The following is a 57,671-nucleotide window of genomic DNA, read 5'->3' on the forward strand; positions in this document are numbered from 1 at the left end:
AAGCTTAGCCGATGAAGAAAAAAGGCATAAATTAATTATTGAGAATATTTTAGATTTTGTAAGGCAGCCGGAAAGGGAAAGAGCAGTTAAAACTGTGGACTCCGATCCAGAATTTGCAAGGTTTGAAAACTTATAAAAATAATACATCTCAATATTTCCATATTATGCCTAAAATGACTTTTAACAGCTCTCCTTTTATGTTACAATTTTGAACTGAAGGGATAATATAGAGGTTCAGGTAGAACTCTATATAGATATGTGATTCTGAAAATTAATAAAAAGAACGTTCAATCCAACAAGAATTAATCAAAATCTTCTTCATAGTTTTTAAATGTAGATTTTGATGAAACACATAAGGAAAATTATATTTATTTGAAGAATTAGTAAGTTTATAATTTCCTAACCGTTATAAAAATCGCAGGGAAGGAAAACTCAGAGGCCACTTCCTTTCTTAAGTTTTATTGGCGTATATCTATATAAATAAAATTATATCAGGAGAGAATTTATGAAAAATGTATTAGATTTATTCAGTGAAATAATAGAAGATCAAAAGCTTATATATGCTGTGCTTAGTAATGTGAGGAAAAAAAGTGAAAAGACCTTTAATAGAGCTTCTGTAAAGCCGGTAATTATTAAAAATGAATTACTATTTCAGATTACATATCATTATGATAAAAAAGTAATTCATAATAATTTCAAAGCCCATGAAGCTATAACTGAGTTAGACAACTTAATTCAGTTATATTTTAAACAAATAGTTATATATACAACAGATGCAGACTATCAGATTTTAATAAGTAAGAAAGGAAAGGTAAAGATATTAAAAAAATCACCAACAAGAAAAAAAGAGGGTTTGAGTCATAATAGAAAGAAAAATTATATATTGGAGGAAAATAATCCCTATGATTTTCTAATTAATTTAGGTGTAATGAATAAAGAGGGAAGGGTTTTGCCTAAAAAATATGATAAATTTAAACAATTAAATAGGTTTTTAGAAATGGTTTCAGACTGTATTCCCTATTTGAACAAAGAAAAAACTATAAATATAATAGATTTTGGATGTGGAAAATCCTATCTTACATTTGCTTTATATTATTATCTTGTAGAAAAACTAGGGTTAGATATTAATATAATTGGACTTGATTTAAAAAAGGATGTTATAAGTTTTTGTAATAAAGTTGCTGATGATCTTGGTTATCACAGATTAAAGTTTGTACATGGAGATATAAAGGGATTTAAAAATATTGAAAAAGTGGATATGGTAGTATCTCTACATGCCTGTGATACAGCAACTGATGATGCTCTTGTTAAAGCAGTGAATTGGAATGCAGATGTAATTTTAGCTGTTCCCTGCTGCCAGCATGAATTATTTAATAAAATTCATAATCCTGTGATGCATCCTTTAGAAAAGCATGGAATAATAAAGGAGAAACTTTCAAGTCTTATAACAGATAGCATAAGAGGAAATATTCTTGAGATAATGGGATATTCAGTTCAAATTCTTGAGTTTATAGATATGGAGCATACACCTAAAAATATCCTCATAAGGGCTTTTAAAACTGGAAAGGTAAATGAAGAATCTGTAAATCAGTATAAGAAGTTTAAAGAATTTTGTAATATTAATCCTTATTTAGAAAAGGCAATGGGAGAAAACTTTAGGAGAGCTATAAGTTTTAAGTTCAAAGATTTTAGTAATAGCTGTGAAGTAATAAAAAGCAAATAATATGAAATCTTAGTTTATATATCTTAAAACTGTTCATGTTTTTGAGATTTTTTATGTGAATCAGCCTAAGAATTCTGTTCTAATATAGTTTTTTAAAATATAAATAGCTTATAGAAATTGACTCTAAAACTTAGAACTTAGAACTTATAACTTACAACTACCAATGCATCTACAAGATGTATTACTATTTGTATAATTGTATATAAATTGTGAAAAACATGCCATTGACTAAGTGTATATTGTATACTATACTTAAAAGTGTAATGTGGATTATTTTAAATATTTACATAATAAGGGGGTCAAAATAATGGCAAAGAAAAATATGAAAACAATGGATGGAAACACAGCTGCTGCCTATGTTTCATATGCATTTACTGATGTAGCAGCAATTTATCCTATCACACCTTCATCTCCGATGGCTGAATTTGTAGATTTATGGGCAGCAAATGGAAAGAAAAATCTTTTTGGACAGACAGTTAAGGTGGCAGAATTACAATCTGAAGCTGGCGCTTCTGGTGCTGTTCACGGTTCCCTACAAGGTGGAGCATTGACTACTACATATACTGCTTCACAAGGATTACTTTTAATGGTACCAAATATGTATAAAATTGCAGGAGAACTATTACCAGGCGTATTCCATGTTAGTGCTAGAGCCTTGGCTACCCATGCACTTTCAATTTTTGGAGATCATTCAGATGTAATGGCTACAAGACAAACTGGTTTTGCAATTCTTTCATCTGGATCAGTTCAAGAAGTTATGGACTTAGGTGGAATTGCACATCTTTCTGCGATTAAAACTAGAGTTCCATTTTTACATTTCTTCGATGGATTTAGAACTTCCCATGAGATTCAAAAAATTGAGCTCATTGAATATGATGAATTTGCTAAATTAATTGATTGGGATTCTGTTAAAGCATTTAGACAAAGAGCTTTAAATCCTGAGCATCCTGTTACTAGAGGTACTGCTCAAAACCCAGATATTTTCTTCCAAGCTAAAGAAGCTTCTAATACATTCTATCAAGAAGTTCCAGATGTAGTAGCTGATTACATGAAGGAAATAAGCAAGGTTACCGGTAGAGAATATAAGCCATTTAACTATTATGGTGCAGAAGATGCAGAGCGTATAATTGTTGCTATGGGTTCTGTTGTGGAAGCTGCTGAAGAGACAATTGATTATTTAATGGCTAGGGGAGAAAAGGTAGGTTTAATCAAAGTTCGTCTTTACAGACCTTTCTCAGAAAAATATTTCTTTGATGTATTACCAAGCACAGTTCAAAAGATTGCTGTACTTGATAGAACTAAGGAACCTGGTTCATTAGGAGAGCCATTATATCAAGATGTACGTACGCTGTTCTATGGTAAAGAAAAGGCTCCCGTGGTTGTTGGTGGTAGATATGGTCTTGGTTCAAAGGATACTACCCCATCTGAAATTAATAGGTTATTCGATGAGCTTAAAAAAGAAGAGCCTAAGAATGGATTTACACTAGGAATTAAAGATGATGTTACCCATACTTCATTAGAGGTTAGTGAACGAGTAGTTACTAAAAGAAAGGGTACAAAGAGCTGCAAGTTCTGGGGATTGGGTTCCGATGGAACTGTTGGTGCTAATAAGAGTGCTATAAAGATTATTGGTGATAAAACTGATCTTTATGCTCAAGGATATTTTTCATATGACTCTAAAAAATCTGGTGGAGTAACAGTATCTCACTTAAGATTTGGTGAAGAGCCAATAAGATCTACTTATCTTATAAATGAGGCTGATTATATTGCATGCCATAACCAATCTTATGTGGATAAATATGATTTAATAAAAGGCCTTAAAAAAGGCGGAATTTTTGTGCTTAATACTCAATGGAGTCCGGAAGAATTAGATGAACACCTTCCAGCAAATCTTAAAAAATATATTGCAGATAATGATATTAGATTCTATATCATTAATGCTTATGATATAGCAGGAAAAATAGGTTTAGGAAATAGAATAAACATGATAATGCAATCAGCCTTCTTCTCTTTAGCTAGTGTTATTCCAGAAGAAAAAGCTATGGAATATCTAAAAGAAGCTATTGCTAAGACATATGGTAAGAAGGGTGAGAAAATCGTTAATATGAATTATGAAGCAGTTGATAAGGGTAAAGAAGCTTTAGTAAAAGTAGAAGTGCCTGCTTCATGGTCTGGAGAATCTGTAGAGGAAGTTGCTGCAGCTGTTGAAGGATCAAGATTTGTTAAAGAGATTTTAACACCTATGAATGCTCAAAAAGGTGATGATCTTCCAGTTTCAACATTCAAAGGTATTGAAGATGGAACATTTGAAGCTGGTTTAGCTGCCCATGAAAAAAGAGGTATTGCAGTAAATGTGCCAGAATGGCAAATAGATAATTGTATACAATGTAATAAATGTTCGTATGTTTGTCCTCATGCTGCCATAAGACCTTTCTTAGTAAATGAAGAAGAAAGAGCAAATGCTCCTGAATCATTCAAAACTAAGAAGGCTATAGGTAAGGGCATGGATGGACTTGAGTATAGAATACAGGTTTCTACATTGGATTGTGTAGGTTGTGGGAACTGTGCTGATGTTTGTCCAGCTCCAAAGGGTAAGGCATTGGTAATGAAGCTTCTTTCTACACAAGAAGAGCAAATTGCTAATTGGGATTATGCATCTAATAATGTAACATATAAAGACAATATTATGGCTAAGACTACTGTAAAGGGAAGTCAATTTGCACAGCCTCTATTTGAATTCTCAGGTGCTTGTGCTGGCTGCGGTGAGACTCCATACATGAAGGCAGTTACTCAATTATATGGTGACAGAATGATGATAGCAAATGCTACAGGCTGTTCTTCTATCTGGGGTGGAAGTGCTCCTACAACACCTTACTGTAAAAATGCAGAAGGTAAAGGACCTTCATGGGCGAATTCTCTTTTCGAAGATAATGCTGAATATGGCTATGGTATGGCAATAGCTTCTAAGAAAATGAGGGAAAAACTTCAGTTATTAATGGAAGAAGCATTAAAATTAGAAATTTCAGCTGATGTAAAAGAAGCATTTAATGCTTGGATTGAAGCAATGGATGATGGTGAAGCATCAAAAGAAGCTTCAGCTAAGGTAATTGCAGCTATTGAAGGAAATAAATTTGATGGAAAAGCTAAAGAAATAATTGATGAAATAATTGAGAAGAAAGACCATCTAGTTAAGAAATCTGTTTGGATTGTTGGTGGAGACGGATGGGCTTATGACATCGGTTACGGTGGATTAGATCATGTTCTTGCTTCTGGAGAAGACGTAAATGTTTTAGTATTTGATACTGAGGTTTACTCAAATACAGGAGGCCAGGCTTCTAAAGCTACTCCAACAGCTGCTACAGCTAAATTTGCTGCTGCTGGTATGAGAGTTAAGAAGAAGGATCTTGGTATGATAGCTGCTCAATACGGTTATGTATATGTAGCTCAAGCAGGTATGGGAGCAGACAACAACCAATTCATGAAGACTTTAGTAGAAGCTGAAAGCTATAAGGGACCATCTCTAATCATCTGCTATGCTCCATGTATAAACCATGGTATAAAGGCAGGCATGGGCAAATCTCAAGAGAGAGTAAAACTTGCAGTTGATGCTGGATACTGGCATCTATGGAGATTTGATCCAAGAAGAAAAGATGAGGGACAAAATCCATTTACATTAGATTCTAAAGAACCAAAATCAGATTTTGCTGAGTTCTTAAGAGGAGAAGTAAGATACACTGCTCTTGAATCTGGATTCCCAGAAGTTGCAGCTACTCTTTTTGAAGAAGCTGAAAAAGATGCTAAAGAAAGATATCAAACTTACAAGCGTATGGCTGAAATGAAATACTAAAATATTAAAACTGAGGAGCATATTAATTTGCTTCTCAGTTTTTTTATTTGAGAAACTTGCATAATTATATTCTTTTATGTAATTTTGTCAAATTAAAATTATAAAATTTCAGCACGTATTATTTATAAGGTTTTATTGATAAAGTAATATATATATATTATAATTGATTATAGACACTTGAGAATCTTACGAATATAATAGTAAATTGTCAAAGCAATATGAGTATGAAATATGAAAAATTTAATAGGGATTATGATGTATATAGGTGCCTTTGTTTCTAAAGGTTAAAAGGGAAGATCGGTGAAAGCCCGACACAGCCCCCGCTACTGTAAGTATTGACGAAACCGTAAAATATCCACTGGGAAACTGGGAAGGGAAGGGAGTAGGTTAAAATACGAGTCAGGAAACCTGCCTGTATATTTTTGAAATATCATTATTTCGGAGGGAAGTAAGTATCTATATTAGCTAAGATTTTAATGAAGGTTTTAGCATTATAAGATATAATTAAGCTCTGATAGAGCTTTTTTTATTATAATGAAACAATGTCAAACTTTAATTTATATATCTTTAAAATATAGAGTGTTTCTACGATTTTTTCATGTATAAATTAATTTTTCAATTTGTTTCACTATAGATATTCCAGCAAAACAGTTAATTTATGCATATCAAAAATCTTCAGAAATACCAGATACTTTGATATACATAAATTAGGTTTTGTTATGGGAAATCTATATATAAACTAAGTTATAATTAAAACTTACTTCTTTAAAAGACTCCGAAAGGAGTCTTTTATTATGCAAAATAAAGGTAAAGTCAATTGATGAAAGAAACAAAAAAATTGTAGTGGTGGATACAGAAACAGGTTTATAGACATCATTCAAAGAAAATATTAACACTCTTTAAATTACATTTAAAAATAAACACTTGATTTACTGGCATAACAGTTTAAATTAGATTTACTTACTGGAAAGGGGATAATAAAAATGAAAAGGATACTTATGGTATTGATTTTGGCTATGACATTATCAGTATTTACAGGCTGTGGGGGAAAAAAAGAAGTAGATACTGAGAAAAATGACCAAACTGCTTTAACAGAGGAAACAAATGAGGAAAATCAAGATGGAAAAGAAGTATCAAAGACCTATTTCGATGAAAAGATAAAAGTTACTGAGGAAACTGTTACTTTTGTTGACAGCAGAGGTGAAAAAATTACTATAAAGAAAAATCCCAATAGGGTAATAGGACTTTATGCATCCTATTTAGATTTATGGTATGAAGCTGGCGGAGAAATAGTTGGAAGGCTAAAAAGCAGCAGTAATATACCAAAAGCATTTGAAAACGCTGAGGAAGTTGGAACAATGACTCAACCTAATGTGGAAAAAATACTTGAAATGGAGCCGGACTTAGTAATCCTTAGACAGGATATGAAGGGCCAAGGAGAATTAATTCCTCTATTTGAAAATAATAATATACCATTTATAGCTATAAGTTATGATAATTTTCGGGAGTACTCCTATGCTATGAGATTATTTACTGCTATAACTGATAGGGAAGACCTGTATCAAGAAAAGGTTATAAAAATAAAGGATAAAATAGATAGTATTTTAAAAGAAATTCCAGAGGAAAAAGAGCCCAGTGTCTTATTGATGTTTGCAACTGCAAAGGGAGTTAGTGTAAAGCTTGAAAATTCATTTGTTGGAGATATGCTAAAAGACCTTGGAGCAAAGAATATTGCCTATGATGCTAAATTAACCGATGAAGAAATGCAGATTTTCAGCATGGAAAAGGTATTAGAAAGGGATCCAGATTTTATATTGGTCCAGACAATGGGAGATATAGAGAAAATAAAGGATAGACTTATAAAGGATGTTGAGGAAAATCCTGCCTGGGGATCTTTAAGAGCTGTAAAGGAAGGCAGATATATAATTTTACCAAAAAATTTATATCTATATAAACCAAATGCAAAATATGCACAGGCCTATGAAGGGTTAGCCAAAATATTATATCCTGAAGTGTTTAAGTAAATAACTCACTATCAAATCAAATACTAACTCCCTAGGGTATCTTAGAAAACAGAATACTTATTTACTAGCCTTAGGGAAAAAGCAATTTTATCCTATAAAAATAATCCTACTTAAAATTAGGAGATTATTTTAAAAACAACATTATAAAATAAGGATGATTTCTATGGTATCTGCTAAAAGTGCCAAATTAAAAGAAATTAAAAAAATAGATGTGGGCAAAAGTCATTGGAAAAAAGTAATGATACTTATTTTTTTATTGTTAGTATGTATAATTAGTTTTTTGATAAGTGTTGGTAATGGTTCTTTAGATATTTCAAACAAAGAGATTATAAAAGCTATTTTTATTGAAAAGGATACGGTTAAACATCAAATAATATGGAATATTAGACTTCCCAGAACATTAGTAGCCGGTTTGGTTGGCATATGCTTGTCTCTTTCAGGTTCTATATTACAGGGGGTTATGAGAAATCCCCTGGCAGCTCCAAATATTATTGGAGTTTCTTCTGGTGCAGGCTTAATGGCTTTTATGATATATATAGTATTTCCCCAGTACTATTATCTGGTACCCCTAGGAGCCTTTGTAGGGGCTCTATTATCAACATTATTAATATATGCTTTAGCTTGGAGAAACGGGGTTCAACCTATGCGACTGGTTTTAGCCGGGGTTGCGGTTTCTTCTCTATTGGGTGCTGGAATAAATACTCTAATGACATTTTTCCCCGATCGTGTTCCTGGAGTTATAGGATTTATGGTTGGAGGTCTGTCTGCAAGAACATGGCCTCATTTTAATATGTTGTGGCCCTATGCTTTACTAGGTATAGCACTTACTTTTCTTTTTCCAAAGAGATTGAATATATTAATGCTTGGAGATGAAATTGCTACCGGGCTGGGACTTAATGTTGAAAGAACAAGGCTGCTATTTATTGTATTTGCTTCTCTGCTTGCGGCAAGTGCTGTTAGTGTTGTGGGGCTTCTTGGATTTGTTGGTTTAATAGTTCCACATACAGCAAGATTAATTATAGGCTCTGACTATAGGTATTTATTTCCAGCTGCTGCTATACTTGGAGCGGCAACTGTAATGGCTTGTGATACCTTGGCAAGAGTCATATTTGATCCTGTAGAGATTCCTGTAGGTATAGTTATGGCCATGATTGGAGCACCTTTTTTCCTATATCTTTTAAGGGAAAGGAGATTAAGTTAAGAGATGATATTAAATACGAAAAATGTATGTTTAAGCTATGGTAAAAACGAAATCGTTAAGGACTTAAATATTAATATAAAAAAGGGAGAAGTTGTTACAATAATAGGTCCAAATGGCTGTGGTAAGTCAACAATTTTAAAATCATTATCAAGATATTTAAAGCCTACTAAGGGAAGAATATATCTTGATGGTGAGGATATTCACAAGCTAGATACTAAAAAAATTGCTAAAAAGATGGCCATTCTTCCTCAAGTAAGAAATATACCCGAGGATTTTACTGTAGAAACTTTAGTGAGCTATGGAAGATTTCCCCATTTGAATTTTGGTCAAAGATTTAAGAATAAGGATTATGAAATAATAGAGTGGGCTTTAGAAAAAACACGTATGGAAAAATTTAGAAACCGAAATCTTAATGCTTTATCCGGTGGAGAAAGACAAAGAGCATGGATAGCCATGGCATTGGCCCAAAAGCCAGAAATATTACTTTTAGATGAACCTACAACTTTTTTAGATATATCATATCAACTAGAAGTTTTAGAATTAGTCAAGGAGCTTAATGAAACCCTTGGACTTACTATAATTATGGTTCTTCATGATTTAAATCAGGCTGCCCGTTATTCCCATAAGATATTTGCAATAAAGGCAGGGCGTGTATTTAGCTGTGGTAAGCCCCATGATCTTATATCCCAGAAATTCTTAAGGGAGGTTTTTCGGATAGATGCGGATATTTTTGAAGATTCATCCAATAAATGCCCTTATTTTATACCTAGAAAAGTTACAGCTCTTAAAGGAGAGGATTAGATGATAGAAATAAAGGGTGTAACTAAAAAGTATGGTAATTTTACTGCCGTTGATAATGTGGATATTAGAATACCAAGGGGATCCTTTTTTGCCTTGCTGGGGCCAAATGGTGCGGGTAAGACAACTTTAATAAGAATGCTTATAGGACTTGCCAAGCCAAGTACAGGAGAAATATTAATAAATAATATGAAGGTCCACAGGAATAATAATAAACTTAAAAAGATGATAGGAATTGTTCCCCAATATACTAATTTAGATAAGGAATTAACAGTAAGGGAAAATTTGATATTTAGTGCAAAAATATTTAAGATTCCCAGAAGAAAGGCATCAGAAAAGATAGATCAGCTACTGGAATTTGTTGAATTAAAAGAGATAGAGGATAGGGAGACTAATAAGCTTTCAGGTGGCATGAAAAGAAAACTTATGATTGCAAAGGCCCTTATAAATGATCCTCAAGTAATTTTTCTTGATGAACCAACCGTTGGTATAGATTTAAATTCAAGAAGAAAAATATGGGATATATTAAAGAGTATGAAAAAACAGGGAAAGACAATCCTTTTAACTACCCATTATATTGAGGAAGCAGACTATCTATGCAATAGTGTGTCCCTAATGAATAATGGAAGGATTTTTTATTATGATACACCTGAAAATTTAAAAAGATTATTGGGAGAATATACATTAGAATATTTTAACCAAGAAGATAAAACGGAGTACAAATATTTTGAATCAATGGAAGAGGCAAGAATTTATTCAAATAATATAAAAACTGAATTTACAATAAGGAAAACGACCCTTGAAGATGTATTTTACAATTTTACAAATAGGAAGGTTATTTAAAATGGAAGTAATAACAGTTTTATGGAGAGAATTTATTTTTTTTAAAAGAAGATTTATAAAAATAACTTCATCAGCTATTATGAGTCCCTTATTATATTTAATAGCCTTTGGCTGGGGATTAGGACAGAATGTAACGGTAGAAGGTCACAATTACATGTATTTTATTATACCGGGAATTATAGCATTATCAACTATGAATACTAGTTTCAATGCCGTATCCATAAGAATAAATATTTCAAAGATACATGAAAAAAGCTTCCAATACTATTTAACCTCACCGGTAAACATATACCTTTTAACATTGGGTCAGATTTTAGCCGGTGGACTTAGAGGGATGTATGCTGCTGCAATTATATTAATGATTTCATATTTGTTTGGGGTGTATATAAAAATAAATTTAGCTTTTATTATAGTATGCCTGCTAAACAGTCTTTTGTTTTCAGCCTTTGGCTATTTTGCAGCTATGGTAATAAATAGTCACTATGATATGAACAGATTTACCACCTTTGTTATTGTTCCTATGACTTTTCTATGTGGGACTTTTTTTTCATTAGATAGAATGCCCCATGGAGTGAAGTTTTTAATAAATCTTCTTCCCCTTACCCATGCTAGTCAAAGTCTTAGAGGAATTGCGCTAAGTGGGGAACTAAATTTAATATCTATATTTGTATTGGCATTATATTTAATAGCATTTTATTTTCTTGGAGTAATGGCAAGCTTTAGAGAAATAGAATAGATAAGAAGAGATAATAAAACCTTCTAAAATAAGGTGTTTTTCTTCTGCAAATAGAATACATTAAAAATGAAGGATTATTACAAGAAAAGCTGTGAAAAATAAACTTGATTTCATAAAAAGAAAAGGTCTAGAAATACTTATTTCTGACCTTTTCTTTTTATAAAATAAGGGAGAATTAAATCTATTGAAATTAAAAAGGAGGATATTTTAAATAATGAAAGCATCATTTTATAAATAGATATAAGTGCATAGTATATTAGTTTTTATAGGAGGTAATTATGTAATTTTCTAAATAATGTAAAGATTATATAAAATGATGCTTTTATTATAGTATTTTTTTGTAAAAAAAATAAGGAACCTCAGAACTAATTGTATATAGGACTTATGACTTGTTATATGGAATTTAAAGTGTTGTTTTACAAAATATTGTACATATAAATTTTATTGAAACAATGAATTTCCTTATACTTTTTCTATGAAATTTACAATATTTTAAGATTGGTTATTTTATAAAATAGCAAAATGGAACATATTCTGATTATATTTTAGAAATTGTGGTATAATAGGGAATAAATATTATTTGAGGAAATTGCATAATTATGACCTGGCAAAATTCCATAATATATATGATATATGGGATGTTTTTGAAGACTCCAAAATTATACGTATCAGATAGTTTTTGCAGAAGGTAATTATGTAATTTCCTCTTTTATTAGACAAAATCTACAAGGGGGATATAGTAGTGTCCAAGAAAAATGTAAAAGGAGTTTCTCTGCGAATAAAGATTACGGCATTGTCTTTAATATCTATGTTACTTGCTCTTTCTATAATGACAATTATATCGGGATATACAATTAATAAACATATGAAAGGTCAATTAGAGGATAGCATATTTACTGTTGTGGATCAGGTGGCTAAAAAAATTGAAACTAACGAGAAAGCTATTGAAGTTTTAGAAAAACAATTTGAGGATAAGATTAGATTAGTGGCTCAAATAATATCTGAAAGTGAAAATGTATCAAATGAATATCTAAAGAAGGTACAAGAAAAAACCGGTGTTGCAGAAATTAATATCGCAAATGAAAATAGAGAAATTATATATTCAAACCTAAAAGATAACTTAGGATGGGTTTATCCTGAAAGTCACAATGCAAATTCCCTATTTACAGGGCAAAATACAGAAATAATAGAGGACGTCAGAAAAAGTGAAACGGATCAATATTTTTATAAATATGGAGGGATTGCCCTTGAAAATGGAGGAATACTTCAGGTAGGAATAAGGGCAGAAGAAATAAATGAAATAGAGAAGGCCTTTGATAAACAAAATCTTATAGAAGAATTGTCACAAAACGGAAATATAGTATATTCAATTATATTAGATAAGAGTTTAAAGGCCATAGCCCATAGCAATCCAGACAAAATCGGTTCAATTTTAGAAGATGAGGGAAGCAAAGCTGCAGCAATTAATGGAGAAAATTACTCCAGTAAAAGATTTAACAAAGAAACAAATGAAGAGGTTTTAGATGTTTTAGTGCCATTGTATAATAATGGAAGCCATATAGGGGCATTAAAAGTAGGAATGTCTCTAAAACATATTCAGATGGGAATTAAAGAAATTATTGTAAATTCTGTATACATATTGATTACACTGTTTTTAGTGGCAGGTTTACTTATAATATTGTTCTTAGGTAAAATAACTAAACCATTAAATAGGTTATCAGAATATGCGGGTTATATTTCTGAAGGAGATTTAACTAGGGAAGTTACTATCAAAGGTAATGATGAAATAGGTATTCTTGCTGGGGCATTTAATAGAATAAGTACAAATTTTAAAGGTCTCATTAAAGAAGCGGTCAAAAGCACCAATCAATTAGATGAAGGAAGTCATCAGCTTTCTGCCACTACTGAGGAGGTTTTAGCTCAGACTGAAAATATGAGCGCAACCGCTGAAGAAATAGCAGCGGGAATGGAAGAAAACAATGCTTCAATTGAGGAGGTAAATGCATCCTTCCATGAAATAAATAGAGCAACTAGAGAGCTTAGCGAGAGGGCTGAAGAAGGAAATATATTGGCAGATGAAATAGGGAAAAGAGCAGAAAACATGGAAAAAAACGCCATAGAATCCAGAAGAATTATGGATAATATGTATAAGGAAAAACAAAGTCAAATAAAAAAAGCTGTAGAGAAAAGTAGAGTTGTAGTGGAAATAGAGAGTATGTCAAATGCAATATCAGAGATAACAGAGCAGATAAATCTATTGGCCTTAAATGCTGCCATAGAAGCTGCTAGAGCCGGAGAACAGGGAAGAGGCTTTGCAGTTGTTGCAGAAGAAATAAGAAAGCTTTCCGAAGAATCCTCTAACACAGTACTTAATATTAAGCCGATTATAGATGAAGTTCAAGGAGTGGTAAAAAGACTATCTGAAAATGCTGAAGGGATACTGGATTTTATTGATGAAAAAATCAGCTCAGATTATGTACTGCTAGAAAATACAGGTAAACAATATATGAAGGATTCACAGGCCTTTAGTAATTTAGTAACAGATTTTGCAGCAACTTCAGAAGAAATATCGGCTTCGATGGATGAAATTAGCACAAACCTTGAAGCAGTAACCGCCACTGTTGAACAATCTGCTGAAGGTTCAAATGAAATTGCACAGAGTATTATAGAGATAACTAAGGCAATACAAGAAGTAGCTAAGATTGCCCAAGATCAACTTAAATCAGCCGGTGATATAAATAAAATAGTAAATAAATTTAAGATATAAAAAGAAGTGATAAGTTATGATAGAATTAAATATTCCTTGTTATAAAAAGATAAATATTGATAATATAATTTTTGATTACAATGGAACTTTAGCTGTAGATGGAAGATTAATAGATGGAATAAAAGAGAGACTTATAGAAATATCTAAATATGTTAAGCCATATATTATTACTGCTGATACCTTTGGAACAGTTAGAGAGAATTTTAAGGATATAGATGTTGAAATTAAAATAATATCCAAAGAAAATGGTTCTATGGATAAGTTTAATCTTGTAAAAGAATTGGGCTTTGAAAGAACAATAGCTGTAGGAAATGGTAATAATGATGAACTTATGCTCAGGGAAAGCGTAATAGGAGTTGGGATATTGGGTGAGGAAGGACTTTCGTCTAAAGCCCTTTTGGCAAGTGATATAATAATAAAGGATGTTAAAGATATTTTTGATATGATAACAAATAAGAAGCGAATGATTGCCACACTTAGAAAGTAATATTAAAAACATTTGCTTAAATTTGACTGCAAATAAACCTAGGATTTGTTTGCAGTTTCTTTATTTTTGAGATAAGAAACAAGAAAAAGAATGAATTATTCTGACTTTAAGACTATTTTAAACGGGGAAAGACCTTAGGACTTAAGTCACGAATTTTCAAGTCTCAACTAAGCTGTATTTTTAAAAGGCAGCTTTTTCAAGCGTTTTGGTAAATTCAATGGAAAGCAATATTGAATAATTTGTTAAAATAGGAAGGTTTTTTTGTTAAATTGTCGAATATTACCATATAGTATTATAGAATAAATATACTAGTAAATAAATTTTTATTTGAGATAGGTGTTGTGTATGCTTAGCTTTGAATATAGTAGGAGAAAAAAGATTGATGAAATAGTTCTAATTGTTAAGTTAATAGCATTATTTTTCTGCGCTATAGTGTTTTTTATTGAGTATTATTCAAGTAAAATAATTGAAACAGAAGGTATTATAAAATTTGGAGCTTTTATATTGATTAGTGTATGTGCTATTTTATTTCTAATCTATAAAATTTGGAATAAAAGCAATAAAAATTGTTATAATTCAACATTTAAATATGTTTTAGAAAACATTTTTTATATGACACTTTTTTCATTATTGGTAATTATTTCAAATAATAATTTTAGTCAGTACAAGTTTTTGTATTTATTTTTAATCATAACAACTACCATTCAATTAGGAAAAACTTATGGGTTAATTATTGCCTCAATATCTTCAGCAATTATATTGATTATAGATATGGTAAAAATTCAGACAAGTAGTAGTATTTGTAATTATTTTCAAACCGATCTCTTTTTAGCAGGGATATTTCTGTTAACTGCTTGGATTTTAGGATATTATGTGGAAGCAGAAAAAAAATATAGAAAGCAGCTTATTGATTTAGGAAATAAGGATGAATTGACTGGATTATATAACCATAGATATTTTCAAGGAGCTATTGAGAGGGAAATTGAAAATGCTAAAAAAAATAGTCAGTTTGTTTCTCTATTATTTATGGATATAGATTATTTTAAGAGATACAATGATATTTATGGACATACAGCCGGAGATAGAGTCATAAAAAAAATAGGTCAGATAATAAAGTCTAAATTAAGCAATAAAGATATAGGAGCAAGATACGGTGGGGAAGAGTTTGCAGTAATTATTCATAATTTAGATGAAGATAATGCTATTGTTTTTGGTGAAGCAATAAGAAAGGATATAGAGAATACTTATTTTAAGGGACAAGAAGATTTACCTAATAGTAATCTTACCGTTTCTGTAGGAGTATCATGTTATCCTGATAAAGCTAAAAATAAAGAAGAGTTGATAAATAGAGCTGAGGATGCATTATATAGAGCAAAATTTTTTAATAAGAACAGAGTTGAAGGCTATCATTCAATATTAAAGGAGCTGAAGGAGGATATTCAAGAAGAACATATAGATTTAATAAGCTCAATAAAAACTTTAATAAGTGTAATAAATGCAAAGGATAAATATACTTATGGGCACACTGAAAGGGTTGTTATCTATACACAATTGATAGCAGAAAAATTAAATCTTTCTGAAGATGATAAAAAAATATTAAAATACGGAGCTTATTTACATGATATTGGGAAAATACAAATTCCAATGGAAATATTAAATAAAAGAATGAAATTGACTCCTGGAGAATGGGATCTAATAAAGAAGCATCCTCAAAATGGTGTGGAAATTATTAAATCAGTTTCATCTTTACAAAGGGTAATACCATTGATTTTGTATCATCATGAACGTTATGATGGAAAAGGATATCCACAAAATCTAAAGGAGAATGATATACCTTATCTTACTAGAATATTAAGCGTGGCAGACAGCTTTGATGCTATGACTTCCAATAGACCTTATAAAGAAAGTATGAGTTTTAATGAAGCCTTAACTGAATTAAAAAAATGTAGTGGAACTCAATTTGATCCAGAGATAGTTGAAGTTTTCATAGATGCCATAGAGAATAAAGGGAATTATTTATAAAGGGCTTAAAGCTATGAACTTAAGACTTCTAAAGCATGACCAGATAACTTTCTTTTATTGTCTGGTTTTATCCTTAGTATGCAAAAACTCTGGTCTTTTTTTAGCTAAAGTTATATCACTAAAGAAGAAATTTATTATATCTTTGAGGTTAAAGGGTGTAAGGGGGGCAAGATAGGATACACCAAAGCTTTCCATAGAACATAGATTTATAGTTATTAAGATTAATCCCATGGTAAAGCCAAATATTCCAAAACCTCCAGATAATAATATCATAATGTACTTTAATACTCTGATGGGATTAACCATAGAATAATCTCCCATGGCAAAGGAAGTCATAATAGATAATGAGACTATTATAACAACAAGGGAACTTACAAGACCTGCTGCAACCGCTGCTTGACCAATAACAATAGCACCTACAATACTTATTGCAGGTCCAATTTGTTGAGGAAGCCGTATACTAGCCTCCCTTAGGACTTCGGCAACAAACTCCATTATTAGGGCTTCAAGCACAGCATTAAAGGGAACAGTTGCCCGTGAAGTTGCTATTATCAAAATGTACTGAGGAGGTAAAATATCAGGATCAAAGGCAACTACTAAAACATATAAAGAAGATAAGGTTAATGATATTAAAATAGAGAGTATTCTTAAGGTTTTAGAAAAAACGGATATATATATATTGTCATAATGATCATCGCTTGCATCTAAGAATTCTATAAAGGTCTTAGGAATAATTAAAGAAAAACTAATACCTTCCACTAGAACACAAATTTTCCCATTTACTATATTAGTACAAGCTGAATCAGACCTTTCCACTATACCGGCCTGTGGGAACAAATCAAAAGCATTATTTAAAATAAATTTATGGATATATCCTGATTCAAATACAGCATCGATGTTTATATTTTCAAGTTTTCTTTTTACCGTACTAATAATTTTAGGGTTAACGATATCTTTTATATAAACAACTACGACATTAGTCTTTGATCTTTTACCTACATAGAATTTATCGATTCTAAGATTGATGTCCTTTATTCTATAGCGTATTAAAGATAAATTGCTGTCTATGTTTTCATTAAAAGAATCGTCAGCTCCTCTTAAAGTGCTTTCAACTTTTGGAGATTTTATTTTTCTTTGTTCTATTTTCATAGTGTTAGCTATTATATACTTGTTATCATTAGATGATATAATAATAGAATTAGCCTTCAAAATATAATCGATAATTTTATTTTCATCATCATCAAGCTTAATATCGTCTATGTAAATAACAGAGCTTGATAATTTATCAATAGATATGTTAGTACAGGATTTATTCAACAATATAGGTTTAATTATATTGTAAGAAAGTATTTCCCGATTTGTAAGCTGCTGAATATATAATATATAAATTTCAACTTTATCAAGGGATAATTTTCTTATAGATATATCCAAATTTTTTTGTTTTAATTCCTCTATTTTATCTAAAAATTTGTTAGTATTATTCATAGTATACATCCTTTAATATTTTTTTCTTGCATTTGTATCGGATAAAGTTGTATTTCTAATTTTAGTTTCAACATTTATATTGATCTCAGCATTAGGAAATTCATCTTCCCAATTTATTTTTTTGTAAATTTTAGGATGATTACCTCTAAACTCTTTTGCAAATCTAAAAATATCACATTGAAATTCTTTTTGAGCCTTTTCAATAATAGAATTAATGTTGTCTGACACTTTTTTTGATATTACTTTTTCATATTTTTTAATATCTTCATTACTTACGGGCTGCATACTATATTGATACTTTAGCTCAGCAAATAAACTTAAATCAATGTTAATTAGAATTTGCTCATTTTTATAGTCGGTTTTTATTTTTCTTTTTTTTATCTTTGTTCTAAAAGAAAGAGTATTATTTTTATCATTTATACTGGGAAAGGGTTCAACTAAGGTTAGATTTTCTGATAATAAATAAAGTATTCCAAATGTATTTTCAATTTTAATTACATCGATCATTTTAGAATTTTTCATTACAGCCAATCCAAGATATTTAATAGAGTTATTTTCTATTCCTATATACGGAATAAGGTATCCTATTTTCCCAAAGGATATATCTGAAAGTAGTTCGCTTATATAGGGGTACAAGGCTTCCCCATCTTCTTCTAGCTGAGTTAATATATCTTCTATTAAGAAACCTACAGAAATATCTTTTACTATTTTTTTTTCAAATAAATCCTTAGGTCTATCACGGCTTATAACTGGTAATAGGGTTTTTCTATAATCGTATAGAGAATCTATTCTATGTAAATATGATTCTATTCCTTCCTTTGCAAAGTTTTCACCAAAGATGACAACCCTTGCTGCTCCTAAAAATGTTTGCAAAGGATTTTTAGCATCATAATCTAATCGAGCTTCTTCAAAGGTTTTACCATATGATAAAACATTGTATACATTGGAAAGATGAGTTTTCTCTTGTTGAATATCAGATAGAGATAATATTTTTGCAACTTCTCCGGAAAACTCTATATTTTTATCTGCTAAATCTACACCAATAGATAAGGCAATAGCCCTCATGTTAATATCCTTATAATCCCAGCAGCCTGTTAAAAATGAAGTTAATACTAATAGTATTAATAGTTTATTTGCTTTTTTCATCATATTTTTTCACCTTCGTTGCTATAAATAGTAAAATTGGTATTGGTGCCACAACTATTACCCCTAAATATGAAGTATAATCTAAAAGTTTTTCTATATCATTTATGGTTCTTGGAATTTGAGCTACAATAAAAGAAGCAGTAAAAATAATAAAAAAAATTTTTTTATGTTGAAATTTTTTAAATAATTTACCAGTTAGAAAAATCGATCCGTATGCAGCTAAAATAAGAGTACAAAATAAGGATATAATCCATATTGGAAGAAAAATTCCATCCAATCTTCTAAAAAATTGAAGATAAGGTATATCGATTCTCCTTATTGTAGCTAACAAAGAATCTTTGTATAGAATGATTCCATCTACTCCCATAACAGAAATACAAGATTGAACTACAAGTATGTATAGAAATCCTATAAGTGCTATAATTAAAATATTATATAGAAATAATCTTTTGCTATTTTCTTTTTTATCAAAGGGTATTACAGTAAGTATTTCTATACCTATAAATGGAAATATTATTGTGGAAATTGCACTAATATATAATTTGATATCATCTATTACAAAAAAGGGCTTTAAATTAACAATTTCTCCTTGGGTAAATATTGATATTTGTATAATCAAAAGAAATATAATAATCATTAAACCGTATATTTCACAAATTCTTGCAATTGTTCTAATTCCCCTTGAAACAGCATAATATACAACTATTAGAAATAGTAGACACAGTACCCATACGGGTGTTTTTAATAAAATAGTCAGTCTAATTACTTCACTAGACATCCTTACTATTATAGTGAAGAATAAAAAAAAGTATACAATATATATAATCATAAATATCTTTGTTAAGAACTTTCCAACCAATATTTCACTATACTCATATATGGTTTTGTTTCTATGGACATATCCTAAATATGTAACCATATATGTAAATATTATTGATATGATTGTGGCAATTAATAAAGTGAACCAGCCACCAGTACCAGCACCTTCTGCTACGTTTTTTGCCATTGGCATAATACCATACCCTACTACTATTCCAAATAAAATGAAAGCGATTTGTCTATCCGTAAGAGTATTATTCATCTATTACTAGTCACCACCTATAAATCTAGTATTTTCATTTCATGTTAAATAATACATAGAAAAAATTCTTTTCAATTTGATAAAAGAGTATTATTACTCAAATATTACAATATAATTACAAAATGTTTACAAAAGTAATAAATGACAAAATATATAAATATTTTTTGGAAAGAGGTACCGAAATATAATTAGATAGTCGTATGCTATTACAGAAACTAAACAAGGAGGATTTTAATAATGAAAAAAATAGTAACATTAGCATTAGTAACAACTTTAGTTATGACAACAGGTTTTTCAACAGCCTTTGCTGATTCATGGAAGCATCAAGGAGGTTATAAGTTGCCACCTGGATTAGCTAAAAAAGGATTTGTTCCACCAGGTATTGCAAAGAAATTTAGTGATATTAATGATTATAAATGGGCAAAAGATGCTATAGAAAAAATGGTGGAAGAAGGAGTAATAAAAGGTGTTGGAGATGGAATGTTTGCACCAAAACAAGCAGTGACTAAATTGGAAGCTATAGTTATGGCACTAAGAGTAATGGGTGAGGAAGAAGAGGCAGTAGAATATGGATTGAGAATTAGAAGTGGAGAAAGAAGCCTAAGAATAAAAGATCATTTACAGGAATGGGCATATGGTTATGTTGCCTTAGCAGAGGAAAAAGGGATATTGGATGAAGCTGATATATTATACTTTAAATTAAATGAGCCAGCTAAACGTCACGAAGTGGCGAAATATATTGTAAGGGCATTGGGATATGAAGATGAAGCCCAGGATCGTATGGATGAAGAGCTTGATTTTGAAGATGCCTCATTTATACCTCAAGGTTCAGTAGGATATATTTATATTGCCGATAAAGAAGGGATTATAACAGGATATGAGGATGGAACATTTAGACCGCAGAACACAGTAACTAGGGCAGAAATGGCAGTAATGATAGATAGACTAGATGATAAATTTGATGATGATGATATTGATGAAGATGATCTTAAAGAGTATGAAGGTACAGTAGAGAATATAGACAATGGTTACGACTGGATTGAAATAGAAGTAGGAAGAAGAGATAAAAAATTTGATATAACCAAGTATACAAAAATAGTATTTGAAGATGATGTAAAGGGAGATATAGAGGACATAGAAATAGGAGATGAAGTAGAAATAAAAGTAAATGAAGACAACGAAGCAGTATATATTGAAGTAGATAGAGAATTGTATAAAGAGTATGAAGGTAGAGTAGAAGATATAGATAATGACTATGATTGGATTGAAATAGAAGTAGGAAGTAGAGATAAAAGATTTGATATAACTAAAGATACAGAAGTAGTGTTTGAAGACGATATAAAGGGAGATATAGAGGATATAGAAATAGGAGATGAAATAGAGATAAAGGTAAATGACGATAATGAAGCATTATACATTGAAGTAGATAGAGAAATATATAAAGAGTATGAAGGTACAGTAGAGAATATAGACAATGGTTATGATTGGATTGAAATAGAAGTAGGAAGAACAGATAAAAGATTCGATATAACAAATGATACAGAAGTAATATTTGAAGATGATATAAAGGGAGATATAGAGGATATAGAAATAGGAGATGAAGTTGAAATAAGAGTGAATGAGGATGATGAAATAGAGTATATAGAGGTTGATAGAGAACTGGAAAGTGATATATATGAAGGTTTTTTAATTGAAGTAGAAGATGATGAAATATCCGTTCTTGTATCAAGAAAGATTCGTTCCTTTGATTTAGATTCAGATGTAGAGGTGGAATTTAAAGATAAAGATGGCGATTTAGATGATTTAATGGTAGGGGATGAAATTAAAATAATAATGGATGAAGAAAATGATGAAGTTGAAAAAATCGAAGTAGATAGAAAGTATAGTTCTGTGGGGGTAAATGGTAAACTAATAAATGTTTATAAAAATAAAAGACGAATAGCTATTGAGGAAGATGATGAAATAGAGATATATGATTTAGAAAGTAAAGTAAAGGTATATATAAATGATCGTAAAGCAGATTTATCTGATTTAGAAAAATATGACAATTTATATCTTGCTTTAGATGATGATGAAGTGGAAGAAATAAGAGCTTACAGAATAGTTATATTAGACTAATGATTATATTAGACTAAGATATACAAAAAAGCACTGGAAAAAATCAGTGCTTTTTTTTGTGTGTCAAATAAACTATAATATATATTGTAAGTACCAAAAAAATATTTATTCTACGTATATCTATAATGTAAAAGGTGGTGAAAATTTGGGCCCATTTTTAAAAAGATTCAAAAAAAAAGGAAATAATATGGAAGAAGAACTTAGAAAGATCAAGGCTGGAAATGATGAAGAAAGAGAAGTTTTTATAAAAAAATACACTCCTTTTATAATTAAAAGTATAACCAAAGTAACAAAAAGTTATATTGAAATAGAAAATAATGATGAATTTAGTATTGGTATGGAAGCCTTTAATGAGGCTATAGATAAATATGAATTTAAAAGAGGTAGCTTTCTGGGATATGCTGAAACTGTTATTAGAAACAGAATAATAGATTATAAAAGAAAAAACCAATCATTAAATAATATTTTATCTATAGATAGAGAAAATTTAATGGAAATTAAAGTACAGGACAAATTTAAAAGCGGTGATTTTACAGAAAAGTATGCAATGAAGGAGCAGATATTAAAGCTCAAAGCTTTACTAAAGGACTTTAATATTGGATTTACAGAGCTCGTTGAAGAATCCCCGAAACATATTGATACTAGATTAAATTCTATTTACATAGCCAGGAGTATTGTAGAAAACAAAGATATTAAAGAAGATTTTTATAGAAAAAAGATGTTGCCGGCTAAAAAAATTATGGAGAAAACAGGGGTGAGCAAAAAAGTATTAAAGGGAAACAGGAAATTTATTATTGCAACAGCCTTGGTACTAGACAGTGAACTGGAACTGCTAATAAATTATATTTCAGGAGTAGAAGGGAGGGCCCAAAATGATATATAAAGGCTTAATAATGGAAGTGCAAAAAGACTGTATAATAGTTCTTACGGATAGCAATAATTATTTAAAGCTGAAAAAGAAGTCAAATATTGATATTGGAAAAAAGATAATGTTCATAGAAGAGGATATCATAAAAAAGCAGAAAAAATCTATTAGGCCATTAATAGGAATTGCTGCTGCAATTATATTATTAATAACTACGGTTATAGGCCAATATGGTATGGAACTGATTGATGGTTTTAATGCTTATGCCATAGTAAGTGTAGATATAAATCCTAGTTTGGAATTTCAAATAGATAAAAAGGAAATTGTCAAAAAAATTAAAGCATTGAATAATGATGGCGAAGAACTTCTGGATGAGAAAATGATTGGGATGAAGATTGAAGAAGCAATTCTGTATAGTATAAAAACAGCCTTTAATAAAAAATATATTAACAATGCAAACAATGTTGTATTGATTTCAGAAATGATGATGGATAATAAGGAAGTTAAGTCATTAAAGGTGATGGAGGATAAAATTAATGAAAAGATAGACGAAGATGAAGAAATAAAAGATATAAATTTAATATACATACAGTCTGATAAAGAAGATTTAAAAAAAGCAAGGGAAAATAAGGTTTCTATTGGAAAATATGAGGTTTATAAAGTACTTTCAAATAATAATTCAAATTTAAAAATTGAGGATATAAAGGATAAAAAAGTTAGTGATATAGTAAAAGAAAATAAGGATATTACAAAAGACAAAAGAGTTAAAGTTAAAAAAGAAAAAAAGGAAGAAGAAAAACATCAAGATGAGATAGAAAATAGAGAGAATAAATTAAATGAGAAACAAAATGAAGTCCATAATAAAAATGGGAAGAAACCTGATATCAAGACTAAGCAAAAGGATATAAATAGTGAAAAAAATCAAAATGAAAAAAACAAGGAAACTAATATTAAAAATCAAAAAATCAAAAATGGGAATTATAGATCCAATAAGGAAAAACACAATAATAAAAATTTAAATAAAACGAAAAATGATAATAAAGACTTTAAAGAAAATAACCAAAAAAATGAAATGAAAAATTACAAGGGAAAAAATAAAGATAAAAAAGAAGATAATAGAAATTTTGAAAAAGAAGAAAAAGATAGTATAAGAGGTAAAGTTAAGAATGATAAAAATGATAAATTTAATAAAAACAATGAAATTAATAAAGGTAAATCCAAGGGGAATAGTAAAAATAAATGATTGAGACAATTGCATAATATATACGCTAGTATTCTAGAGATTTTAAGTCTAAATACAGTAGATAGTTATTACAAGAGGTAATTATGTAATTCCTTCGATTAATAAGCAGAGCAATCAATAAATTTTATTGATTGCTCTGGCTTTTATATGAGTAGAATCGGAAGTAGCTATTACAACAATAATGAGAGATTTAATAATAGAGAGTTTTTTGTTTTGCTGCAGGGAGCTACCGGATTCTATTCAGGCAATTTGGGTGGTATCAAATCCTTGTTACTAAGAGTATATGAAATACAAAACAATGTGTTCCATATAAATAAAGTTGTTTTATATAGATGAGGAAAATAAATTATTGTATTATATAATTCTTTCACTTAATCTTAGTAAAGAGAATATTATAAATTAGTATAGTAAAACAAATTGAAAGGTGGATTTATACATCAAAACAATCCTAAAACCATCGATATTTTAGTATGTATAAATTAAGTTTTATGCTGGCTGCCTATAGTCATGCTACATTAAAACTTAAAATAAATTTTGCTGAAATAATGAAGGCTTCTACATTCTTTCAGTTAAATTTATTAATCTCTAGAGTAGCATTACTATATAGTAAATAGGGGGAAGAAGTCTTTATGAAAGATATAAATAAAAAAATTGATACAACATTAGATTTGATATTGAAACTCCCCGAGGAAAGAAAACAAAGAAGTGGTTATTTAAAAACGGGATTTAATACTCTTACAAATAGATGGGAAGTAATAGTAAGGTATTCAGGAAAGAACATAACAACAATAGCTGATGAATTAGGGGCTAGGGTTGAAGTTCTCAGTGAGAAATTTGCAATTTTTACTATAGATGAAGAAAAAATATATCTTCTGGCACAATATAATGAAATAGAATATATTGAAAAGCCACGCAGACTTATTAGTTCTATAGGTAGTATAAAAAAATATAATTTAGATACCCTACAGAATTATTCAGTAAAGGGTTTATATGGAGAAGGGGTTATAATTGGAATAATTGATTCTGGGATAGATTATAATCATCTTGACTTTATAAATGAAGACGGTAAAACACGAATAACAAATATATGGGATCAGTCGGTTTTTGAAGGAAAGCCTCCTAAAGGATTTAAAAATGGTACGGAATGGACTAGTAAAGATATAAATAAAGCTTTAAAAGATATAAAGGAAGATAAAAATTTATCAGTAGTACATCATGTAGATGTATTGGGACATGGCACTTGTGTGGCAGGAATAGCTGCTGGAAACGGAAGATCTAATCAAGAGAAATATTCAGGAATAGCACCTAAATCTGAACTAATAATAGTTAAACTGGGAGCAAGGGGAGGAGAAGGGTTTTCAAGAACTACAGAATTTATGAGGGCAATTAGATATCTAGTGGATAAAGCTAAGGCTTTAAATAGGCCAATTGTTATAAATGCAAGCTATGGTACAAATGAAGGAAGTCATAGTGACAATTCATTATTTGAAAGTTTCATTAACGAAATTTTAGAAGAATGGAAGATAACAATGGTTGTGGCAGCAGGAAATGAAGGAGATAGAGGACATCATTTTGGAAAAAATATAAAAGAGAGTAAAGATACTGAGATAGAAATACAGGTTGAAGAAGAAGAAAGAGTAATTACATTGGAATTGTGGAAGAATTTTTATGATATATTTGAGTTTGAATTTGTATCTCCAGATGGATATGCTACAGGAAAGATAAGCTTAGATAAAGACTTTTATAAGATTGATTTGGATAATATGGAGTGTTATATATGCTGTAATGTTCCAAATGAATATGATAAAAGTCAACAGATATTCGTTTTGCTTTTACCTAAGAATGATACTATTAGAGAAGGAATATGGAAACTAAGAATTTATGGGGAAAATATAGTTGATGGAAGCTTAGATGTTTGGCTTCCAATGACTGATGTAGATCAAGGGAAAACTAGATTTCTCAAGTCCGATTGGAATCATACGATAAAAATTCCCGGAACTGCATCCAAAGTGATTACAGTAGGAAGCTATGACCCTTTAACAGACAGTGTATGTGATTTTTCCAGTAAAGGAAATATAAACCTTAAATATTCCATTAAACCGGAATTAGTTGCTCCATATAAAAATATAATTAATCCTATTGATAAAAAGAATTGTGATAATTTGATCGGTACAGGAATATCGGCTGCCTATGTAACAGGAGCTGCAGCGCTTTTAATGGAATGGGGAATAGTAGGGAAAAATGATGTTGATTTACATGGAGATAAGGTTAAAGCATATCTAATTAAGGGAGCCATGAGAAAAAATAAAAAAATACAATTTCCAAATAATATATGGGGATTTGGAAGCTTATGGATAGAAAATAGTATAAAGATGGCGGAATCCGTAAGGTTGAGACAAAATAATATAAATAGAGAAAACAATTACTTATATCCAGGAAAAGTAAAGGTTTTAGGAGTTCATCCTATGTTTATGAATCCGGTTTTTTTATCCTATTTTCCTATAATTTATAATAGATATAAATATAGTGATTAACAATTAATAGTTAATAATGGTTAAAGCCAATCTGCTACTGGAGGGAATTGAATAATTAGTCCTTATGAAAGTTAACTTTATACCTATTATTCTATAGTGATATAATAAACTTAAGAAATTATATAGAGGATGATGAATGTGAAAAAAATAGATGAAAGGGATACTATGTTTGCCAGGATGAGTTATAAAAAGGGTTCAAAGGAATATGAGGATTATTATAAAAGAAATCCTGATAAAAAGCACATAGACGACGAAATCAGAGAGCTTCCTAATATATGTGGAGAAGGAACCGCCACCTACCATCCACTCAATTCTCCCTTTGCAGATGCTGGATTTAAGTTTTTAAGTGATATAAAAAAATATGTGGAGGGAGAAGTTAATAAAAATAGGGTAGAAGTTACTGCCCAAGAGATGACTAATAAAATAAAGAAGCTTTTAAAATATATAGGAGCGAAGTTAACTGGAGTGGCAAAAATGCAGGACTACCATTACTATAGTCATAGAGGTAGAAATCCGGAAACCTATGGAGATAAAATAGAAAAATTTCATAAATATGGTATAGTTTTTGCAGTAGAAATGGATAAGGATATGATAAATAGAGCACCACAGTGTGAAGAAGTAATTGCAGTTACCAAAGGATATATTGATGGGGCTATAATAGGCATGTGGATTAGTTACTATATTAGAGAGCTTGGGTATGATGCAAGGAATCATATGGATGGAAATTACTTGGTTGTGGCACCACTTGTGGCCAGAGATGCAGGGCTTGGGGAAATAGGAAGAAATGGATTATTAATCACCAAAGAATATGGACAAAGAGTTAGACTTGGTGTAGTTACTACGGACATGCCCTTAATTTCAGATAAAGAGCAGGATTTTGGAATTAAGGAATTTTGTAAAATATGCAATAAATGTTCTAAAACATGCCCCGGTAAAGCAATACCAGATGGTGATATGAAGCTAATTAATGGAGAGCTTAGATGGCAAATAGAGCAGGAGAAATGTTATGGAATGTGGAGAAGAATAGGAACTGACTGTGGAGTGTGTTTATCAACATGTCCATTTAGCCAAGGAGTATCTCTAGAAATGATTGATAAAATGAAGGACTCTAAAGAGTGTATGGAAAAAATTCTAAAAGAGTATGAAGAAAAGTATGGCATAAGACCATATATTAGAGAAACCTTGGATTTATTAAAATGATTGATAGAATATATCGATATATTTTCCCAGATTCCATTCTAATTTGTTTAATTTTCAAATGTATAGTCTTAAAATAAATCCATTAATGGAGGTTTTTATGAAGAAATTATATACTATATTTATACTATTATCCTTAATTTTAACATTTAGCAGTTTCAATGCTGAGGCATTTTATGATGATGAAAAAGAATATACTATTATCACAATTGCTGGAGATAACTCCTTCCCTCCATTTGAATATATTGACGAAAAAGGGATTTATAAGGGATTTAATATTGATATAGTGAGGGCTGTTTCCATAGAAAAAGGTATTGATATAGAAATAATACCTATGCCTTGGTATAAGGCAATAGAGGCATTAAATAATGGAGAGATAGATGCTATACAAGGCATGAAATTTTCAGAAAGCAGGGACATGCATTATGATTTTTCTATTCCTTATATAGATACTCCCAATTCAATATTTGTTAGAAATGACAATAAATATATACATGATATAGAGGATTTAAAAGATAAAAAAGTTGCTATTCAAAAAAATGATATAAGCAAATATTTGTTATCTGATAGAGATATTAAAAATCTTACTGAAGTCAATAACCAAGAAGAGGCGCTTATTAAGTTAATAAATAAAGAAATAGATGCTTATGTTGGTAATAAGCTAACAGGAGCGTATTATATACAAAAAAAAGGATTTGAAGAATATGTAAAAACAGTAGGAGAAGATTTACTTGTAGAAAATTATTGTGTTGCTACTTTAGAGGGCAATGAAGAAATAATTGGTATATTTAATGATGGTATAAAAAAAATAATCAATAACGGTACCTACGATAAGATATATAAAAAATGGTTTGGAGAATATTTTTATGATGATATTAAAATATTGAAAAATATATTAATTGCATTAATCATTGTATTTTTATTAGTTGTTTTTATTACTTTGTTTACTGTAAGCTGGAATAGAAAATTAAAGAAGAAGGTAGCAGAAAGAACCATGGAACTAAAAAAGGAAAATATATTAAAAGAAAAGATATTAAATTCTATATTTAGCTATATTTTAGTAGTTGATAAAGATAAAAAGATATTACTTATGAATGATAAGGCTAAGAAGCTAATAGGTAGTAAAAAGCATCCTATTGATTTTAATGATACAATTTTAGCCAAAATAATAGATAATGATGATATGAATAAAGTAATAAATAAGGGAATTGAAATAAAAAATAAAGAAGTGGTGAGTAGCATTGATAATTTTAGCACATATCAATATAATTTCAGTCCAATTTCTATAGATAATAATAATTTTGGAGCTGTAATTAGCATAAAGGATATAACAGAAGAAAAAACCCTTAGAGAAAGGCTTATAGCAACAGATAAGCTTAAAACCTTAGGGAGATTAGCAGCAACTGTAGCCCATGAAATAAAAAATCCATTAACTGCTATAAAAACATATGTAGATCTTTTACGTATAAAGATAAATAATGAGGAATTTAGAGAAAAATTATTAGAAGATGTACCGAAGGAGATTGAAAGATTAGATAAGTTTGTAAACAGTCTTTTAAATTATTCTAGACATAAGAAAGAAGAAAAGAGGAAACTAAATATTAACGAAGTGGTTGCAAGCACATTAAGCTTTTTGAATAGAGAAATTAGAAAGTATAAAATAAAAATGATCTGTGACATTGATAAAGATGCACTGATTTTAGCAGATGAAGATCAAATAAAGCATATATTAATGAACCTATTTTTAAATGCTATAGATGCAGTAAAGGATAATGAAGCTCCGAGGATAAAAGTATATTCAGTTATTAATAATCAGTATATAAAGCTTATAATTGAAGATAACGGAAAGGGTATTGATGAAAAAATGCTGGGGAAAGTTTTTGAACCCTATTATACTACTAAAAAAGAAGGTGTAGGTTTGGGACTTTCAATAACTCAACAGATGGTTAGAAAAAATAATGGGGAAATTTCAGTACAATCAGAATTAGGAATAGGTACAAAGTTTATTATAACCTTAGGCTTGTTAAAAAAAGGAGAAATGCAATGAATAAACTTTTAATAATTGATGATGAAAAAGCCATTTGCAATTCCTTAAAGTTTGCATTTGAGGATAAATATAAAACATATATTGCAAAGGATTTTCCTACTGTAAAAAAATATATATCCATGTATTACTTTGACATTGTTTTATTGGATTTAAAATTTGGTGATATTGATGGTTTAGAAGTACTTAAATATATAAAAAAGGACCTTGGGGAATGTCAGGTTATAATAATGACTGCATACAGCAGTATAGATTCGTCTATTAAAGCCATGAAATTAGGAGCTTGGGATTACGTTTTAAAACCCCTGAGTTTAGATAATTTAGAGATGATAATTGAAAAAGCTATAGAGTACAAGAATCTTAGCTCTAGATTACAAGATATGCATAACGAGCTTTCAGCTATTAAATCTGATAAAATTATTGGAAAATCTAAAGGTATAAAGGATGTTTTTAATTTAATTAATAAAGTGAAAAATGTAGATGTGAATGTATTGATTACAGGAGAAAGTGGAACAGGAAAAGAGCTGGTAGCTAGAGAAATTCATTATAATGGCAAAAGAAAAAAAGAAAGATTTGAAGTTGTAAACTGTGGAGCAATACCTAAAAACCTAATTGAAAGTGAATTGTTTGGCTACGAGAAAGGAGCTTTTACGGGGGCAGTTAAAGCTAGAAAAGGAAAGTTCATGCTTGCTAACCGGGGAACACTATTTTTAGATGAAATAGGAGAAATGGATTCAAAAACCCAGGTAAAGCTTTTAAGAATAATTCAAGATAAGGTAGTGTATCCTGTTGGTGGAGAAGATGGGATAAAAATAGATGTTAGAATAATTGCTGCCACCAACAGGAAATTATTAGAGGAAATAGAAAAAGGTAATTTTAGGGAAGATCTTTATTATAGATTAAATGTTATAAATATAAATATGCCCAGCCTTAGAGAACGAATTGAAGATATACCTTTATTAGTAGAGCATTTTATAAAAAAATACAATCAAGCCCTAAATAAGAATATTAAATCCATTTCCCCTGAAGCACTGAAGCTTCTTAAAGCTTATAATTATAAGGGAAATATAAGAGAACTAGAAAACATATTAGAAAGAGCAATTATTTTGACAGAAAATGAAATAATAGATGTACATGATTTACCTTATCAAGTAATAAGGGATGAAAATATAAAGATCCCAGATGACAAGCTTATTATAAGCATATATGACACCTTTGAAGTTATAGAGGAAAAAGTAATACGGAAAGCTATAGATAAAATTGGAAGCAAAAGAAAAATAGCAAAAATATTAGGGATAAGTGAGAGAACATTATGGAATAAAATAAAGAAATATGGGATATAAACCGTTAAGTTGACAAAATTAACGGTTTTTCTATGCAAAAAATTCATAGTCTGCAATTTTTGCATGATTTTAAAGAGGTGTATTTTATTTGAAAGAATTAAATTAATATATAGAAAATTGTTTAAAATAAGGGTTTTCAGAGTTTTCAATATAAAGCTAATAATTTGGCATAAATCTTGCTATTATATAATAACAAATAAAGAAGGAGGGAAATTCCAATGAAGAAAACGATTGCTATTATTTTAATTATTAGTATGACTTTAGCGTTACTTGTTGGATGTCAGGGAGCTGGCAGCAAAAAACAATTTGTAACAGTTGTAACAGGAGGAACAGGGGGAACATATTATCCTGTAGGAACAATATTTACTACATTATGGAATGAAAAATTAGGAGAAAAAGTACAAGCTTCTGTACAATCATCTGGTGGTTCGGTTGAAAATCTAAATATGCTTAAAGAAGGAGAGGCTCAATTAGGTATTGCAATGGCTAATCTTACTCTATTCGCCTATAATGGAGAACAAAGATTTAAAGACAATAAATTTGAAGATGTAAGATTTGTTACTGCCCTATGGCCAGATGTTACACAATTTGTAGTTACAGAGAAATCAGGTATTAATTCAGTAAAGGATATAAAAGGTAAGAGATTTAGTGTAGGATCAGCAGGGTCAGGAACAGAATATAGTACTAAGCTTATACTGGAAACTATTGGAGGCCTTACTGATGAAGACTTTGGCTCTGAGCATTTAGGATATAGCGAAGCATCAAGTGCAATTCAAAATAGTCAAATTGACGGGATGAATGCAGAGGGAGGTTTACCTACTTCCGCCGTATCAGAAATAGCTGCTAGCAAGACAAAAATAAAGCTTCTTGAATTTAGTGATAGTGATTATGAAAAGCTTCATTCAATAGCACCTTATTATGGTCAATTTACAGTGCCAAAGGGACTTTATAGAGGAATAGATAAAGATATTAAGACTTTAGGTGTAAAATCAACACTTATTTGTCATGCTGATCTTGATGAAGATACAGTATATGAGTTGGTTAAGACATTATATGAAAACTATGAATCCATAGTAGGGTCCCACAAAGCATTAGAATTTATGGGGCTTGACCAAGCCATTGAAGGATTACCTCCAGTACCATTACATCCAGGTGCAGTTAAATATTATAAAGAAAAAGGCATTGAAATTCCTGAATATTTATTACCGTCAGATAAATAATATACTTTCTTAATGTATTATGGATGTATGCCCTAAAAAGTTTGATTTACGGTCGTAGCCACTGAGAATCCTTTTGGCTCATGCAATAAACCTGTTTTTAATTTAAAAGTTTAAAGGATAAACAGGTTCATAAAAATCGCGGGGAAGGAAACCTCAGAGTCTACTCCCTTTATTACAGTTTTATTGGTGCATATCTATAAATAAACACCCCTTTAAAGATTAATTAAAGCATATTATATAAGTGCGAAGTGTTAAGCTTATAAAAATTAACTTTTAACTTTTAAAACACTTCGCATTTTATATGCTAATAGAAAATGTAGATTAAAAAGGAGGTAAATATATGGAAAAGAAAAAGACAGAGAAAAATTCTTGTGAAGAAGAAATTAGTACTCGGAAATTATTTGGAAAAGCAGCATTTTTCGTAATGGTATTTTCTATAGTTACATCGGCAATTCATATTTGGATCAATAGCTTTAGCTTGATGATGGTAATTAAGAAAAATGCTATACACCTTGGACTAATGCTAGCGCTTACATTTTTAATGTATCCTGCAACAAAGAAATCCTCCAAGGAAAAACCCAGCATTTTTGATTGGGGATTTGGGATATTAGGAATCTTAACAGGACTATATATTTATTTTACTTATGACAGCTTAATTGATAGATCACTAACTCCAAATACTATAGATTATTGCTTTGCTGTAATAACTGTATTATTAATACTAGAGGCTGCTAGAAGAGCAGTAGGATGGATATTACCAGTTCTATCAATCAGTTTCATATTTTATGCAAAGTTTGGATATGTTTTTCCAGGAGTGTTGGCACATCAAGGTTTTACTTGGAAAAGAATATTAACTAGAATGTATCTTACCGATAATGGGATTTATGGTGTAACATTAATGGTTTCAGCCTCATATGTATTTATGTTTATACTTTTTGGTTCGTTCTTAAACAAATCGGGAACTGCCAAATTTTTCAATGATTTTTCTCTTGCCTTTGCAGGTAAGTTTAGAGGAGGGCCAGCAAAGGTTGCGGTAATGGCAAGTGGATTAATGGGAACAATAAGTGGAAGCTCACAGGCCAATGTTGCAACTACTGGAGCCTTTACCATACCTCTAATGAAGGAGGTTGGATACACCCCTAGATTCTCAGCAGCTGTAGAAGCAGCAGCATCAACAGGTGGAATATTAATGCCACCTATAATGGGGGCCGCATCATTTATGATGGCATCATTTTTAGGAGTGCCTTATCTTAAAGTAATGATGGCAGGCATTATACCAGCTTTATTTTATTACTTTGCTATTTTTGTAATGGTTGATCTAGAAGCTCAAAAGCTGGATTTACGGGGGCTTAGTAAAGACAAATTGCCAAATTTAAAGTTGGTTATAAAGAAACAGGGGCATTTAATGATACCGATTTTAATCATACTAGTATTACTTGTAAAGGGATTGACTCCTTTATACTCTGCTTTTTATGGTTTGATCTCAGTAATAGTTGTTAGTTTCCTTAAAAAGTCAACTAGAATGTCTTTAAAGGATATACTTGAAGCTTTAGAAGATGGAGCTAAAAATGCAGTTCCAGTTGCAATAGCATGTGCAGTTGTTGGATTTATAGTTGGTGTAGTGTCTATGACAGGCTTAGGTCAGGTTTTAGCACATAATATTTTAAAGCTATCTATGGGACAAACTTGGTTAGCCCTAATATTAGTTATGATAGCATCTATATTTTTGGGCATGGGGCTTCCAGCTACAGCATGTTATATAATTACAGCTAGTATAGCTGCTCCAGCACTTATAAATATGGGAATAAATCCTTTGGCAGCTCATTTTTTTGCATTCTACTATGGTACATTATCTGCTGTAGTACCACCTGTTGCATTAACATCATATACTGCTGCGGGACTTTCAGGTGCAAATCCTACAGATGTTGCTTTTACTGGATTTAAGCTTGCCTCGGCTGGAATAATTATACCATTTATGTTTGTATATTCTCCAAGTCTTTTAATGCAAGGAGAAATAACACCTTTAGGTATAATAACTGTAATAATAACAGGTTTAATAGGTATATGCCTACTTGGAGCATCAAACGAAAAGTATCTAAAAGGTAGACTCAGTAAGCTTGAGAGCTTTATACTTTTTATCGGTGCCATTACTTTAGTTTATCCGGGCCTATTAACTGATGCTATAGGATTAGCAATTGGAGCAGGAATATTCTTAAAAAATAAGAAAAAGGCTGGTAGAATTTTAGAAGCATAAAAGGGTTAATAATTTCAATACGTATGTAGGGAGATGAAAAAATGAAAACCGATGTACAAATTGCAAATGAAGCTAAGATGATTCCCATAATGGAAGTTGCAAAAAAGATAGGAATAGAGGAAGATGATTTAGAGTTATATGGTAATTATAAAGCAAAGGTATCATTGGATTTGTTGGAAAAACAAAAAGAAAAGCCTGATGGAAAGCTTGTTCTTGTTACTGCAATTAATCCAACACCAGCTGGAGAAGGAAAGACTACAACAAATATTGGATTAAGCATGGGACTTAATAAGATTGGGAAAAAAGCAATTACAACACTGCGAGAGCCTTCTCTTGGACCTTGCTTTGGAGTAAAGGGTGGTGCAGCAGGAGGTGGTTATTCTCAGGTAGTACCAATGGAAGATATAAACCTCCATTTTACAGGGGATATACATGCAATCACAACTGCTAATAATCTTGTTGCAGCACTTCTTGATAATCATATTCATCAAGGGAATAAATTAAAAATAGATACTAGAAAGATAGTATGGAAAAGAGTTCTTGATATGAATGATAGAGCTCTTAGAAATATCGTTGTGGGACTTAGAGGAAGAGCAAATGGTGTTCCAAGAGAAGATGGATTTGATATATCAGTTGCATCAGAGGTAATGGCTATACTTTGCTTAGCAACAGATTTAGATGATTTAAGACAGAGAATTTCAAAAATGATAGTTGCATATGATTTAGATGGAAATCCAGTTACTGCCGATGACATAGAAGCGACTGGAGCTGTAACATTACTTCTTAAAGATGCTATAAAGCCAAATTTAGTGCAAACTATTGAAAATACACCTGCTTTTATACATGGAGGACCTTTTGCCAATATAGCTCATGGATGTAATAGTGTTATTGCAACGAAATTAGCACTAAAGCTAGGAGATTATGTTGTAACTGAAGCAGGCTTTGGCGCTGACTTAGGTGCAGAAAAATTCTGCAATATTAAATGTAGATTTGCAGGGCTTAGTCCTGAGGCTGTAGTTATAGTTGCTACAGTAAGAGCTCTAAAAATGCATGGTGGGCTTCCAAAGAAAGAGCTAGAAGGTGAAAATCTTGAGGCCTTAGGACAAGGTATAGAAAATTTAGAAAAGCATATAGAAAATATAGCTAAGTTTGGTATTTCATCAGTGGTAGCTATAAATAAATTCCCAACGGATACAGAAAATGAAATTAATCTTTTAAGGGAAAAAAGTGAGAAGCTAGGAGTTAATGTAGTTCTTTCTGAAGTTTGGGCCAATGGTGGAGACGGAGGAGTTGAGCTTGCAAAGAAGGTTGTGGAAATAGTAGAAGAAAAAAAATCCTGCTTTGCTCCACTATATGATTCAAATGAAAGTATTAAGACTAAGGTTGAAAAAATAGCTAAGGAAATATATGGTGCAAGTGGAGTGAAATATTCAAGAAAGGCTGAGAAAAAAATCAAAGAGCTAGAAAAATTAAAGCTTGATAAGATGCCAATATGCATGGCAAAAACACAATATTCCCTGTCTGATGATCCAACCCTATTGGGAAGACCTAGTGAATTTGATATTTCTATAGCTGATGTAATAGTTTCAGCGGGAGCAGGTTTTATTGTTGTACTCACAGGCAATATTATGAGAATGCCTGGACTTCCAAAGATACCAGCGGCAAACAATATGGCTATAACAAAAGATGGGAAGATAACTGGATTGTTTTAAATTGAGGAGGATGAATATGAATAAGCTTGTACAATGTGTACCTAATTTTTCAGAAGGAAGAGATAAAGATAAAATTGAGAAAATAATTGATTGCTTTAGAGGAAAAGATGGTGTCAAGCTTTTAGATTATTCTAGTGATAAGGATCATAATAGGTCAGTTGTTACTTTGGTTGGAGAGCCTAATGAAGTTGAAAAAGCTATGATAGAGGCCTTTGGAGTTGCTATAGAGCTTATTGACATGACTAAGCATGAAGGACAGCATCCCAGAATGGGAGCAGTAGATGTATGTCCTTTTATTCCAATAAAGAATATGGACATAAATGAAGCAAAAGAATTAGCAGAGAAGCTGGCAAAGGAAGTATCAGAAAAATATAATTTGCCAATATTTTTATATGAGAAATCTGCTACAGCTGCTCATAGACAAAATCTAGCTAAAATAAGAAAAGGTCAGTTTGAAGGTATGGCTGATAAGATAAAAGAGGAAGATTGGAAGCCAGATTATGGACAAGGGGAAATACATCCAACAGCAGGAGTTACTGCAATAGGTGCCAGGATGCCTTTAGTAGCATTTAATGTACTTCTTGACACATCTAATTTAGAAATTGCAAATAAAATAGCAAGATGTGTAAGACATATAAGTGGAGGTCTTAGATATTGCAAGGCCATAGGAATAGATATGCCAGAAAGAGGTATAACTCAAGTATCAATGAATATGACGGATTATACAAAAACACCCTTATATAGAGTGTTTGAGCTAATAAGAATAGAAGCAAAAAGATATGGAGTTAATGTAGTAGGAAGTGAAGTAATAGGGTTAGTGCCTATGGATGTCTTTATAAATATAGGAGAATACTATTTAGGTATAGAAGGTTTTAATCCAAGTCAGGTACTTGAGAAAAACCTTATGGAATAGAGAAATATACTATATCAAATTATTTAAATAGAGTGAGGTTATTGTTATGTTAGCAGAAAAAACACTAAAGAAATTTTTAGAAGAGACGGCTTCAAAGGCTCCTGTACCAGGAGGAGGAAGTATAGCAGCTATGAGTGGTGCAACCGCATATGCTCTTACAGAGATGGTAGCCAATCTTACAATTGGGAAAAAAGGATATGAAGAAGTCTCAGAAGAAATGTGTAAAATATCAGATAGTGTAAGCAAGTTAAGAGAAGAGCTATTATATGATATTGATAGAGATGCTGCATCTTTTGATGATGTAATGAAGGCTTTTAAAATGCCTAAAGAAACTGATAAAGAAAAGCAAATTAGAAAAGAAGCTATTCAAAAAGGTTATAAAAAAGCGGCATTAGTGCCTTTAGAGGTATCAGAAAAAATATTAGGGTCAATGGAGCTCATTATTAAAGCAGTAGAGTGTGGAAATAAAAATGCTGTAACTGATGCAATAGTTGCAGTAATGATGGCTAGAACTGCAATACTTTCAGCATTATTTAATGTAAAAATAAATATAGGCTCAATAAAGGATGAGAAATTTGTAGAGGAAATCAAGAAAAAGATAGCAAGTATTGAAAACAGTGCAATAGAATTTGAGAAAAAAGTTTTTAATGGTGTAGAATTATAAATAATTAAAAAAGGATTGAGTTATGGGAAAAAGAATGTTAACGCCTTTGGAAATAGCTAATGCTACTGTTGTTATAGGTGTAAAAAAAGCAAAACTAGCATCGTTACAAATGCTTTTGTTGGGTATTTTTGCTGGTATGTTTATAGGATTTGGAGCACACGCTGATATAACTGTTATGCAGACCATAGGTAAATTTGATATTGGATTTGCAAAATTCTTTGGGGCAGCTGTATTTCCAGTAGGATTAATGTTGGTGCTTATGGTAGGTGCTGAATTATTCACAGGTAATAATCTAATGACATTAGGATTGTTAGATAGAAAAATAACAGTAAAGCAAATGCTAAAAAATTGGGGATTAGTTTATATTGGGAACTTTGTTGGTTCTATTGTATTAGCTTGGTTATTGAGGAAGTCAGGACTGTATATTTCACAAGATATGACAGCTAAGGCAATTGAAATTGCTGAAGCTAAAATGTCATTAACTTTTGTAGAAGCTTTTATTAGAGCTATTTTATGTAATATGCTGGTAGTACTTTCAGTATTGTTGGCTACTGCTTCAAAGGATGTAATAGGTAAGATATTTGCAATATGGTTTCCAATCATGTTGTTTGTTTTATCAGGTTTTGAACATAGTATAGCTAATATGTTTTTTATTCCGTTGGGAAAACTTGTAGGGTTTAATACTTTATGGACTACCATATGGATTAAGAATCTAATTCCAGTTACTTTAGGCAATATTGTTGGAGGAGCGATAATAGTACCTGTTGTATATTATTTATGCTATATATTGCCGTATAGTAAAGAAAATATAGAAAATCAAGAGATTAAAAGTGTTTCCCTTCAATAGATTGTTTTTTATGTATTTAGTAATACACATGAAAATTCAACAGTCATATTTATATATCTGTTGAATTTTTTTATTTTTCTTGAAAGGACTAGTCTGGAAGAAGAATTTGTCAACTTACATTGTTAACAAAGTAAACAAAATAGTTGACAATAGAATTCTATTGAGTTACTATTATATATGTAATACATAAAAGAGGGGAGACTAATTATGAAATTAAGTACACGAGATATGATTTTAGTAGCATTATTTGCAGCACTTACCGCTATAGGAGCCTATTTAGTTATTCCTACACAGCCAGTTCCATTTACTTTGCAGATTTTATTTTCTATGTATGCTGGAGTATTCTTAGGAGCAAAATTAGGTTTTTTCTCACAGATTGTATATGTTCTAATGGGATTAGTTGGACTGCCTGTATTTGCAGGAGGTGTAGGAGGGTTTTTTCATATACTGAAACCTACTTTTGGTTACCTGATTGGATTTATCTTATGTGCAGCTGTAATTGGAAAGATAACTGAAAATATTAGCAATCCTAAAGGATTTTTTGGATTTAGTAAAGTTTTTGGTGCAGGAGCATTAGGTCTTTTTACTGTTTATGCAGTTGGTGTTTCATATTTATATGGAATAGTTAATTTTTATTTAGGAAGTACAATGTCTTTTAGCGCTGCATTGAAAACAGGTTTTTATCCATTTATAATACAAGATTTGATTAAGGTTGGCATTGTTTCCTTTACCTCAATTTTTGTTATACCGGCTATTAGAAGGGCAGGCTTTGTAAAGGAGTCTAAAAGCAATATCCAATGATAAAAATTAGGTAAAGGAGTTGTAACTAATATGAAAAATCTAATATTGGAAGTTGCAGAGAGAATATTAAGTGGTGGAAACATTAAGATGGAAGAAGCTTTAGAATTAATAAATATTGATGAAAATAATACAGAAGTATTAAAGGCTCTTTTTGAAGGTGCAAATAGTATAAGAAAAAAATTTGCTGGAAACAAGGCTGATTTATGTACAATACTGAATACAAAGTCCGGGAAATGTTCTGAGGATTGTAAATTCTGTGCACAATCAATCCATTATAAAACGGGAGTAGATGAATATGAGCTTTTAGATTACAATAAGATTTTAGAAAGAGCTAAGGAAATGGAACAGGAAGGAGCCCATAGATTTTCCCTTGTAACTAGTGGCAAAAGAATTAGTGGCAAGGATTTTAATAAAATAGTGGATATCTATAAAAGACTAAATAGAGATACCAATTTAAAGCTTTGTGCTTCCCATGGTATAATAAGCTATGAACAGGCAGTAAAATTAAAAGAAGTTGGAGTGAGTATGTATCACCACAATATAGAAGCTTGTAAAGACTATTACAGTAAAATTTGTACAACCCATACCTATGAAGACAGAATAAAGACAATAGAGAATCTTTTAAATGCCGAGCTAGAGATTTGTTGTGGCGGTATAATAGGAATGGGAGAGGGTAATACTGAAAGAATAAAGATGGCCTTTGAAATAAAAAGCTTAGGTGTTAAATCCATACCTTTAAATGTACTTAATCCTGTTGAAGGAACTCCCCTTGAAAATAGAATCCCCTTATCTCCTAACGAAATTTTAAAGACCATGGCCTTATTTAGATATATAATACCAGATTGTTATTTAAGATATGCCGGTGGTAGAATGGCATTAAAGGAAAAGCAAAATATAGGATTTAAAGCAGGAGTAAATGCAGCTTTAGTGGGAAATTATTTGACAACTATAGGAAATAAAATAGTTGACGATAAAAGGATGATTATTTGTGAAGGCTTTGAGATATAAATAAAAAATATAGCGTTTTTATGGAATGTATATGTTTCTTAGTCGCAGAAATGATATGATGTCATTTCTGCGAATTTTTTATATAATTATTTACCCCCAAAATTTCATTTGAAATTAAATATTTAATTTACTAGCACAACTGGTTAAATTATTATTTTGTGCAGGTTCTATAGATAAAAATTTCTAATGTAATTTATTTTTTTATTAAAACATATTAAAAAATTCAATAAATACTGTTTATGTAAGAGAAGTTTGACATTTGTTATTACATAAGATACTATTAAGTAAAACATAATGTGCTCAAATGGATTATTTAAAATTTAACAGACTTATGTTTCTGGCGATTGCTTGTTATAGATAGTAGTATTAGACTAATAAAAGTCAGAGAATACTATATATCTATAGGTGATAGAAGAAATTCTATAAGGAGGAAAGCAATGATTACCGATGAGAATGAAGTATTAAAGCTAGTAGAAGTTGCCCGGATGTATTATGAAGAAAATATGACACAATCTGATATAGCTAAAAAACTTAAAGTATCTAGACCACTTGTAAGTAAAATGCTTAGAAAGGCCAGAGAAATGGGTATAGTTCATATTCAGATAAAATCACCATATATTAATAATAGTCTATTAATGGGACAGCTTATAAATTTATTTAATCTAAGGGGCGGAATAATTGTACCTAAAGCAAATACAGAATATTTAACACAGCAGTTGATATTAAATCACGCCTTTAATTATGTTAGGGATATTTTGCCAGATGTTAAAGCGTTAGGGTTAGGTTGGGGGTATACATTAGGTGAACTTATGGAAAAAATAGAGAGAAGTGAGATGTCTTCTAATTACCAAGGGGCGGTATGTCCATTGATTGGTAATGCTTCAATACCTAATAGAGGTTATCATCCGAATGAGTTAACCAGAGTTTTTGCTGAAAAGTCAGGGTTTAAACCTTATTATTTATATGCGCCTGCTTTTCCTGCAACTTTACAGGAAAGGGATCTTTTTATTAATACAGATAATTATAGAGAAATATATCAGTTATGGTCAAAGCTAGATAATATTATTATTAGTATAGGATCTTATCCATCTGTTCCAGATCAAGCAACTGCTTTACGATTTGGTAAGGCTTTAACTGAAAGAAAAGCTGTTGGGATGATTCTCTCCTATTACTTTGACAAAGAAGGAAACATTATAGAAGGAGAAAATGATTATGCTATACATATACCGTTAGATAAAATAAGAGAAGTAAAAAAGGTTGTTGGAATATGCTCTAGCAGTAGTAGTATACAAAGTGTTTACGGAGCATTAAGAACTGGATATATAACTCATTTGATTACAGATGAAAAAACTGCTATAGATTTAATAAAATTTAAAATATAAAGTAAAGAGGTCTATATGCCACGGTTATGAAACCGTGGTTTTTTTGATGGAGAAAACTAAATCTCGAAACATATTTACAATTGTTATTACAAATGTTATAATTATGTTACTAATGTATAGGAGGGCGTGTGACATATGTTATACTCTTCAGATTGGAAACGGATTTTAATGGCTTCTGCCCACTTAATAAAAGAAAATTCTAAGATGTTATCTGAACTTGATTCAATAGTTGGCGATGGAGACCATGGAGTTACAGTTAATAAAATAGCAAATATTATGGAAAGCACTATTGAAAATTGGAATGATAGCAAACTTAGTATTAAGGAAATATTAGAGGAGATTGGGTGGAAAATCATGGGGGCCAATGGCGGTTCTGCGGGACCTTTATTGGGAACATTATTTATAGGTCTAGCTAATGGACTAAAGAATGAAAGAGAAGTTGATAAGACAGTATTAAAGAAGATGTTTATTTCTGCTTTAGAGGCTATGGAAGAAATATCAGATGCTAGAGTAGGAGATAAGACAATGATGGATGTTTTGATTCCTGTAGTAGAGAATATTAAAAATTCAGATGCAGATATTCCTATGATGTTAAAGGAAGTAGCTAAAGTGGCAAAAGAAGCATCAGATAATACAGTTAAATATATTGCAAAATTTGGGAGAGCTAAAAACTTAAAGGAAAAAAGTATTGGACATAAAGACCCTGGAGCAGTATCTTTATCATTACTATTTATAGGTTTTGCCCAAGGTCTGTAATGTGAACTGTTTTGTGATATGAGGTGTCATTTAAATCAAGGACTGTAGTCCTAGTGATTTTTTATAATAAAAGGGGGAGTTTCATATGAAAATGAAAAAATTCATTAACAATCCTGAGAATTTGACACAAGAGCTTTTAGAAGGACTTGTTTTATCTAATCCTGATATTATTGAATTGACAGATAGCAAGCTAGTTGTAAATAAAGAGCTAAAAAATTCAGATAGAGTTACAATTGTAACTCTAGGAGGAACGGGACATGAGCCTGCTTTAAGTGGTTTTGTTGGAGAAGGTATGGTTGATATTTCAGTTCCAGGAGATATTTTTGCTGCTCCAGGACCACAAGCTTGTATTGAAGCTATTAAAATGGCAGATAAGGGTAAAGGTGTACTATTTGTTGTACTTAATCATGCAGGGGATATGCTTACAGGCAAATTGACTATGAAGTTAGTGGAAAAAGAAGGAATTAATGTCAAGAAGGTTGTTACACAGGAGGACATATCAAATGCACCTAGAGAGAGAGCAGAGGATAGAAGGGGATTAGTGGGATGTGTGCCACTTTATAAGATTGCTGGTGCAGCTGCATCACAAGGAAAGTCCTTAGAAGAGGTTGCTGCTATAGCTCAAAGATTTGCAGATAATAGTGCAACATTGGCTGTTGCAGCACGTGGAGCTACTCATCCTGCAACGGGAAGTGTGATTTCTACATTAGGAGAAGATGAAATAGAAATTGGTATGGGACAGCATGGTGAAGGCGGTGGGGGACGCATGAAGATGAAAACTGCCGACGAAGTAGCAGTAATTATGATGGATAAATTGTTAAAGGATTTGGATATTAAATCAGGAGAAAAAATAATGGTTATTATCAATGGAACTGGAGCCACAACCCTCATGGAACAATTAATCGTTTATAGAAAATGTCATAAGTACTTAGAAGAAAAGGGTATAGAGATTGTTGCTAGAGCCGTAGGCGAAATTCTTACTGTTCAGGAAATGGCAGGATTTCAAATGTTTATAGCGAGAATGGATGAAGAATTAGTGGATTATTGGAATGCTCCTTGTAGGACTCCATACCTCACAAGATAGGAGGAAAACTGATGGCAGATAAGGATGGAAATATTTTGGCAAAGAATTATGGTATAGGGATACCTACCCCAAAGCAGTATTTTCATGTTAAGGGCATGGATCACGTTGACTGGGGAATGAAAAATCGTTTATCTAAGATATTTAATCCCAAAACGGGGAAGGCAGTTATGCTGGCCTTTGATCATGGATATATGATGGGTTCAACAGCAGGTTTGGAGAGATTAGATTTATCTATTCCTCCTTTAATAGAATATGCAGATGTTTTAATGGCAACAAGGGGAGGCCTTAGATCTTCAATATTACCTAATCATAATAAAGCAATAGCATTACGTTGTACCGCAGGTAGTTCAGTAATAAAAGAGGATATGAGTCATGAAGTCATAGGGGTTGATATTGAAGATGCTATTCGAATGAATGCAAGTTGTATGGCAGTTCAAGTATTCATAGGAGCTTCAGGAGAATGTGAGACTATAAGTAATCTTGTTAATACAATAGATATGGGTAACAGGTATGGAATTCCAGTTTTAGGGGTTGTGGCAGTTGGTAAGGAAATGGAACGTACAACTAGATATTTTCTTTTAGCCACTAGAATAATAGCAGAGCTTGGAGCACATATTATTAAGACCTATTATTGCCAGGAATTTGAGAAGATTACTGCTGCGTGTCCTGTTCCGATTGTAATAGCAGGAGGTAAAAAGGTTCCAGAGGACAAAGCACTGGAAATTGTTTATAGGGCTATACAAGAGGGTGCAGCGGGAGTAGATATGGGAAGAAATGTTTTCCAGGCAGAAAATCCAAAGGCAATGCTCAGGGCAATAAGGAGTATTGTACATGAGGGATATAATCAAGAAAAAGCTTTCAAATTATATAATTCATTAAAAAGAGATGAATAATTTGGGCTGTAAAAAATTTATTATGATATGAGAATTTGTGAAACTAGCTAAGCATATATTGTAATAATTATGTATGAATAAGGGGGAGATTCTTGGTGGCTAAATTTATGCATGTAGGAGTACCTATAAAAAATAAGCAACCTAATGAGATATATTTAAAAAATTTAAAGGTTTATGTAACAGATCCAGAAGATCATGAGCTTAAATTTGAGTATCTTCGATATGAGAAAGATACTCCATTACCTGAAATTATGCAAAATAATCCCCATGTTGCTTATAAAGTAGATAGTATAGAGGAAATGGCAAAAGGAGCAAAGATAATTGTTGAACCCTTTGATGCCGATAAAAATATAAAAATTGCTTTTATTGTTAAAGACGGGGTAGTATTTGAACTGATGGAAGAAAAGGAATAGATACAAAGATAGATTAAAGGGAGTGTCTCGTTATACTGAGATACTCCCTTTAAAAGGTGTGTAATATTATTTTAAAGTTTTGTTTTTGAATATTAGTTTAACTCAATAGTTTCATTTAAATTGGGAACTATTGTGTCAATCCCAAACTTTTCAATTATTAGATTGGAAAAATTAGTTGTGGATTCTTTTTCTCCGTGGACAACAAAAATCTTTTCAGGCATTTTTTCAAAATGTCTCAGCCAGTCTATAAGATCATTCATATCTGCATGGCCTGAAAATCCTTCTATAGAATGAATTTGTGCATTAATTTTAATATTTTCATTAAAAATTTTAACCATTTTAGCACCTGATTGAATTTTTTTCCCTAAGGTACCTTCTGCCTGATATCCTACGAAAATAACACTGGTCTTTTCCTTCCAGAGATGATGCTTTAAATGATGCTTTATTCTACCGGCATCACACATTCCGCTGGCAGAAATTATTATTTTAGGATCAAGGGATGTATTGATTTTTTTAGATTCTAAGGATGAACGAGTAAACTGTAGATTAAAGAAATCAAGGGGGTCATCATTTGTGAGTAAATAATTCTTAGCTTCTTCATCAAAGCAATCAGTATGTTTTTTAAATATTTCTGTTGCGGATATAGCTAATGGACTATCAATATAAACAGGTATATTAATGAATTCCTTGTACTTTTCTTTATCGTCATAATATTTATTTAATTCATATATGATTTCTTGAGTTCTTCCAACGGCAAAGCTAGGTATTATAACATTGCCGCCATTTTTTGTAGTTTCAAGTATGATATTTACTAGTTTTGTTATTCTTTCCTTTGCATTTTCATGAAGGCTATTACCATAGGTTGACTCAATTATTAAATAATCTGCATCATCCACATACTCAGGATCTTTCAATATAGGTTTATTCTTTACCCCTAAGTCTCCAGAAAAGACTAGTTTTTTTTCATCATTACCTTCTTTAATCCATAATTCAATTATTGTAGAGCCAAGAAGGTGACCCGCATCTTTAAACCGTAATTTAATGGATTCATTAATATGGATAATCTCATTGTAGGGTATGGTGTTAAAATACTGCATACTGATTAAGGCATCTTCTGAGGTATAAAGAGGTTCTATTGTAGGAAGACCGGCTCTCAGCCTTTTACGATTTTCCCATTCAGTTTCCATTTCATGTATATGGCCGCTGTCCTGTAGGAGAATTTCGCATAAATCCTTAGTTGCACTGGTGCTATAAATTTTTTTATTAAAACCTTCCTTAACAAGTTTTGGAATTCTACCGCTATGATCAATATGTGAATGACTTAATATCATAAAATCTATTTCAGAGGGATTGAAATTGAAGTCTTTACTATTAAGCTGTTCCAGTTCTTTATTACCTTGAAATTGTCCGCAGTCGATTATGAATTTATACTTATCTGTTGTTATTAGGTAATTTGATCCCGTTACTACATTAGCTGCACCTAAAAAGCTTATTTTCATAATTAGTCACTCCAATCATGTTTTAATCATAGTTTAAAATATTCCTAATCGTATAATATTTACCCATTTGAGTGATACTTAAATCTATATAAATTATGTTTTAAGATTGATTATCTTTAGAAGGATTTAAAAGGATTATATAGAAATATTAATTTAACCTGTTGTGTCAGTTTTTATAAGGGGGTTTTTTATATTTATCCCCTAAATTCAATTATAATAATTTAAAAAAAGGAGAGTGGATTATGTATTTTACAACATATGAATACAATAAGGCTGAAGATATAGGTGTTTTTTTAAAGGAAACCAAGGAGATTATTTCTATTAAGGGAATATTTCAGCATATGGATAGAGAATGTCCTGAAAGTATGAATGAGTTTATTGAAATGTCAGATGCTGATCTAATAAAAGATATGGAAAGAGTAATAAAAGATAATAATTTTGAAGGGATACCAGAAAGTGATGTAAAGCTTTGTGCTCCAATACCTTACCCAAAGAGAAATATCATTTGCCTTGGTAAAAATTATATTGATCATGCAAAAGAGACTCAGGGCCTTCCAGGAGGAACAGAAGATATACCTAAATTCCCTATATATTTTTCCAAAATAGCCTCTCCAGCTATAGGAGATGGGGATATTATTTTAAATCACTCAGAAATAACAGATATGGTTGACTATGAAGTGGAGCTTGCAGTTGTAATTGGGAAAGATGGAATTAATATCAAGAAAGAAGAAGCAGAGGATTATATATTTGGATATACAATTATAAATGATGTATCGGCTAGAAATATTCAAAGAAAACATGGACAATGGTTTAAAGGAAAGAGTCTTGAAAGCCATTGTCCAATGGGACCATATATTGTTCATAAGAGTAAAATTCCTTTTCCAGTAGAGCTGGAGATTATGAGTAAAGTAAATGGGGAGGTTAGGCAAAACTCTAACACAAAAAATCTAATATTTGATATACCCTATATAATTAGTGATTTATCTAAGGGAATGAAGTTGAAGGTTGGAGATATAATCATCACCGGTACTCCAGCTGGTGTTGGTTTAGGATTTAAACCTTTTAAATTTTTAAAACCTGGGGATATTGTTGAATGTTATATAGAAGGTATAGGATCCTTAACTAATAAATTTGAAGAATAATTATAGGAAATTTAAACAATTATCCTTTGTAAAGCATATAGAAATTTTCTTTTGCCCCTCTTTTAACTTAAAGATTAAAAATAAGTAAAAAGTACTAATAAATCAAAAAATCTACAAAAATCCATGAAATATTACAAAATTTGGTTTATAATTAATAATATATTACTGTAATAGGGGGGGCATAAATTGAGATTGTTTAGATGGAGAAATATGAAAATAGGCTATAAGTATGGAACAGTATTACTAATTATCATTATATTATTTGTAATAGCTTCAGGTTATATTGCTAGTATTTTGTTAAATATTCAAGAATCTGTAAAAGATATAGAGAAAACGGGAGAAAGAGCTGTAGCCATAACTCAGATGGCGTATTTATTAAAGGCTAAAAACGTTGTGGTTTCTGATTATATTTCTATGGGTACTAAGTCTTTACTTGAAGAATATGATAGTTACGATAAGGAGTTTATTGAACTTAAGAATGAGATAGAACCTATAATAGATACAGAAGAATTAAAATTTTTATTTAATATAGTTACAACTAATAATGAAAATATGAACAAAATATTTAAAGAAGATGTTATTAATTATTTAGAAAAAAATGACCAACGTAATGCTATTATAGCCAATATTAAAATATCTTCTATTAGTAAGAGTTCTTTTGGAGTTTTTGAAAAACTAAGGGAGCAAGTAAATTTAGACCGCTATAAAAGTATAGATAATACCAGTATAATTGTTAAAAGAGCAATTAGTGCCTTAGCAATTTGTCTTATAGCAGTTATAATAATTGGATCAGGTATTATTATCATTATTAGTAAACGAATTACCTTTAATTTAAATAAGATCATCAAAATGTCAAGGGGTATTGCAAATGGTGATTTAACAGTAGAAAAAATTAAATATAAGGGTAAAGATGAAATTGGAGAATTATCAAAGGAAATGAATCAAATGCTTGATAATTTGAAAGCTATAATTAAAGAAATCAACGGTTCTTCTGAAGATATTAGTAAGCAAGAGGATATCTTAAGTCAGGTATCTAAGGAGGTAAAAGAAGGAAGTCAACAAATATCAGCAACAATGGAAGAAATGGCTAGTGGAGCTGAAGAGCAGGCTAATTCTGCTAATGATATAGCAGTATCTATAGGAAGACTTGCAGAATTAATACAAAATGCCAATAGGAATGGTAGTATATTAGAAAGTTCATCAGATGAGATTTTAGAATTTGCAAGTAAAGGGAATCAACAGATGGAGCTTTCTATAGATAAGATGAAGGATATAAATAGTATTTTCAAAGATTCGGTGATAAAAGTCAAGAGATTAGAGAAGAATTCAGAAAATATATCTGAGTTAGTTCATGTGATCAATGATATTGCTGAACAAACTAATCTTTTAGCATTAAATGCTGCTATTGAAGCTGCAAGGGCTGGTGAAGCAGGAAAAGGTTTTGCCGTAGTTGCAGAGGAAATTCGAAAATTAGCAGAGCAGGTTGCAAGGTCAGTTAATGAAATTACAAATATTGTAATGAACATTCAAAGTGAATCCAGCTTAATGACTGAGACCCTGGAGAAAGGATATAAGTATGTAGATGAAGGATCTATTCAAATCGAGACCACAGCTGATTCCTTTAAAGAGATTAATAATCAAGTTGTAGGAATGGCAGATAAAATAAGGAACATTTGTGATAATTTAAATGAAATAAGTGAAAATAGTAAATCTGTTAGCAGTTCAAGTCAGCAGATAGCAGCTATATCAGAAGAAAATTCTGCAGGGATTGAAGAAACAGTTGCTTCAGTACAGCAGCAAAGTAGTTCTATGGAAGTTATTAATGAAAACGCCAACTCTTTAGGCTTTTTAGTGGATAAGCTAAGGAATATAATAAAAGAATTCAAATTATAATTTTATGTAGCCTTAGGAAATGGTTAGTGGCCATTTCCTTTTATAAAATCTATATTGTTTATACATAATGAAAAGGGTGTATATATTATATATAAAAAGAGTTAGGAGGATCAGTAAATGGGAATTAATAAAATTATTAAGGAAAGAAGATCCGTAAGGGAGTATAAGAGTAAAAAAGTTGAGGAAAATGTTATAAATGATCTATTGAATGATTTTACTAATAAAAAAAGATTGACAGATGATATAAAGATAAATTTTGGATTTATACAGGACGGTAAAGGATTGTATGAAAAATTAGATGGCTTAGTTGGCTATTATGGTAAGCTTATTAAGGCACCCCATTATATTTATATTACTTCAGAGGTTAAAGATGGGTATCTGGAAAATGCAGGATATATAGGAGAAAAGCTTGTTTTAGAGGCTACTAAGCTGGGACTTGGCACCTGTTGGATAGAGGTTTCAAAAAATATGGATAAGGTAAAGGAAATATTAAGCATTGAAAAAGATCAGGAAATTATAGGATTATTTACCATTGGATACCCTAAAAAAGAAAGAAAAGTCGGAGGCGTGTATGATACAGAAGGTAAAAGCCTATCTCCATTAACCGAATTTGGTTATTCAAATATAGATGTTAAATATACAGATGCTCCTATTAGTGGAAGAAAGTCCATCGAAGATATTACCTATTTAAATAATTGGGGTCAAAAAGCCACTGTAGAGGAGCTAGAAGATAGAGGTATAGCAGAGTCCTTTTATTATATGAGATTAGCACCATCCTGGGGCAATAGGCAGCCATGGAAGTTTATAATTAGAGGAGAAAAAATTGTATTGGCTGTTTGCAAAGATGAGATGGTTTCAGAAAAGATAGCAAAAATTGAAGCGGGAATAGCAATGTTGTACTTTGAGCTTATGATTCATGAATCAGGAATTCCTGGAAAATGGGTAATAAGAAACTGTGACAATGAATATAATATACCGGAAAATTATTTTATAGCTGGATGTTATAAGATCTAATCAAAAAAGCTATGGTTTTTCACCATAGCTTTTCATATAATGATAAATAATTTTAAAATTAAAAACAAAAATAGAAAATTTTAATAAATTGATTGTAAATTTTTTGTAACCACTTTATACTTAATATTAGCTAATATTTAATATATATAGTGAAACAAAATGAAAGGTCAATTTATACATCTGAAAAAATCCTAGAAAAATGGATGTTTTTAATTTGTATGAATTAATTGTTTTGCTGGAATATCTATAGAATTAAATTTGGAATTTATGAGGTTTTATATTAATAAAAGGGGAAGATTCAATGAAGGAAAAAGTAATTATATTGATTATGGTTACATTTCTTATAAGTGGTTGTTCACAAAGTGAGGCTATTTATACAAATAATACTTTACCTGCTGATAATCAAGTACAAAGCCTAATTGATGAAAATAGGCAATTAGAAAATGAAAAGAGTAGTAATGGAGATATAGAAGAGGATGTAAATGCTTCAGATTTACAAGAGGATGAGAACTTAACTGAAATTGCAGAAGAAGAACATAAAACAGAGGAAGATGTATTAGTTCCACAGGAAGAGGTGGAAGAGGAAAAGCAAGATGAACAAGACGAAATAGAAGAGCTTCCAAGTAAAGAGGATGAAGCTAAAGATATAAAAGAAGAACAGCAAGAAGGACAACCACAAGAAGAACAAACAGAAGATGGATATATTATTTTAAATACATTTGATACTAAATTACCTTCAACTATTAATTTGGACATAAAGTATGATAAGTATCCTACAAGCCATGATTATTTTCTTGTATTGGGGTCGAATATAAATGTTAGAGAAAAGCCTACTACTGAGTCTAGGATAGTAAAGAAGTCATTGGTTTATGAAAAATTAAATTTAGATAAAGAAGTAAAGGGGCAATATATTAAAAAATATAATAGCGATAGATGGTATAGGGTATTTTGGAAAAACAATGACAAAATAGAATATGGATATGTATTCGGACTGCTTGGAGAGCCAAGAAAGTTTCAATTTGATAAAATGGAAGAATCTATAAATAAGTTAAAAGATGAAGTAGATAATCATAAAACAGCTTATATATCTAATTATAAGGATAGAAATGGGAGAGCACCCCTTTATAAAGGAAAGACTGTTGATGATTATGGCATAAAAAGATATCAAGCAGCGCCAGCTTATCTCAAGCCTCAAAAGGATTCAGAATTTAGATATATATCTGATGGAACCTTAGTCACAATATTGGATCAAAAGGGTGATTATTTTAAAATCAGAACACTAAATTTTGAAGGAGAATATTGGATACCAAAAAAATTCGTAACTACGTGGAATTCAATTAAAAATTTAACAAAAACAGTAGTTGTGGATAGGAAAAATCAAAATCAAGGAGTTTTTGAATATAGGGATGGAAAGTGGAATCTTATCTCCTATGTTTTTGCAACTACCGGTGCAAAAAGTAAATACAAAGAAGAAACTTCATTGGGATATTATATGGTTATACAAACCAGGGATAGATTTTTATACCTTCATGATGAAACTAGAGAAATAGATGGCTATGCCCCCTATGCAGTTAGATTTAACGGTGGGGCCTATATACATGGCGTTCCAGTAAACTTTAAAATTGTAGAAGATGAAAGAATTGATCCTGGTATCAAAGAATATCTTTATACTATTGGCAGCATTCCTCGTTCCCATAAATGTGTAAGGAATTATACCAGCCATGCTAAATTTTTATATGACTGGGTGGAAATTGGTAAAAGTGCTGTTATAGTGATAGAATAAACAAATGTTAAAACTTCCGCTATGAGAACTAGCATAACGAGTTAAATTACATTTAAAACCAAATATTCAATTTGCCAGTTATAATAGATAAATTTAACTATTCTTAATATAAACGTGCGCTCTTAAAAGTTTAATTTGCGGTCGTAGCCATTGAGAATTCTTTTGGCTCATGTAATAAACCTGTTTTAAATTGAATAACCAAAAGTATAAACAGGTTTATAAAAATCGCTCAAAAGAAAACCTCAGAGACTGCTTCCTTTATTAAGTTTTATTGGCGTATATCTATATAGGGGTTATATAGTAAAAATTTCATTCTAATTAATTATTCAAAGGAAACAATAATCATGTTATAATTTAAGAGATAGTAAATATAGATATTTTAGCAAAATAATCAATTTATACACATCAAAAATCCACAGAAATATTGGATATTTTGATATTCATAAATTAAGTTTTGCTATGGGAAATCTATAAGAAAGGGTGGCAGAATGCTGAAAAGAATATCAATAATGGTCTTAGCAGTAATTATTATAGTTTCCATCGGCTTATCAGGCTGTGGTAAGAAAACAATGCCTGCAGGAAATACAAATGATGGGAAGGTAGATGTTGTAGATAGTAATAAAGATGGAGATAATGATAACAAGGCAGAGTCCCAGGGCGAAGAAAATGAAGGCACAGAAGATGAAAAAGAGCCGGTGGAGAATGTGGAAGAAAAAAATGATGTAGAGGAAGAAGATAAAGTATATATAAGTGCCAGCAGATTAAATGTCAGAATTGAAGGAAGTCCCAATGGAAAAATTATTGGTAAAATAATGAAGGGATCTTCTGTAAAAATTTTAGATAAACAGTTAAATGAAGCAGGTGAAATTACCTGGTATAAAATTGGATTTGAAGAAGAGGGAACCCCAAAAGAAGGGTGGATATCTGCAAAATACACAGTTAAAGATAGAATGGAGCTTTTAGGTGAAGGCTACAAAGAACTAGACTTAACTCCCCAAGAAAAACAAGAATATGAAGGTAATCCAAGGGTAGAGGTTAAAGGCGTATATGTTACTATTCACTCTGCCGGAGGAAAAAAAATAGATAAACTTATAGAAATGGCAAAAGAAACTAATATTAATACCTTTGTTATCGATGTTAAAGATGATAGTGGCAACATGCTTTTTGCAACTGAGGCAGCAGAAAAGTATTCTCCAGAGGCAAATAAAAAAGTTCCTATTAAAGATATAGAAGCTTTTATGAAAAAGCTTAAGGATAATAATATATATACTATAGCTAGAATCGTTTCATTTAAGGATCCTAAATATGCTAAAAGAAATCCCGATAGAGATATTGTATATAAGAGTAATGGTAAGCCCTATACCAACAGAGACGGTATAATTTGGGTTTCACCCCATGACAGACAATTATGGGAATATAATATTGGCGTTTCAAAGGAAGCCGCTGAAGTTGGTTTTAACGAAATACAATTTGACTATGTTAGATTTCCAGCATCAAATGGCGGGAAGCTAGATAAGCATTTAGACTATAGAAATAAACTTGGAGAGTCTAAACCACTAACTATTCAAAGATATCTAAAATATGCAAAGGAGAAATTATCTCCCCACAAGGTTTATATTTCTGCAGACGTATATGGTTTAGTTGGTTCAGTTAGTGACGATATGGGACTTGGTCAATATTGGGAAGCCATAAGCAATGTGGTTGATTATATATCACCGATGATGTATCCTAGTCATTACGGAGAAAGGGTATATGGTTTACCGGTACCAGATGCTGCTCCATACAAGACAGTATATCGTAGTACAAAGGACTCAGTAACGAGAAACAAAAACATAGAAACTCCAGCAATAATAAGACCTTGGATTCAAGATTTTACTGCAACTTGGGTAGATGGTCATATAAGATATGGTGCTAAGGAAGTTAAAGCACAGATTAAAGCCCTAGAAGACAATGGAGTAAAAGAATATCTATTATGGAATCCTGGAAATAGCTATTCAGAAGATGGAGTAAAATAAATTATATTTTTTATAAAGCTAGAAGTCAATTTAATTATTGGCTTCTTTTTTAATAGTAGAGCTAGGGGTGTTTTTATGTAAAAATATACAGAAGTTAAAAAAAGATTTTTTGTTGACACCGTCCTGTTTATATGATAGCATAAATAGAAGAAAAAACTAAATATACCTTTAAGTTCGGTCCCGTGAGGCCAGCAAGGTGCGAAAAAGCGGAAAATTTTTTAGTTAAAAATGTATAATTATACATGGGTTATATTAATTATACATAAATTGTGCCTTACGGGTGGAAATTATTCATATAGAATAAATTCTACCCTTTTTAGTATATTTAGGAAACTTATACATGAGAGTAATTATATATACATTGGAAGGAACTGTATTAAATTCAATTTAGAGGGGAGAATTTGATGAAGGGTAAATTATTATTTAAAGATGGAACAATTTTTGAAGGAGAAGTTTTTGGTCATACTAATGAAACAGTAGGAGAAGTCGTGTTTAATACAGGTATGACTGGATATCAGGAAATATTAACTGATCCATCCTATTATGGTCAAATTGTAGTAATGACATATCCATTAATTGGGAACTATGGAGTTAACGATGATGATTCAGAATCCTTTAGTCCTAAGGTTAAAGGATTTATTGTAAGGGAAATATATGATAAATTTTCTAATTGGCGTGGAACAGAAGCATTAAATGATTATCTTTTTAAAAATAAGATTGTAGGATTAAAGGATATAGATACTAGGGCTTTAACAAAGTATTTAAGAGATAAAGGAACTATGGTAGGAAAAATAATAATAGATGAAAAAAGTAATAATAAAAACATAGAAGAGATAGATAGTTTTAGCAATAAAAGAGCTGTAGACAAGGTAACTACTAAATACTGCTACAATCTGAAGCCAGTACTTTCCAAAGTTGCAGTCCTTGATTTCGGCATTAAAAAAAATATACTTAATTCTCTAATGAAAAGAAAACTTGAGCTGACAGTATATCCTGCCTCAACCTGTGCTGAGAAAATTCTTGCAGATGACCCAGATGGTATTTTTTTATCCAATGGGCCGGGAGATCCTTCAGAATTAACGGAAATAATTGAAAATATCAAAAAACTAATTGGCAAGAAACCAATGTTTGGTATATGTCTAGGACACCAATTGATTTCGTTAGCCCTTGGTGGGAAAACCACAAGACTAAAATATGGTCATAGAGGAACAAATCATCCTGTAAAGGATTTGTTAAAGGATAGAGTCTATATAACATCACAAAATCACGGTTATGTGGTAGAAGAGGAAAGCTTAAACAAAGAAGAAATAGAAATAACACATATCAATCTTAACGATGGAAGTATAGAGGGAATAAGACATAAAAACTTACCATTGTTTAGTGTTCAATTTCATCCTGAATCTTCACCAGGCCCTCAGGACACAGCATATTTGTTTGAAGAATTTATAAAAATGATATAAATTTTACTCGTTGAGCTAGTTCCTATATCGAGAGTTATATTTTAGAAAAAAATTTGATTTGCTTGTACAACAAGTAAAATTCAGTTATCTATCGAAAGGAGATATTCTATGCCTATTAATGAAAATATCAACAAGGCTTTAGTAATAGGATCAGGACCAATAATAATTGGTCAGGCTGCAGAATTTGATTATTCTGGAACACAAGCTTGTAAGGTTTTAAAGGAAGAAGGAGTGGAGGTTGTACTGATAAATAGTAATCCTGCCACAATAATGACTGACAAAGAAATTGCTGATTCAGTTTATATAGAGCCATTAAACGTAGAAATTATTGAAAAGATTATAGTAAAGGAAAAGCCAGACAGCATAGTGGCGGGTATGGGAGGACAAATAGCTTTAAACTTAGCTGTAGAGCTTTATAAAAAAGGTATAATACAGAAATACGGACTTAAGCTTTTAGGAACTGATGTAGAAGCAATTGATAAAGCGGAAGATAGAGAAAAATTTAAAGAATTAATGGAAAGTATAGGTCAGCCGGTTATAGAAAGTGAAATAGTAAATGATATAGAGGAAGCTATAAAGTACAGTGAAATAATAGGATTTCCCCTGGTTGTTAGGCCTGCCTTTACAATGGGAGGAAGCGGAGGCGGAATTGCAAACAATATAGAAGAACTAAAGGAAATAGCTTCTAAGGGCTTAAAGTATAGTATGGTTAGTCAAGTCCTAATAGAAAGAAGTGTAAAGGGCTGGAAGGAAATAGAATATGAAATGATGAGGGACAATAAAGGCAATTGTATTACTGTATGTAATATGGAGAATATTGACCCTGTAGGAGTTCATACAGGGGATAGTATAGTTGTGGCGCCATCCCAAACACTTAGTGATAAGGAATATCAGATGCTTAGAAATGCATCCATAAAGATAATAGATGCTTTAAATATAAAGGGTGGATGTAATGTTCAGCTTGCCCTCAATCCCCACAGCTTTGAATATTATGTTATAGAAGTAAATCCAAGGGTGAGTCGTTCCTCAGCTTTAGCTTCGAAGGCCACAGGATATCCTATAGCAAAGGTTGCTGCAAAAATAGCACTAGGATATAATCTCGATGAAATAAAAAATGAAGTTACAGATAAGACCTTTGCATGTTTTGAGCCTACATTGGATTATTGTGTAGTTAAGATACCAAAATGGCCCTTTGACAAATTTAACAAGGGAAATAGGACTTTAGGAACAAAGATGATGGCTACAGGAGAAGTTATGGCTATAGCAAATAACTTTGAGAGTGCTTTACTTAAAGGGGTTAGGTCTTTAGAGATTGGACAGTATAATTTATATAATAAAAATTTGCATAGAATGTCGATAGAGGAGCTTAAAGAAAAAATTGAAGCCTGTGATGATGAAAGATTATTCTATATTG

At 31.0% G+C, this 57,671-nt stretch carries 42 protein-coding genes and 1 riboswitch (2 of these 43 cut by a window edge); of the genes, 38 read left to right on the top strand and 4 right to left on the bottom strand.

Going from position 1 to position 57,671, the window contains the following annotated elements; translation table 11 throughout:
• From B5X81_RS21185 to B5X81_RS21235, 11 genes are all read left to right on the top strand, one after another.
• On the top strand, window positions 1–136 hold the 3' portion of the coding sequence (locus B5X81_RS21185; RefSeq protein ID WP_079494682.1) for a ferritin-like domain-containing protein. It extends 365 nt beyond the left edge of the window; 136 of the gene's 501 nt are visible here — the last part of the coding sequence; its start codon lies beyond the left edge, outside the window; the stop codon is at window positions 134–136.
• A gap of 369 nt (window positions 137–505) precedes the next feature.
• A complete protein-coding gene (locus tag B5X81_RS21190; RefSeq protein WP_079494684.1) occupies window positions 506–1,723 on the top strand; it encodes a class I SAM-dependent methyltransferase in 1,218 nt (405 codons plus the stop codon).
• A gap of 307 nt (window positions 1,724–2,030) precedes the next feature.
• On the top strand, window positions 2,031–5,570 hold the full coding sequence (gene nifJ / locus B5X81_RS21195) for a pyruvate:ferredoxin (flavodoxin) oxidoreductase (protein ID WP_079494686.1): 3,540 nt from the start codon (window positions 2,031–2,033) through the stop codon (window positions 5,568–5,570).
• Window positions 5,571–5,816: 246 nt separating this feature from the next.
• A riboswitch (cobalamin riboswitch) is annotated at window positions 5,817–6,000 on the top strand.
• Window positions 6,001–6,553: 553 nt separating this feature from the next.
• Window positions 6,554–7,594 carry an ABC transporter substrate-binding protein gene (locus tag B5X81_RS21200; protein ID WP_079494688.1) on the top strand — a complete coding sequence of 347 codons (1,041 nt, stop codon included), beginning with the start codon at window positions 6,554–6,556 and terminating at the stop codon, window positions 7,592–7,594.
• Between the two features lie 163 nt (window positions 7,595–7,757).
• The gene (locus B5X81_RS21205) at window positions 7,758–8,795 is read left to right on the top strand and encodes a FecCD family ABC transporter permease (protein ID WP_079494690.1); all 1,038 of its coding nucleotides are present in this window, start codon (window positions 7,758–7,760) and stop codon (window positions 8,793–8,795) included.
• A gap of 3 nt (window positions 8,796–8,798) precedes the next feature.
• Window positions 8,799–9,596 (top strand): ABC transporter ATP-binding protein, encoded by a 798-nt coding sequence (locus B5X81_RS21210; RefSeq protein WP_079494692.1) that lies wholly within the window; start codon window positions 8,799–8,801, stop codon window positions 9,594–9,596.
• Complete coding sequence (locus B5X81_RS21215; RefSeq protein ID WP_079494694.1) at window positions 9,597–10,436, top strand: ABC transporter ATP-binding protein; 840 nt, start codon at window positions 9,597–9,599, stop codon at window positions 10,434–10,436.
• Window position 10,437: 1 nt separating this feature from the next.
• Window positions 10,438–11,172: an ABC transporter permease gene (locus B5X81_RS21220; RefSeq protein ID WP_079494795.1), complete on the top strand. Its 735-nt coding sequence runs from the start codon at window positions 10,438–10,440 to the stop codon at window positions 11,170–11,172.
• A gap of 742 nt (window positions 11,173–11,914) precedes the next feature.
• Entirely contained in the window at window positions 11,915–13,939 is a 2,025-nt protein-coding gene (locus B5X81_RS21225; protein WP_079494696.1) for a methyl-accepting chemotaxis protein, read from the top strand.
• Window positions 13,940–13,955: 16 nt separating this feature from the next.
• The gene (locus B5X81_RS21230) at window positions 13,956–14,426 is read left to right on the top strand and encodes an HAD family hydrolase (RefSeq protein ID WP_079494698.1); all 471 of its coding nucleotides are present in this window, start codon (window positions 13,956–13,958) and stop codon (window positions 14,424–14,426) included.
• Window positions 14,427–14,771: 345 nt separating this feature from the next.
• Window positions 14,772–16,448, top strand: a complete 1,677-nt coding sequence (locus B5X81_RS21235) for a diguanylate cyclase (RefSeq protein WP_079494700.1) — start codon at window positions 14,772–14,774, stop codon at window positions 16,446–16,448.
• Window positions 16,449–16,502: 54 nt separating this feature from the next.
• Here the strand turns inward: B5X81_RS21235 and B5X81_RS21240 are convergent, their stop codons facing one another.
• The 3 genes from B5X81_RS21240 to B5X81_RS21250 are packed head-to-tail and all read right to left on the bottom strand — an operon-like array spanning window position 16,503 to window position 20,160.
• Window positions 16,503–17,933, bottom strand: a complete 1,431-nt coding sequence (locus B5X81_RS21240; protein ID WP_139380424.1) for a spore germination protein — start codon at window positions 17,931–17,933, stop codon at window positions 16,503–16,505.
• 12 nt (window positions 17,934–17,945) lie between these two features.
• Window positions 17,946–19,082 (bottom strand): Ger(x)C family spore germination protein, encoded by a 1,137-nt coding sequence (locus B5X81_RS21245; protein ID WP_079494704.1) that lies wholly within the window; start codon window positions 19,080–19,082, stop codon window positions 17,946–17,948.
• Window positions 19,063–20,160 (bottom strand): GerAB/ArcD/ProY family transporter, encoded by a 1,098-nt coding sequence (locus B5X81_RS21250; RefSeq protein ID WP_079494706.1) that lies wholly within the window; start codon window positions 20,158–20,160, stop codon window positions 19,063–19,065. Before B5X81_RS21250 ends, B5X81_RS21245 begins: the two co-directional genes overlap by 20 nt.
• A 237-nt stretch (window positions 20,161–20,397) precedes the next feature.
• On the opposite strand from B5X81_RS21250, the gene B5X81_RS21255 reads away from it, so the two are divergent.
• The 20 genes from B5X81_RS21255 to B5X81_RS21350 all read left to right on the top strand — a co-directional run bounded on the left by B5X81_RS21255 (window position 20,398) and on the right by B5X81_RS21350 (window position 45,451).
• Window positions 20,398–22,278: an S-layer homology domain-containing protein gene (locus B5X81_RS21255; RefSeq protein ID WP_079494708.1), complete on the top strand. Its 1,881-nt coding sequence runs from the start codon at window positions 20,398–20,400 to the stop codon at window positions 22,276–22,278.
• 145 nt (window positions 22,279–22,423) lie between these two features.
• A complete protein-coding gene (gene sigI / locus B5X81_RS21260; RefSeq protein ID WP_079494710.1) occupies window positions 22,424–23,161 on the top strand; it encodes an RNA polymerase sigma-I factor in 738 nt (245 codons plus the stop codon).
• A complete protein-coding gene (locus tag B5X81_RS21265; RefSeq protein ID WP_079494712.1) occupies window positions 23,151–24,386 on the top strand; it encodes an anti-sigma factor domain-containing protein in 1,236 nt (411 codons plus the stop codon). The genes sigI and B5X81_RS21265 overlap by 11 nt, the downstream gene beginning before the upstream one ends.
• A 629-nt stretch (window positions 24,387–25,015) precedes the next feature.
• Entirely contained in the window at window positions 25,016–26,920 is a 1,905-nt protein-coding gene (locus tag B5X81_RS21270; protein ID WP_079494714.1) for a S8 family peptidase, read from the top strand.
• A gap of 132 nt (window positions 26,921–27,052) precedes the next feature.
• The gene (locus B5X81_RS21275) at window positions 27,053–28,120 is read left to right on the top strand and encodes a 4Fe-4S ferredoxin (protein ID WP_408606829.1); all 1,068 of its coding nucleotides are present in this window, start codon (window positions 27,053–27,055) and stop codon (window positions 28,118–28,120) included.
• A 97-nt stretch (window positions 28,121–28,217) separates the two neighbouring features.
• Window positions 28,218–30,164: a transporter substrate-binding domain-containing protein gene (locus B5X81_RS21280; RefSeq protein WP_170917536.1), complete on the top strand. Its 1,947-nt coding sequence runs from the start codon at window positions 28,218–28,220 to the stop codon at window positions 30,162–30,164.
• The gene (locus B5X81_RS21285; protein ID WP_079494720.1) at window positions 30,161–31,504 is read left to right on the top strand and encodes a sigma-54-dependent transcriptional regulator; all 1,344 of its coding nucleotides are present in this window, start codon (window positions 30,161–30,163) and stop codon (window positions 31,502–31,504) included. The genes B5X81_RS21280 and B5X81_RS21285 overlap by 4 nt, the downstream gene beginning before the upstream one ends.
• A 218-nt stretch (window positions 31,505–31,722) precedes the next feature.
• Window positions 31,723–32,724, top strand: coding sequence for a TAXI family TRAP transporter solute-binding subunit (locus B5X81_RS21290; protein ID WP_079494722.1), 1,002 nt, complete (start codon window positions 31,723–31,725; stop codon window positions 32,722–32,724).
• Window positions 32,725–33,064: 340 nt separating this feature from the next.
• Window positions 33,065–34,978: a TRAP transporter permease gene (locus B5X81_RS21295; RefSeq protein ID WP_079494724.1), complete on the top strand. Its 1,914-nt coding sequence runs from the start codon at window positions 33,065–33,067 to the stop codon at window positions 34,976–34,978.
• 41 nt (window positions 34,979–35,019) lie between these two features.
• The gene (locus B5X81_RS21300; RefSeq protein WP_079494726.1) at window positions 35,020–36,690 is read left to right on the top strand and encodes a formate--tetrahydrofolate ligase; all 1,671 of its coding nucleotides are present in this window, start codon (window positions 35,020–35,022) and stop codon (window positions 36,688–36,690) included.
• A gap of 16 nt (window positions 36,691–36,706) precedes the next feature.
• A complete protein-coding gene (ftcD, locus tag B5X81_RS21305; RefSeq protein WP_330397435.1) occupies window positions 36,707–37,603 on the top strand; it encodes a glutamate formimidoyltransferase in 897 nt (298 codons plus the stop codon).
• 46 nt (window positions 37,604–37,649) lie between these two features.
• Window positions 37,650–38,267 (top strand): cyclodeaminase/cyclohydrolase family protein, encoded by a 618-nt coding sequence (locus B5X81_RS21310; RefSeq protein ID WP_079494730.1) that lies wholly within the window; start codon window positions 37,650–37,652, stop codon window positions 38,265–38,267.
• A gap of 22 nt (window positions 38,268–38,289) precedes the next feature.
• Window positions 38,290–39,114, top strand: a complete 825-nt coding sequence (locus B5X81_RS21315; protein ID WP_079494731.1) for a formate/nitrite transporter family protein — start codon at window positions 38,290–38,292, stop codon at window positions 39,112–39,114.
• A 207-nt stretch (window positions 39,115–39,321) separates the two neighbouring features.
• Complete coding sequence (locus B5X81_RS21320) at window positions 39,322–39,915, top strand: biotin transporter BioY (RefSeq protein ID WP_079494733.1); 594 nt, start codon at window positions 39,322–39,324, stop codon at window positions 39,913–39,915.
• A gap of 30 nt (window positions 39,916–39,945) precedes the next feature.
• Window positions 39,946–40,923 carry a biotin synthase BioB gene (gene bioB / locus B5X81_RS21325; protein ID WP_079494735.1) on the top strand — a complete coding sequence of 326 codons (978 nt, stop codon included), beginning with the start codon at window positions 39,946–39,948 and terminating at the stop codon, window positions 40,921–40,923.
• Window positions 40,924–41,360: 437 nt separating this feature from the next.
• Complete coding sequence (locus B5X81_RS21330; protein ID WP_079494737.1) at window positions 41,361–42,305, top strand: sugar-binding transcriptional regulator; 945 nt, start codon at window positions 41,361–41,363, stop codon at window positions 42,303–42,305.
• A 135-nt stretch (window positions 42,306–42,440) separates the two neighbouring features.
• The gene (gene dhaL / locus B5X81_RS21335; protein ID WP_079494739.1) at window positions 42,441–43,061 is read left to right on the top strand and encodes a dihydroxyacetone kinase subunit DhaL; all 621 of its coding nucleotides are present in this window, start codon (window positions 42,441–42,443) and stop codon (window positions 43,059–43,061) included.
• Window positions 43,062–43,146: 85 nt separating this feature from the next.
• On the top strand, window positions 43,147–44,145 hold the full coding sequence (locus B5X81_RS21340) for a dihydroxyacetone kinase subunit DhaK (RefSeq protein WP_079494741.1): 999 nt from the start codon (window positions 43,147–43,149) through the stop codon (window positions 44,143–44,145).
• Between the two features lie 11 nt (window positions 44,146–44,156).
• Entirely contained in the window at window positions 44,157–45,038 is an 882-nt protein-coding gene (lsrF, locus tag B5X81_RS21345; RefSeq protein WP_079494743.1) for a 3-hydroxy-5-phosphonooxypentane-2,4-dione thiolase, read from the top strand.
• Between the two features lie 95 nt (window positions 45,039–45,133).
• Window positions 45,134–45,451 (top strand): VOC family protein, encoded by a 318-nt coding sequence (locus tag B5X81_RS21350; RefSeq protein WP_208985115.1) that lies wholly within the window; start codon window positions 45,134–45,136, stop codon window positions 45,449–45,451.
• 92 nt (window positions 45,452–45,543) lie between these two features.
• Here the strand turns inward: B5X81_RS21350 and B5X81_RS21355 are convergent, their stop codons facing one another.
• The gene (locus B5X81_RS21355; RefSeq protein WP_079494745.1) at window positions 45,544–46,950 is read right to left on the bottom strand and encodes an MBL fold metallo-hydrolase RNA specificity domain-containing protein; all 1,407 of its coding nucleotides are present in this window, start codon (window positions 46,948–46,950) and stop codon (window positions 45,544–45,546) included.
• Window positions 46,951–47,192: 242 nt separating this feature from the next.
• On the opposite strand from B5X81_RS21355, the gene B5X81_RS21360 reads away from it, so the two are divergent.
• From B5X81_RS21360 to carB, 7 genes are all read left to right on the top strand, one after another.
• Window positions 47,193–48,092 carry a fumarylacetoacetate hydrolase family protein gene (locus B5X81_RS21360; RefSeq protein WP_079494747.1) on the top strand — a complete coding sequence of 300 codons (900 nt, stop codon included), beginning with the start codon at window positions 47,193–47,195 and terminating at the stop codon, window positions 48,090–48,092.
• Window positions 48,093–48,278: 186 nt separating this feature from the next.
• On the top strand, window positions 48,279–49,985 hold the full coding sequence (locus B5X81_RS21365) for a methyl-accepting chemotaxis protein (RefSeq protein ID WP_079494749.1): 1,707 nt from the start codon (window positions 48,279–48,281) through the stop codon (window positions 49,983–49,985).
• A 117-nt stretch (window positions 49,986–50,102) separates the two neighbouring features.
• The gene (locus B5X81_RS21370) at window positions 50,103–50,999 is read left to right on the top strand and encodes a nitroreductase family protein (RefSeq protein ID WP_079494751.1); all 897 of its coding nucleotides are present in this window, start codon (window positions 50,103–50,105) and stop codon (window positions 50,997–50,999) included.
• 301 nt (window positions 51,000–51,300) lie between these two features.
• Window positions 51,301–52,782: a L,D-transpeptidase family protein gene (locus B5X81_RS21375; RefSeq protein WP_079494753.1), complete on the top strand. Its 1,482-nt coding sequence runs from the start codon at window positions 51,301–51,303 to the stop codon at window positions 52,780–52,782.
• 488 nt (window positions 52,783–53,270) lie between these two features.
• Window positions 53,271–54,797, top strand: a complete 1,527-nt coding sequence (locus B5X81_RS21380; protein ID WP_139380426.1) for a putative glycoside hydrolase — start codon at window positions 53,271–53,273, stop codon at window positions 54,795–54,797.
• A gap of 404 nt (window positions 54,798–55,201) precedes the next feature.
• Window positions 55,202–56,257 (top strand): glutamine-hydrolyzing carbamoyl-phosphate synthase small subunit, encoded by a 1,056-nt coding sequence (gene carA / locus B5X81_RS21385; protein WP_079494755.1) that lies wholly within the window; start codon window positions 55,202–55,204, stop codon window positions 56,255–56,257.
• Between the two features lie 108 nt (window positions 56,258–56,365).
• Window positions 56,366–57,671: the 5' end (the start) of a carbamoyl-phosphate synthase large subunit gene (carB, locus tag B5X81_RS21390; protein WP_079494757.1), read on the top strand. The gene runs 1,901 nt beyond the window's last position; 1,306 of the gene's 3,207 nt are visible here — the first part of the coding sequence; the start codon lies at window positions 56,366–56,368; its stop codon lies off the right edge, out of view.

It is taken from the genome of Maledivibacter halophilus (assembly GCF_900167445.1).
Lineage (GTDB): Bacteria > Bacillota > Clostridia > Peptostreptococcales > Caminicellaceae > Maledivibacter > Maledivibacter halophilus.

Excerpts from the sequence above, each read along its gene's own strand:
- B5X81_RS21250 (WP_079494706.1), bottom strand. The coding sequence starts at position 20,160 with ATGAATAATACTCTTACGGATAGACAAATCGCTTTCATTTTATTTGGA.
- B5X81_RS21190 (WP_079494684.1), top strand. The coding sequence starts at position 506 with ATGAAAAATGTATTAGATTTATTCAGTGAAATAATAGAAGATCAAAAG.
- B5X81_RS21280 (WP_170917536.1), top strand. The coding sequence starts at position 28,218 with ATGAAGAAATTATATACTATATTTATACTATTATCCTTAATTTTAACA.
- B5X81_RS21205 (WP_079494690.1), top strand. The coding sequence starts at position 7,758 with ATGGTATCTGCTAAAAGTGCCAAATTAAAAGAAATTAAAAAAATAGAT.
- B5X81_RS21340 (WP_079494741.1), top strand. The coding sequence starts at position 43,147 with ATGAAAATGAAAAAATTCATTAACAATCCTGAGAATTTGACACAAGAG.
- B5X81_RS21310 (WP_079494730.1), top strand. The coding sequence starts at position 37,650 with ATGTTAGCAGAAAAAACACTAAAGAAATTTTTAGAAGAGACGGCTTCA.
- bioB (WP_079494735.1), top strand. The coding sequence starts at position 39,946 with ATGAAAAATCTAATATTGGAAGTTGCAGAGAGAATATTAAGTGGTGGA.
- B5X81_RS21370 (WP_079494751.1), top strand. The coding sequence starts at position 50,103 with ATGGGAATTAATAAAATTATTAAGGAAAGAAGATCCGTAAGGGAGTAT.
- B5X81_RS21210 (WP_079494692.1), top strand. The coding sequence starts at position 8,799 with ATGATATTAAATACGAAAAATGTATGTTTAAGCTATGGTAAAAACGAA.
- B5X81_RS21220 (WP_079494795.1), top strand. The coding sequence starts at position 10,438 with ATGGAAGTAATAACAGTTTTATGGAGAGAATTTATTTTTTTTAAAAGA.
- carA (WP_079494755.1), top strand. The coding sequence starts at position 55,202 with ATGAAGGGTAAATTATTATTTAAAGATGGAACAATTTTTGAAGGAGAA.
- B5X81_RS21380 (WP_139380426.1), top strand. The coding sequence starts at position 53,271 with ATGCTGAAAAGAATATCAATAATGGTCTTAGCAGTAATTATTATAGTT.
- B5X81_RS21300 (WP_079494726.1), top strand. The coding sequence starts at position 35,020 with ATGAAAACCGATGTACAAATTGCAAATGAAGCTAAGATGATTCCCATA.
- B5X81_RS21355 (WP_079494745.1), bottom strand. The coding sequence starts at position 46,950 with ATGAAAATAAGCTTTTTAGGTGCAGCTAATGTAGTAACGGGATCAAAT.
- B5X81_RS21245 (WP_079494704.1), bottom strand. The coding sequence starts at position 19,082 with ATGATGAAAAAAGCAAATAAACTATTAATACTATTAGTATTAACTTCA.
- B5X81_RS21320 (WP_079494733.1), top strand. The coding sequence starts at position 39,322 with ATGAAATTAAGTACACGAGATATGATTTTAGTAGCATTATTTGCAGCA.
- B5X81_RS21215 (WP_079494694.1), top strand. The coding sequence starts at position 9,597 with ATGATAGAAATAAAGGGTGTAACTAAAAAGTATGGTAATTTTACTGCC.
- B5X81_RS21270 (WP_079494714.1), top strand. The coding sequence starts at position 25,016 with ATGAAAGATATAAATAAAAAAATTGATACAACATTAGATTTGATATTG.
- B5X81_RS21330 (WP_079494737.1), top strand. The coding sequence starts at position 41,361 with ATGATTACCGATGAGAATGAAGTATTAAAGCTAGTAGAAGTTGCCCGG.
- B5X81_RS21235 (WP_079494700.1), top strand. The coding sequence starts at position 14,772 with ATGCTTAGCTTTGAATATAGTAGGAGAAAAAAGATTGATGAAATAGTT.
- B5X81_RS21295 (WP_079494724.1), top strand. The coding sequence starts at position 33,065 with ATGGAAAAGAAAAAGACAGAGAAAAATTCTTGTGAAGAAGAAATTAGT.
- B5X81_RS21265 (WP_079494712.1), top strand. The coding sequence starts at position 23,151 with ATGATATATAAAGGCTTAATAATGGAAGTGCAAAAAGACTGTATAATA.
- B5X81_RS21275 (WP_408606829.1), top strand. The coding sequence starts at position 27,053 with ATGAATGTGAAAAAAATAGATGAAAGGGATACTATGTTTGCCAGGATG.
- B5X81_RS21255 (WP_079494708.1), top strand. The coding sequence starts at position 20,398 with ATGAAAAAAATAGTAACATTAGCATTAGTAACAACTTTAGTTATGACA.
- B5X81_RS21240 (WP_139380424.1), bottom strand. The coding sequence starts at position 17,933 with ATGAATAATACTAACAAATTTTTAGATAAAATAGAGGAATTAAAACAA.
- B5X81_RS21315 (WP_079494731.1), top strand. The coding sequence starts at position 38,290 with ATGGGAAAAAGAATGTTAACGCCTTTGGAAATAGCTAATGCTACTGTT.
- B5X81_RS21290 (WP_079494722.1), top strand. The coding sequence starts at position 31,723 with ATGAAGAAAACGATTGCTATTATTTTAATTATTAGTATGACTTTAGCG.
- B5X81_RS21360 (WP_079494747.1), top strand. The coding sequence starts at position 47,193 with ATGTATTTTACAACATATGAATACAATAAGGCTGAAGATATAGGTGTT.
- lsrF (WP_079494743.1), top strand. The coding sequence starts at position 44,157 with ATGGCAGATAAGGATGGAAATATTTTGGCAAAGAATTATGGTATAGGG.
- B5X81_RS21200 (WP_079494688.1), top strand. The coding sequence starts at position 6,554 with ATGAAAAGGATACTTATGGTATTGATTTTGGCTATGACATTATCAGTA.
- B5X81_RS21375 (WP_079494753.1), top strand. The coding sequence starts at position 51,301 with ATGAAGGAAAAAGTAATTATATTGATTATGGTTACATTTCTTATAAGT.
- dhaL (WP_079494739.1), top strand. The coding sequence starts at position 42,441 with ATGTTATACTCTTCAGATTGGAAACGGATTTTAATGGCTTCTGCCCAC.
- B5X81_RS21230 (WP_079494698.1), top strand. The coding sequence starts at position 13,956 with ATGATAGAATTAAATATTCCTTGTTATAAAAAGATAAATATTGATAAT.
- ftcD (WP_330397435.1), top strand. The coding sequence starts at position 36,707 with ATGAATAAGCTTGTACAATGTGTACCTAATTTTTCAGAAGGAAGAGAT.
- nifJ (WP_079494686.1), top strand. The coding sequence starts at position 2,031 with ATGGCAAAGAAAAATATGAAAACAATGGATGGAAACACAGCTGCTGCC.
- B5X81_RS21285 (WP_079494720.1), top strand. The coding sequence starts at position 30,161 with ATGAATAAACTTTTAATAATTGATGATGAAAAAGCCATTTGCAATTCC.